Here is a 56,933-nt window from a genome sequence, read left to right on the forward strand (position 1 = left end):
TCCACCTCTGCCTCCGCGTAATCGGCGACGACATTGGCGCCAATCCCGCCTTTGACTACGCCGACATTGATCGTCGTGCCTTTTTCGTAATCGGTCAGAGCGTGGAGAAATTGGATTTGCCGCGACAGCTCTTCGATGGCCGATACGCCTTTTTGGTGATCGACCCCGGCGTGTGCGGAAATGCCGCGAACCGCCACCGTATAATGCGCGCTGCCTTTGCGCCATGTTTTCAGCGCGCCGCCAGGCTCCGTCGGCGGCTCCAGCACAAAGCTCGCGGCCGAGTGGGACGCTTCCTGCTCTACCAGCCATCTGGAGGTCGGGCTGCCGATTTCCTCGTCGCTGTTGAGCAAGAGCACGATTTTTTTGTCCGCCGGCAAACGGTCCAGCTTCACCAAAGCCCGCAGCGCGAACATCGCCTGCAAAATCCCGGCCTTCATATCATACACACCTGGTCCGTACGCTTTTTCGTCCCGGATGGAAAATGGCCTGCGGGCCGCTTCTCCTTCCAGCCACACGGTATCGTAGTGACCGATGATGAGGATTTGCTTGTCCCCTTCGCCCAATGTGCAGCGCACCTGATCGCCGTATGTCGCATTCGGGATCAGCTCCGCCCTGCCGCCTGTCAGCCGTTGAAACTGGAGCGCGAACCAGCCCGCCATCCGGTCGCCCAGCCGTTTGTCCCGCGAAGGCGAGTCCATGTTGACCGCCTCTTCGAGCAATTGCAAAAAGTGATTCATGTTGTCTTGCAAATAAGTCTGGATTGACATAGTGCCTCTTCCTTAATGAGATTGTGAATTGAGTCCGAACAGGCGCTCTAGTCCGTACACTTTTTCCAGCAGCACGATAAAGACCAGACTCAGCAGAATGACAACCGCGGAGATGGAAGCAACCAGCGGGTCAAGCGTTTCCTGCATATAGGTAAAGATCGCAAGCGGAAGCGTTGTCGTGTCCGGTGCCACCAGAAACAGGGAAACCGTCACATTGTCAAACGACGTCAGGAACGAGAAAATCATGCCTGACACAATCGCAGGCCTAAGCATAGGCAGCGTGATGTCCCAAAACACGCGAAACGGATGGGCACCCAGCATGTAGCCCGCCTTTTCCAGCGTGTAGTCAAATGTGCTAAGCCCGGTGAGCACCAGCCGCACGACATACGGAATGGAAATCAGGATGTGCGCCAAAAGCAGCCCGGTAAACGTACCCGCAATGCCGATGCGCGTAAAAAACAGCAACGCGGAAATCCCGATAATCAGCGACGGCACCGTGAGCGGCGAGAGCATCAGCGCATTGATGAAGCCGCTCCCGCGAAACTTGTACTTGGACAAGGCAAATGCCGCCAGCGTACCGAGCAACGTAGCCAGAACAGCCGTTACCGTCGCCAGCTTGAGACTCGTCCAGAGCGATTCGATAAACTCCGGCCGATCCAAAATCATCGTGTACCATTGGAACGAAAAGCCCTCCGGCGGAAACGCCAAGTATCCGGCAGCCGTAAAGGAGCTTGGAATGATGACCAAAAACGGCAGATTGACCAGCACCAGCACAAAGAACGTGATGAGCCCGAGCACATTCAGCTTTTTCATGACGCAAACACCTCTTTATACCGCTTCGTTTCGATCAACCTCGTGTACAAGGTCACCAGCAAAATCGTACTGCCCAACAGCAGGAAGGCCAACGCCGCACCGAGCGGCCAGTTCAAGGTCGCCATGATCTGCTCATACGCGATCACAGGCATCACCTTCACCGAAGTACCCCCCATCAGGGCAGGAGTGACAAACGCGCTCATCGACAGACTGAAAACGAGTGTCGTCCCGGCGATCATCCCCGGCAAGCAAAGCGGCAGCGTCACCGTAAAGAACGTGCGCATGCGCGATGCGCCCAAAATGGATGCTGCCTTGGACAGCGACGGATCAATCGCGTACAGGCTGGTCGCAATTGCCAGCACCATGTAGGCGATAAACGAGTCGGTCAGGCCGATGACCACCCCAAGCTCGTTGTACAAAAGCCGCAGCGGCTGCTCGATCAGCCCGAGCTTCATGAGCGTTTCGTTGATCCAGCCCTTTTCCCCGAGCACGACCACCCAGCCGAAGTTGCGGATGACCACGCTGATAAGGTGCGGAGCCAAAATCAGCATCGTGACAATCCCGCGCATTTTGCCTGTCGCCTGCGCCATGTACATCGCCACCGGAAAGCCGAGCAAAAGCGTAGCCAGCACGGTCCACAGACTGACGCGGATCGTCCGCCAAAGAATTTCTACGTAAAACGAATCTTGCACAAACAAGGCGTAGTTTTGCAGCGTAAAAGCCTGGTTTTCATCCTGGAAGCTGAGCAGAAGCATGAGCAGCATCGGCAGGATAAATACGCCGAGCAAAACAATCATGGCTGGTGCCGTCAAAAGTGTGATGGAAAGACGCTTGTTCATCCGTCATCCCCTCTCCACGGGCATGACCAGCACGTCTTCTGCGTTCCACTGGCAGTAGACCGTTTTGCCTGCTTCTTGTTCTGCCGACTTGTCGCTCATCTGGACTTTGACAGACAGCGTATGCGCTCCGGTCGCCACCTCGCACTCCGTATAGGAGCCGAGGAACGAGGCAAGCTGCAGATGGCCTTTTACCCGATTCGGCTGCGCCGTGTCCGCCGCCTCCGTCAGCTTGATTTTTTCCGGACGGACGAAAATCACCGCTTTTTGCTGCAAGGCAAACTGGTGCTTCTGCCCTGCAGCCTGCACGAGCAAACCGCCCGTCGTGCGAAGCGTCACGGTGTCGCCTTCGGTCGCGATCACTTCTCCCTCCATCCGGTTTGTCTTGCCGATGAACGTATGAACGAACTCGGAAGCCGGCTGGTTGTAGATCTCGTGCGGAGTGCCGATCTGCTCCACGAAGCCGTGATTCAGCACAACGATCCGGTCGGAGAGCGCCAGCGCTTCCTCCTGGTCGTGTGTCACGAAAATGGTGGTGACGCCAATTTCCTGATGCAGACGCTTCAGCTCGTCGCGCAGTTCCTCGCGCAGCTTCGCGTCCAGATTGCTGAGCGGCTCATCCAAAAGCAAGAGCGACGGCTCAATCACCAATGCGCGCGCGATGGCAATCCGTTGGCGCTGTCCGCCGGAGAGCTGCTTCGGATACCGATCCGCGACGTTTGGCAGCTTGACCAGCTCCAGCACACGATTGACGCGCTCCTGCATCTCCTGCTTTCCGATCTTGCGCAGCTTCAAGCCGTAGGCGATATTTTCCGCCACAGTCATGTGCGGAAACAACGAATACGTCTGAAACACCATTCCCAGTTCCCGCTTGTACGGCGGGACGCCATTCATCCGTTGACCCTTGATGAGCAAATCTCCGCCATCCGGGTCCAAAAATCCGGCAATCATGTTCAAGGTTGTGGTTTTGCCGCAACCGGATGGACCCAAAAACGAGATGAATTCGCCTTGCTCCACCTGCAGGTTGAAGTCCTGAACCACGACATTGTTTTGAAACTTTTTCATGATGCCGCGCAGTTCGACGTCAATCACCTTTGTCACTTCTATACCTACTTTCCTGTTTTGGGTGCGATTTCTTTGTTAAAGCGGTCCAGCCAAGCCGATGTTTCCTTGCTGATGACGTCGTAGTCAAAGTTGACAACCTTCGCGCGGTCAAATGCCAACGTCTTCGCTACATCGTCCGGCAGCTTTACTTCGGTAGCAGGATTGTAGTACAGCTTGGTCGCGTACATCGTCTGCACTTCGTCCGTCAGCAAAAAGTCGATGAACGCTTTGGCTGCTTGCGGATGCTTCGCGCCTTTGACGATTGTGGCGATGTTTGGCACGATATTGCCGCCCTCTTCCGGGAAGACAAATTCCAGCGGCACTCCCGCTTCTTTTTGCGTGAGGCTGCGCGCCATCGTCCAGGTGGTGTAGGCTGCGCTCTTGTTTTGCAGGTTTTGCTGCAGTTGCGCCGCGCTTTTCGCGAATGTCGGCATGTAGCCTGCAAGCGTTGCCATTTTTTCAAAACCAGGCTCGATATTTTTCTCCGATCCACCGTTGGCGTAGGCCAGCATAATCATGGTCGAACGTCCGAAGTTGCTCGCTACATCTGTCATCGTGATGTTGCCCTTCACTTCCGGCTTGGTCAGGTCGTTCCACGACGCCGGAACCGGCAGTCCTTTTTCTTTGACCAGCTCGCTGTTGTACGAGATGCCCATTGGCGTGAAGTTGACGACGACACCGCTGTCATCCGTGACTTTCAAATCTTGCGGCACGTTTTTCACGTTTGGAATGTCCGTGGCAGAGATCGTTTCCCACAAGCCTTCCTGGCGCCCTTTTTCCTGCTCGCCGCCCTCGACGATCGTCAAGTCGATTTGCGGGGAGTTTTTCTGCGCTTTTACTTTCGCGACGATCTCGGTCGATACCCCGGATACGTAGGTCAGCTTGACGTTCGGGTATTTTTCGTTGAATTTCTTGAAGATTTCGTCTTTCATCAACTTCTCTACAGTAGCTCCGTTCCCCGCGACAACCAGCGTGTCTTCCAGTTGCACCTGTGCTTGCCCGCCGTCTGTATTGCCAGCAGCCGGCGTCGGAGCGGCAGTTTGCGGTGTGGAAGAGCCACAGCCCGCAAGCAAAGAACCAGTCAAAGCAAAAATCGACAGTACAGATAACGCCTTTTTCTTCACGTAAGTTCGACCCCCGTTTTATCTTGTTTGTTCACGAATAGAGAACAACGTTTGCTATTCAAGAACGATAGTGTTATCCTATCATAAAGAGACTGACTATTCAAGGTAGTCATATAAAAAGCACCATTGCCTCCATTCAGGATTGCCTGCCCCCTATCTGTGGTAGAATAGGACTAATGCACATAAAGGAGACGTTTTTTATGGACCAAGTATTGTCTTCTGTACGAAACGGTTGCCGACTGTTAAAAATGTTTCTCGATTCTCCCAAAGAGCTTGGGGTGACCGAGCTTAGCAAAAAGCTTCAGCTATCAAAAGGAGCGGTGCACAAGCTGCTTTCCACGCTGGAATCAGAAGGCTTTATTCGCCAAAACGAAAAAACCAAGCAATATACGCTTGGCTATACACTGCTGGAGCTGGGCACGAAGGTGCTCACCAACCACGATATTGTCGATTTTTCCAAACCGTTTTTGACCGGGCTTGTCTCCCGGGTGAACGAGCTGGCCGTCCTGTGCGTGCAAGACTCGAAGGACGCCATCTACGTCGCGAAGGAAGATTCGAAGCATCCTATTCGCTTTACGGTCGAGTCTTTTCGCCGCTTCCCGCTCTACTCGACGACGGCGGCACGGGTGCTGCTCGCCTACCAGCCGGAGTCGTTCCAGGACGAGATATTGGCGGAGCAACCTTTGAAAATGTACACGCCTCACTCCTACACTTCCATCGAAGAGGTCAAAGCCGACCTGCAGGCGATCCGGGAGCGCGGCTACGAGATCAGCTCGAACCGCCGCAACACGGGCGTCACGGGAATTGCCGCGCCGATTTTCGATTCCACCGGACAGGTGACCGCCTCGATCAGCGTGATCGGCCCGACGGATCGCGTGATGCCCAAAAAAGAAGAGATCATCCAGGAAACGCTGGCTACGGTGCGCGACATGTCCACCCAGCTTGGATACCGTTTGCCGTAACCGCGCAGCCAACGAAAGAAGACCTTCCGTACAACGACCGGTTCGCTGTGTGAAAGGTCTTTTTTGTTTAGGCAGCCGTCATTCACCCCATTTTTGGGCGTACGCTTCCCGCAGTTGTTCCCAGCGGCTCCACGACCAGGCTGGCTGCTCTCCCGCAAGCACTTTTGCCAAAAGCTCGAGATGGGCATGCCAGCCTGCAAGCATCCGGGGCAGCAGCTCCCAGCGAACAGCCGACTCGTTCGCGTCCTTGCTGTTCCATGTATAGGCAAGCAGCGCCCAGACGATTTGCTTTTTCCAAAACCCTACGGCAAGCGCTACAGCCCCCGCCACCACGTATTCCGGGCTCCACGCTCCTTTTGGCGCGTGAAACAAAATCGGCGGAATCGTCATGGAGCTGAATACCCCGATCGGAACCATTGCCAGCCCGCGCCTGAGCCAAGCCGGAATCCCCCACCTGGAGCTAATCAGCAGCATCGGAACCCTTACAACAGATGACGGGCGTTTAACAGCAAGTTCGAAACGAGAATCGGCCAGCCGACGATGCCCTGCGAGCCCACCGCCGCAAACTGCGAGGAGCCGGCATTGACCAGCAGCGAAAACAGCATCGCCTCCGTCACTCCCAGCCCAGCCTGCCTGGCTAGTATGCCAAACACCATCCCGTCCACGATTCCGGCGGCGGCCACGGGAAAAATTTGTTTCATTCCTTTTCATTAGCGTTGCATAAAAAATGAATCCATCTATTGTCAAATTATTCTGAATGACATTTTCAACTTCACAACCAAAAACGAGAACAGCCAAGCAAAAGGTAGCCACTATCCATTTGGTAGTTTTATACATTTATTACAACATCGACAACAACAAACAACACTTACTTCCTTTTCTGTCGCCCTCTGGATGTTCGTTTGGATTGGTAATCCATTCTGCCTATCCATTGTTCAAAGGTCTGCCAGAGAAACACTTTGAGCCATCTACTGATTTGCAGCAGACTGTGCTGACTGTTTCTTTCCAGCTTTACAAGAAGCAACAAGCAGTAAGCAATGAGAGCGAGAAAAACTTGATTCCAGACCGCATTTTCACTTGTTCCATAGAACGTCTTGATCTTTGCGTGTTGTTTCATCCATTTGAAAAACAGTTCTATTTGCCAGCGCCAACGGTAGATGTCGCTCAATTCTTCTGCTTCTAAGTCGAACCGATTGGTGATGATTCGAATACGATTTCCTTTCGAATCATGCGTTTCAATCAGTCGTAACACATTATCCACCCGTTTTTGTGGCGTTCCAAGAAGGATCATGGAGTCGGATAAAACGGAGCTTTCTGGTGGTACTTTGAAAGTATACAAATGACGAGTTTCCGCGTTATCCTTGAGACGTGAAGCAAAAAAGATGCCCTGATCGGTATACTCATCGAACTTTTCATAATCCACGTACCCTCGATCAAAGACGTACATGGCTCCGATCTCATCAATCAGCGACTCCATTTGGGTGCGGTCATTGGATTTGGCACAAGTTAGGGAAATCTTTTCAGGATAGACATCCTCCTGGCTTGCGAAAACGAGACGAAGATGAATTTTGATTCCTGCCTTTGTTTCGCGAAAGGTTGCCCACTTATACTTTTGCAAACATAATCCAATTGTAGTGGAATCAATGATCTTTATGTGTTTTCGAAGAGAGCAGGCTTTTCCGGAAACGCGTTGAATTTGCTGGACAAGGTCGACAAAAACTTCTTCAAGCAAAGCAGGTTCTACCCGATTGTTTTTTCGACTAAGCTGTGCGGGGCTGATCGATGACAGTCCTAATTCTTGCTGAAATTTCTTTGATAGAACATCGTCAGCAATGGCTCGAAGCCCTTCGCGTTGCTGAAGTTGGGCATGTAAAAATAGGAGAAGATACGCTTTTGTCGTCAGCTTCTTCACGTACTTGTCTTGATCCGTTTCGTCAATTCGTTGTTGAAGTTTCATAATATTGATGGGTGCAACCCATTTACCAAATGAAGAAAATAGGGTATTCTTGTCCATGAGCTATCCTTTGCGTTGGATTTGGACAGGAACTACCTGACCTTTCCAGTGTAAAGGATTTTTTTGTTCCCTAGACAACCAAATACCAAAGATTATGTGTATTTTGAATGATGGGAAAAGATTAATGCAACGCTAGTGGTCTTGCATAAATGATCATCTCCTTAATGGGAAGTTTAACCATTTACACAAAACTTTTTACGCTCTCTGCTTAGGCCGTTTTTTTAGATGGCTTGGCTTTCTTTCCTGCCAGAGCAGACACCAATAATACGATAGCATTCAAATACACATACGTTTTCACTTTTTGAATGCCACCGACATGTAGATCATTCGCTGTCAGGTTTTCCTTTAAACGGGCATTGCATCGCTCTACACTCGTCCGTTTGTGATACATCTTCTTCCAATTCTTTGTGTCCCGATGTGGCAAAGAAAATCTGCGGAGATCATCGTGGACGTTCACTTTTACGACCATTCCGTAGTTGGAGGAAGAGCACCAAGCTGAGCCGTGTGGGCACTCTACTTTTCCCATCACATGCGGGCAACGAAATTTGAGATGGGTTCCGTCAGCACCTGCGTACACCATTTCAAATCCCATGCTGCATCGAGGCGTTCCGTTTGACGTATAACCAGCAGGTGGCTCTTTCTCGTTTCGGAGGTTTAGAGGAATGATAGCCTGTGCCTTGTATTGATGAGCGATTTCGTAGTTCTTGAGATGATCGTATCCACCATCCATCACGTAATTCTTACACACTTCCTTGGCTTGGTTGTTCACTTGTGCCAGGAGAGGAGGAGCCATGTCTCCATCGTTGACGTGAGCAGGAGTGACTTCTAAAGCAACAGGCAATTCGCTGTCCGCGTCTACTGCCAGATGAATTTTGTAACCGAACCACGTGATTTTATTGCCAAAGGAGTCGAACTTGGCTCCCCAGGTGGCGTTTCCTGTTCCTTGGCAGCGAGATTTCGGTTGCTTTTTTTCATACGCATCAATCGCCGTGCTGTCGATGGCAATGGTCGTTCCTGTAATGATTCCCTCTTCACGGCATTGCATGACGAGGTCGTAAAACAGCTTCTCGGCAACGCTTTTCTGGACAATTTGAGCAAATACGCGACTAAACGTTGCAATGGATGGAACGGGTCGATCAATGGGAAACCCACACTGGTAACGAAAGCGTAAATCACTTGTGAGTCTCAGATGAAGAGCAGTAAATTGCGAAATTCCTTCGAAAGGAGCCGCCAACAAAGACCGTAAAATCGCTTCGCGGCTGTGTCCCGTTGCCCCTTGGGGCGTAATGCTTCTCAATTCTTTGGCGTACGGGCGTAAGTCCAGAACCGAAAAAAATAAGGGCAGACGTTCTTTCGATTCAAGTTTTTGCAGTTCCTCAAAGGAAAAAAGTGATGGCTGGAGAATATACAAGTGACTTCACCTTCCTCGAAAAGTTTTCGTGTGTGGTTGCTTGAAAACTTCTCCTTCTTGGGGTGAAGTCCTTTTTTATGCTTTTCAAGTGCTTGATACGAAAGGGCTCAGAAATCTGCAAAAGGCTCAATAGCACAAACCTTAACTTCTCTTGCGAATTGACAGAAAACTCTTCAGGTATTGGTATTGCTCACTTTTTATGAGTTTGTCTAAAAATCGTCTGAATATCAATAAAATGGAAAAACCCTTAGGGAGAAACAAACCTAAGGGTTTTTTTTAGGCAACTTCATTTAAGGTATTTCGACATAAGCTCGGGCAGCCTTGGTTCTTAAGAAGACAAATCGTCTAATGAGCTAAGGCTGTTGAATCGTGGATAGCTCCAAGCCAATAATCGTGTACACAGCTAATTTGTCTTCGTTCAAGAGCTGGAATTCATAATTCTCAGGAGAAAAAAGCGCTTTTTCTTCATCGCTTGTCAGTTTCTCCTTCAGCTTGATTTGCTGAGAGAGGGTATACGTTCCGTCCGTACTGCTTGGGTCAAACGGAACAACGGGAGGAGACTCCACAAGCAACTGGGCGATTTTTTCACTCCCCATCACATCGCCGAAAGTAAAATAGACGGGACTTTCTGTATCCATCATTTTTTCTCGCAGTTCAGGGGACAACCATATTTTGATGCTCAGGCTTGCCAAATTGCCATCTCTCTTTATTTCCAAGACAGAGTTCTTCATGTGCTGTCCATTGATCTCGGTAGAGTAATCCGTAATCGATTTATAGTACTTGGTCGCCTTGGTTGTCGCTGGTACTGTTTCTTGGTTTAAGGTACCGCTGCTGTTCACTGGAGTAGGCTCCGATTGACATCCAGTCAGAGCAAAGAGGAGAAGGAAGCACGTTGTCCAAATGGTTAGCGCAGTTTTGATTTTTACGGGTTGATTACAACGGTTGTGGGTCTTTGTCGGCGTATTCTTTATACGAGTAGTCAGCATAGACACGTGTGGACTTTACCGCCTTCCCATCGATGTATTTGGTGATATACCCTTTTGTGTCAACGGCTTTTGATCCATATTCGATCGTGGTCACGCTTCTGGCAGGGATGTTCCAGGTGTAAGTAGTGGTTGTAGTGGTCTCTGTTCCAAAGGAAACCTCGGCGTTGAACCCTACCTTCGCTTCGATCAGCCCCATATTGAATTTGCCTTCGCCTGACGTACCTACCTTGCCTGTTAAGAAGGTTTTCCTGGAAACAGACCGTGTAACCGTATCGGTTAAATTGCTTCGATTGGTTACTTCCGCTTCGAAACTTTTGGATTTGTATTTTTGCGTTTTGGTTTCTTCGTAGTCTGTTCCGTTGTAATCCAATCGGTAAGGCTTCATGATTGATTTGCTATTTTCTTTCGCGATGACCTGAAAATCATAATTGACTGGTGTCTCCCACACTTTTTCAACAATCTCTAGTTGGCCGACTTTCTCCTTGGTAACGGCAGGTTCAATCGAATGCTTGGATTGGGCAAAAGCAGTTACTCCAGGTGATACTAAAGTGCTTACGAGTGCAGTAGCGAGCGTTAGCTTCTTGAATGACATTTTTGATTACCTCCATTTTCCGTTTTATACATAATAACATAAAATTTGGAAGAGATAGTATTTTGAATTTTCTAAAAAGGAAACGGTAGAAAAGATGAGCTCCGACTCAAAGCCCTTATCATCTCAAAGTTATTCATGCTCACAGAGCCTATAGTAAATGAGCACTTCTTAAGTAGTTGATCGCACGCCGTGCCCTATGAAAGTCGGTCGGCACGGTGTAGGTTAAAAAGAATTCCTTTTTGAAGATAAGGGTATAAGACGAGATTAGCGGTATTCCTCCCTCAGTTACAGCTTTTAAGCCCCGAAATTGGATTTGAGTCATACCCCCTTATCTTGTTAAGCTGATATCAGAAGAACAGAGGGGGATATTTTTATGCAACGGAGACGCTATTCAATCGAGTTCAAACAACAACTGATCCAGGAAGCCCACGAAGTAGGAAACGCTAGCCAAGTAGCCAGACGGCATGGGATAGACCCTAAAATGCTGTATCGATGGATACGTGACTCCAAACACGCAGATTGGCAGAATACGTCTTCCGAAGCTAAAGCTGTAACAAGCTATACACCAAGTCCAGGAGAGTTTCGGGAACTGGAAACGGAGAATGATAAACTGAAGAAATTACTGGGAGAAAAGGACTTGGAAATCGCGATCCTTCGTGATCTTGTAAAAAAGGTGAACCCAGCTTATCGGACAAAATGGAGATAGCCGACAAGTGGATACAGCTGGGGTACACAGCCAAACTAGTGCTACGTATTGTCGGCATCCTGGAAGCAACCTACTATTACCGAAAAAACAAAGCCTCCCAAAAACCTCGCGTTTATCACGGAGGAAGACCTATACCCGGTTATTCGTTGTCAAAAGACGGACAACCTGTCAGTGACGAACAAATCAAAGAATGGCTATCCGAGCTGATTGCCGATGAAGAATCTGCTTATGGATATCGAAAGCTTACTGTCTGCCTACGGCGAGACCACCAACTGGTCATCAACAAGAAAAAGGTTTACCGCTTGCTGATAGAAGAAGAACTCTGATGCTAGACTTTACATTGGACACGGAGAATCGAGAGTGCGACAATAAAAGCGTTCATAATCGAGGTGTCCAACATGACGAAAAAGTACGACAGGGAATTCAAACTTCAAACCGTACGACTCATCCAAGAAGAAGGGAAATCGGTGGCGCAGGTAGCCCGGGAAATGGGGCTTCATGAAAATACCATCTATCGGTGGGTCGCTGAATTCAAGCAAGACGGCAATCAAGCCTTTCCAGGCAGTGGACAACTGAAGCCGGAAGACAAAGCCCTATGCGACCTTCAAAAGCGAATCCGTGATCTGGAAGAGGAGAACGAAATCTTAAAAAAGGCGATGCACTACTTCGCAAAAGACCGGCGCTGATCTACCCTTTCATCCACGATCACCGCTCCAAGCTCCGAGTCGCGAAGATGTGCGAGGTGTTTCAAGTTTCTCGAAGCGGTTATTACGATTGGACCCGGCGTAAGAAGAACGATCGGGCGAAGCGTCGAGAAAAGCTGGAGCAACAAATCCGGCGGGTCTTCCTGGATTCGAGACGTTTGTACGGCAGTAAGAAGGTCTTGGAAGCACTGAAAAAGGAAGGGGTTCAGGTTTCCGAGAAAACCGTCGCTCGTACGATGAAAAGGCTCGGGCTGAAATCCCGTACGGTGAAGGAATACAAGGCGACAACGAATTCGAAGCACCATTTGCCTGTGGCCGAAAACGTGCTAAACCAAACGTTTACCGCAAACGCGCCGGGGAAGGTCTGGATGACGGATATCACTTATATCCCGACAGACGAAGGCTGGTTGTATTTAGCCAGTGTGATGGACTTGTATACGCGTAAGATCGTAGGCTTTCACATGGGGGAGCGGATGACAAAAGAACTCGTGATCGCCGCGCTAGATCAAGCCTACAACCGTCAGCGACCAGCTCCGGGGCTTTTACACCACTCTGATCGCGGCAGCCAGTATGCCTCGACTGAGTACCAGAAGCGTCTGGAGAAATACCAGATGATCGGAAGCATGAGCCGCAAAGGAAACTGTTACGATAACGCCTGCATCGAGTCTTTCCACAGCGTACTGAAGAAAGAACTCGTTTATCTGGAAAAATTCAAAACGAGAGAACAAGCGAAAAGAGCGATATTTGAGTATATCACTTGCTTTTATAATGGAAAACGCATCCATTGGGTACTTCACGCCCAATCAATACGAACATATGTACCGATGTGTGGTGTAATTCTCTCGATTTTATGTGTCCAATCTATTGACAGTGGTTCACAACAGATGACGGGCGTTTAACAGCAAGTTCGAAACGAGAATCGGCCAGCCGACGATGCCCTGCGAGCCCACCGCCGCAAACTGCGAGGAGCCGGCATTGACCAGCAGCGAAAACAGCATCGCCTCCGTCACTCCCAGCCCAGCCTGCCTGGCTAGTATGCCAAACACCATCCCGTCCACGATTCCGGCGGCGGCCACGGGAAAAATTTGTTTCATTCCTTTTACAAACAACGCCTGCGACACGCTCGATGCTCTCCCTTCTCTGTTGCCACCGCCTTGTGCAAGCTGTCTCAGCGCTTCCGCAAGTACGGCCCCCACACCTTTTGCAAAAGCCGGATGCCCGCCTCCATCTCTTCCGTCGTCATGCCGCCAAAGCCGAACTGGAAAGCAGGCAGCGCTTTTGGCTGCGGTTCCATCCATTTGTGTGAGGTAGGGTAGACGCGCACACCCGCAGCCTCCGCGATTTGCGCAAGCTGCAAAGCCGTGCAGTCGCTTGCCACCTCGACTGTCATCGACAATCCGGCATCCTGTCCTTTCAGCAAAATGTAAGGCCCGAGCTGCTCCTGCAAAATGTGCAGCATCGCATCGTGCTTTTTGCGGTAGAGCGTGCGCATCTTGCGAATATGGCGCTCCCAGTCGCCGTGTTTCATGAACAGAGCCAATGTCTCCTGATGAATCCGCGACGCAGACTGGTCGAAATCCGCCAGTTGCTCGTGGTAGATGGCAAGCAGCTCCTGTGGCAACACCATGTAGCTGATCCGTATCGACGGCAGCAGCGCCTTGGAAAACGTCCCGAGGTAAATGACCCGCCCGTGCGTGTCCAGCCCTTGAAGCGAAGGAATCGGTCGGCCGTGATAGCGAAACTCTCCGTCGTAGTCGTCCTCGATAATATAGCCGCCTGTCTGGTTCGCCCAGTGCAGCAGCTTCAGCCGCTTGGCGTACGGCATGACGATCCCCGAAGGGTCCTGATGGGACGGGGTAATGTACACATATCTCGCTCCGCTTTTCCCGAGCGCTTCCACGTCGATCCCGTCCTCCTCCAGCCGAATCGGACATACCGCAAAGCCAAGGTGGGCAAAAACGGAACGCACCCCGTTATAGCCGGGCTCCTCCATGGCGACAATCTGTCCGCGCGGGCCGAACAAAAAGCCGAGCAAGCTAATCATGATCTGCGTACCCGCGCCAATGACAATCTGCTCCGGCGTCGCCTGCACCCCGCGGGCACGGCTCAAGTAGCGGGCAAGCTCCTCTCGCAAAAGCGGCTCCCCTTGCCTGTCGCCGTAATACAGCACGCTCCGGTTCTCTTTTTGCATGCACTGGTTGGTGTATTTGCGCCAGCGCTCGTAAGGGAAGTGCTCCGCATCGACCCGGGCATGGTGAAAATCGTAGCGAATGGAAACTGGTTGCCCGTCCTCCGGCTGCTCCGCTGCATGCGGCACGCGCCCACCCGCAGCGGCAACGCCAACCGCGCCAGCGGTCGGTACGCTCTTTTTCCCCGCATGTTCGGGTAGCGGGCCATCCCACTCCATATCTACGACATAAAAACCGCTGCGCTCCCGGCTCTCAATGTACCCTTCTGCCAAAAGCTGATGGTAGGCGCACTCCACGGTCGTTTTGCTGACCTGCAAAAATCCGCTCAAGGCCCGCACAGATGGCAGCCTTGTTCCCGAAGGCAGCCGGCCTTCCTGGATTTCTGCGCGAAAATACCGATAGAGCTGCAAATACAACGCTTCTTTGTCCTCAACCAAGTGGGGACTGATGTCCAGCATGTTCTGTTTTCTCCTCTCCCTGCAACTGACCTGCCTCCTTTTTTTCAATCTGTCCATGTTCACGAAGGCCAAGTCAGTCTATGCTTAATCATATCAGAAAATTTGCACATTTCCTCCCGGTTGGAAAACTTGCCTGCATGCGGCTTTGCGGCATAGCGGAAACCGTCTGGTACCCGCCTCGTAGCCTGAAAGTTATTCTCCGGGAAAAGAAAAACCGACGGAGAAAAGTCTCCATCGGCCCCAGCTTACCCTATTGTCCGTAACAGGCTGACTTCTTTGATCGCATGTTTTACGCGAGATAAGCGTCCCGAACCTGTGGATTTGCCAGCAGAGTCTGCGCATCGTCCTTCAAAATGATTTCACCTGTCTGGATCACGTAGCCGCGGTGCGCCACTGAAAGCGCCTGGTTCGCGTTTTGCTCTACCAGCAGGATCGTCATGCCTTCCCTGTTCAGCTCTGTGACGATGTCAAAAATTTGTTCGACGAGAATCGGAGCCAAGCCCATTGACGGCTCATCGAGCATGAGAATTTTCGGCTTCATCATCAGTCCGCGCGCGATCGCCAGCATTTGCTGCTCACCGCCGGACATCGTCCCGCCTTTTTGGTCGATCCGTTCCTTGAGGCGCGGGAAGTAAGCAAAAGCTCGCTCGATGCCTTCCTCGATCACCTGTTTATCCGATACGCCGAACGCTCCCATTTCCAGGTTTTCGCGCACGGTCAGCTTTGGAAAAATCCGGCGGCCTTCCGGCACATGGGCGATTCCCGCACTGGCAATATCGTGGGTGCGCATCTGGGTAATATCCTTGCCGTTGAAGATCACTTTGCCTTCCTTGGCGCGGGTCTGGCCGCAGATCGTTTTCAGGGTGGTCGATTTTCCCGCCCCGTTGGAGCCGATCAAGGTGACGACCTCACCCTCGTTGACGGTAATGCTCAATCCCTTCAATGCGTGGATACCGCCGTAATAGGTATGAACGTTATTCAGCTCTAGCAATGCCATCGTTTTTCCTCCTTCTACGACACTTCCGACGCACTTTTGCCGAGGTAGGCTTCAATTACGTTCGGGTTGTTGCGGATTTGCTCCGGTGTTCCCTCCGCAATTTTCCGGCCGTAATCCAGTACGTGAATGTATTCGCTGAGTCCCATGACCAGCTTCATGTCATGCTCGATCAAGATAATCGTCAGGTCAAGCTCGCGTTTCAGCTTGCGGATAAAGTCGGTCATTTCGACTGTCTCGCGCGGGTTCATACCCGCCGCCGGCTCGTCGAGCAAAATAATCTGCGGATTCGTCGCCATCGCCCGAGCGATTTCCAGCCGACGCTGCAATCCGTATGGCAGGCTACCCGCCGCTTCGTTGGCGATATGGGCGATGCCTACATACTCCAGAAGCTGATAGGCTTCTACGCGGGCCTTTTCTTCCTCGACCCGTACGCGCTTGGTGTTGAACAAAATGCCGAGCAACCCGGCTGACAAGCGGCTGTGAACGCCGACCATCACGTTTTCCAGCGCCGTCATTTCTTTGAACAGCCGGATATTTTGGAACGTCCGGGTAATCCCGCGGCTTGCGATCTGATCGGGACGCAGCCCTTTGATGCTTTTGCCGTCCAGGAGAATTTCACCTTCATCCGGCACGTAAAATCCGGTAATCATGTTGAAAAAAGTCGTTTTCCCGGCCCCGTTCGGCCCGATGACTGCCGTAATGCTTCCCTTGTCTATGGAAATCGAAACGTCCTGGTTGGCTACCAGTCCGCCAAAGCGCTTCGTCAAGTTTTTTGCTTCCAACAATGCCATGCCCTTTTCCCTCCTCGTCCGCTATGACTGCTTGCCAGAAGCCAATTGGGACAGCTTGCCGAGAATCCCCAGCTTTTGTTTGCCATACTCGCTCTCTTTGATCGCGTCGAGATCGTTCTTTTTCCGCTTGGCCGGAATCAGTCCGTTTGGACGATACAAGGCGACGAGAATCAGCATGATCCCGAAGATGAGCCGCTGGAACTTGGACGGGTCCAACTGGTTTGGCAGGTTGATGATGCCGGATTGCTGCAGGCTGTGCAGGAAGTTGGAGAACTCTTTCAGGAGCTGCACCTGCAAAATGGTGACAAAAGCGGCTCCAAGCACGACGCCCGGGATGCTTCCGCTTCCGCCGAGAATGACCATGACCAGAATCCCGATTGATTCCATCAGCGTAAACGAAGTCGGATCGATAAAAGTCTGTTTGGCTGCGAAAATAACCCCGACCACCCCTGCGAAGGAAGCGCCTGTCGCAAACGCGGCCAGCTTTGTATTCAACAGCGAGATCCCCATAGACTGCGCCGCAAGCTCATCCTCGCGCACGGCGATCCACGCGCGGCCCAAACGGGAATGCTCAAAGCGGATATTCGCCAGGACGATAAAGGCGATTACGAACAGGACGATAAAGTAGAAGTAAAACGGCGTCCCCATCTTGATGCCGAACAGCTCCGGCGATGGAATCGGGGTAATCCCTTGCGGACCGTTTGTAATGTTGATCGGTTTGTCCAGGTTATTAAAAATAATCCGAATAATCTCACCAAAACCGAGCGTAACGATGGCGAGGTAGTCCCCTTTTACCCGTAACACCGGCAGACCGAGCAATATCCCGAAAATCGCGGCCACGATCAAGCCGACGATGAGGAACGGCCAAAACCAGTCACCAGAGAGCGGGAACAGGTTGCCCGCGATAAATTCATTCGCCTGCGAGGTCGAGAAAATCGCGTAGGCATACGCACCAGCAGCGAAGAAGGCGACGTAGCCCAAATCGAGCAGCCCCGCGAATCCGACTACGATGTTCAGTCCGAGCGCCATTGCCACGTAGATGCCGACTTGCGAAGCGACCTCCATGTAGTAGCGGTTTTCACCCGCGACCAGCGGAATGATAATCAGCAGGACAGCGGCCCCGACAATCATCTTGATCGTCTTGGACGTATTCGTGTAATAGACGAGCACGATTGAGGAGAGAATGCCGAGAAACGCGATGACTGATTTGTCCATAAAATGCAGAGCAGCCGCGAAGCCGGCGATCCAAACCAACGTAAGCGCGAGCGGGATTCCTTTGAACGTTTTCCAGGCCAGATTTGCCATTGGTCTCACCTACACTTTCTCTTTCACAGCTTCGCCAAACAGCCCTTCCGGCTTGAAGAGAAGCACGAGGATTAGAATGCTGAACGCGAACACATCTTTGTACTCAGCACCGAATGCGCCGTTGGTCAGCGGCCCCATGAAAGCGCCAGACAGCGATTCCAGTAGCCCGAGCAGCACCCCGCCCACCATGGCTCCGCGCAGGTTGCCGATCCCGCCGAGAACGGCTGCGGTAAATGCCTTCAATCCGAGAATGAAGCCGATATAAGGGTCGATCGTCCCGTAGTTTTGCGCAAACAGCACGCCTGTCGCTCCGCCGAGACTGGACCCGATCAAAAACGTAAGCATGATTACTTTGTCTACATTTATGGTCATCAGCGAAGCCGTGCTCTGATCCTGCGCTACGGCCCGCATGGCGATTCCCCATTTTGTCTTGTTAATGAACAGCGTCAGCGCAATCATCATCACAATGGCGAGCACAATTACAATCAAGCCCTTGGCTGGAATCGCAGCGAAACTGCCTAAAGAAATCGAACCAGTAAAAAGAGTTGGACTGTTCAGATAAAATTCATTGCGAGCCAGCGCTTCCGTAAAACGAACGAGGTCTTGCAGCAAAAACGATACACCGATGGCAGAAATCAGTGGCACGAGGCGCGGCGCTCCGCGTAGCGGCCGATAGGCGACCCGCTCGATTCCTACTCCGAGCGCACCCGTAATCACCATGGCGATTATCAGTGTCAAGAATAGTGCGACAAAAGGGTTCATGCCTTCCAAAGCCCCCAGGGCGTCAGAGATCAACAATACCTCTGTACCGACAAAGGCCCCGACCATGAAAATTTCTCCATGAGCAAAGTTGATAAATTCCAAAATCCCGTAAACCATTGTGTAGCCCAAGGCCACGACTGCGTACATGAATCCAAGTGTTAATCCGTCAACCAACACCTGAGGCAAAATGTTGAGCATCATGCTTTCCCATCCCTCACTTCTCAATAAACTTGTAGAAATTTTCTGCATCCATTCGCATGACTGGACGTGAGTTTCAGTAGAAAAGGGCGAACACAAGCGTGCCGCCCCGGACTGTATGAGGCATGAAAGAGTGTACGGTGATGTTGGCTGCGATTACTCGGCCTTGCCTACAAAAGTGGACTTGTCCTTGTCATACTTGTAAATGAATACATCTGCGTTTACGTTGTCACCTTTTTCATCAAAGGTAACTTTTGTGAATTGCCCCTGAAAATCTTTCGTTTTGTGAACTGCTTCGAGGACTTGCTCGCGTGTTGGTTTTTTGCCACCATTCGCTTTGATTGCTTCCATGACGCCGTTGAGGATGACGTTCATGGAGTCGAAACCGTAGACGGAGTAGGTTTCAAGAGGTTTGTTCGTCGTTTTCTTGTACTCTTCGGCCCACTTCTTGCCCTCTTCGGTCTGCGTCACGTCACCTGCCACTGACGTAAACACGACACCTTCGACGGCATCGCCGGCTATTTTAATCATATCAGAAGAGTCCAAACCGTCGCCACCCATAAAATATCCCTTGTATCCTTTTTCACGGGCTTGCTTGACCAAAATTCCGCCCTCCGGATAAAGTCCCCCGAAAAAGATGATGTCAGGGTTTTTTGCCGTTACCTGGTTCAGTACGGCACTGTAATCTTTTTCGCCTTGCGTGATGCCTTCGTAGCCGAGGAGCTGCACGCCGTCTTTTTCAAACTGCAGCTTCACCTGGTCGCTCAAGCCCTGGCCGTATGCGGTCTTATCATGAATGATGAAAGCTGTTTTCACGCCGAGCGTGTTTTTCGCATACATGGCCGCTTTCGGTCCCTGGGCGTCGTCGCGAGCGCAAATCCGGTGTACGGTTTTCTTGCCTTCCTCGGTCAGCTTCACCGCCGTATTGGCCGGAGACACCATGACCAGCTTGCCTTCCTCGTACTTCACGGACGAAGGAATCGCTACGCCGGAGTTCAGATGGCCCACTACCCCGTACACGTCAGGGTTGGAGATGAGCATTTCCGCGTTCGATACGCCGATCTTCGGGTCCGCCTGGTCATCCTGCGGGAAGAGCTGGATGTCGAAGCCGAGCTTTTTGAATTCTTCCTTGCGCAGATTCAGCGCGTATTCGGCACCCGTCTTGATCGCGTCTCCGAGAGAGGACTGGTTCCCGGAGAGGGGGGTTTGGGTTGCGATTTTGATGACACCACCGTCTGTTGCTCCGCCGCCGCTACCGGAAGTGCTCGTCTGGTTTTGCGCCGACTGCTGACCACCTCCGCTTGTGTTGGTTCCCCCTGATGAATTGCTGGTTCCTGCGCAACCTGTGAGTGCCACACTCGTCGCCAATACCGCAGATAAAATACTGATGTGAGAGAGTTTTTTCATGCGGAATTGAATCCCCCTTTAATTATTCTTTATTTTTGTCCTCGCCAGACGATCTACCCTACTTACCAGGTTGCGACTCTGTGAGCACTCTTTCTGTTAGGACGGAAGATAGATGTGGCTTGGCTATTATTTATTGTAAAATAAATCTGATAATTTACAAGAGGTAAATATTTTTTCCAATCATATACCGAATGCTTACATACTCGTGATTTCATTCCCTGCTATTGAAATCAAATAATTATATCTTTGCTTTATCACAATAAAGCGTTAATGTTATCCATTATATTTACGGCTCCCAAAACAAAAACTCCCTCTATTGCAGAGGGAGTGCCGGGACGAGAATTTGCCCTGTTTTTACGTCTGCGATGCCTTCCGCAGTAAGTCTCGCATAAGGCAGGTGAGTGGCGGTGAAAAACAGGAGAGAATAGAGCGGATCGAGATGCGCGTGGCCTTTTGCCCGCAGCTTGGCCGTCAAATTCTCCGCCATGGCAATCACTTCTTCCATCGGAGCCGGGGAAAATTTTCCGGCAAGCGGCAGCGGACATTCGCAGGCAATCTGCCCCTCGTCGATCAGCACGACTCCGCCGCCGATGTCTCTGATTCGCGCAAGCGCTGCCGCCATCGCCTGCGGGTCGCGCCCGATGACAAGCCAGTCGCCGGACGCTGTATAGGAGCTGGCCAAGCCCTCGATATGCTCGCCGTAGCCGCGCAGTACTGCAACCGTGCGGCTTTTCCCTGCCGGATCGACGCTGACAATCAGGGCGAGTTGCGGGTCGTGCGCCAGCGAGACGAAGCCGTGCTCGTCTACCGGAAGCTGCTCCAGCGTCATGCGGGTAATAACGGCATTCAGCATGTTCAGCACCGGCACCTTGCCGTCTTCGTCAGGGCGCAGCGTGAACCATTCTGCCTGCGTTTTGTCCTGCAGCGAATCGACGGTTGGGAACGAGTAGTCCGCCCAGCGCGGCTCGATTGTGGGAATGAGCAATCTGCCTTCCTCCGCCGCCTTTTGTCCGTTGGCAAAGACGACAAGCGGCTCAGGGTCGTCCTTGGCTCGCAGAAGCAGCATATCTGCCACTCTTCCCGGCGCGATTCCGCCGAGTTCGGCGTCTAGCCCGTAGTAGACGGCCGGATTCAGCGTCGCCATTACATACGCCTCTTCCGGCGGCATGCCCGCTTCTATCGCGACGCGAATCGTCCCGTCGAGGAAGCCGTTGCGGTGCATCGGCGGGGTGCTGCCATCTGATGTCAGCATCACCCGGGGCGACCACGGCAACCCGAGCGCGAGCCATCCTTTGACTAGCTCCGGCAAATCCGGGCGAATCGAGGAATGGCGCAAGGTGGCGTACATGCCAAGCCGGAGCCGCTGAAGCAAATCCTCCGCCGTAATTCCTTCGTGACAGGCGGTAATTCCGGCCGCCGCTGCAATGTTCAGCGTTTCGTAGGAAGCGCCGGGATGATGCCCCTCCATTCTTTTGCCCAGATCGCGCGTGTGCTTCAAGCCGAACAGCAGCGTCTCGTCCTCCTGCAGCACGCCGGACCAGTTCGTCAGCTCTCCGCCCTGGACGACGAGAGGATGCTCGAGCATGCGAGCAAGCCCTTCCTTCGTGAATTGCGGGTGCTCTTTACCTGTTTGCGGATCGAGTCTCGCCCAGAAAAACTGTTTGACCGGATGGCCGGACAAAGACTCCATCAGCGCTGCCACCTGCTCGGGCGGCAAATTCATCAGCATCAACGTGTCGGACACGAGCGTGGTCGTCCCCCGCTCCAATGCAAAGTCCGCCAGCGTGTACGGGTTGTACCATTGGAAAGGATGGGCGTGCGGCTCGATGTAGCCGGGCACGACGTACTTTCCGTCCGCTTCGACGATCACCGTATGCTCGTCTGTCAGCGGCTCTTTTTCCCCCACGTAGGCAATCCGCTCCCCGGCTACGACTACATGATGCTCCTGCCATTCTTTTGTAAATACGTTCAGGACGCTGGCTCCCTTGATCCACAAGCTGGCCGGCGCCTGTCTTTTGCTCACGCGGAGCAGATTCCGGTACGCTTCCTCTGATAAAGCTCGAACTCGCATGCTTTTCTCTCCCCTCGCTGTCCATCGTCGTCTGCATCGACTGAATGATCGTTCATATTGACATTGCTTTACTGCTTCGCCGCCCGCGAAGACTTCCCCTGCTTGCCGGAACACTTCGACCTGCAATTTCCACGGGTTGTCCTTTTGCCTTTATCACAGACTAATGCGTAGAAGACGCGACTGGAGGCGAGCACAGATGCAAAGAAACGTTGGAACTACAGATGCAATCATCCGCATGACGGGCGGCCTCTTGGGCCTGGCTTACGGCATAGGCAAAATGAGCCGTCGCCCGTACAATGCCCCCTGGCTGTTAATGGCTTTTTCCGCCATGAAGGTAGCGGAAGGCGCCACCCGTTTTTGCCCGATGTACAAAGCGCTGGGCATTAACACGATCAAGGCAAACGGCATGTCGGGCATGATGGATCAAATGAAGCAAAAAGGGATTCAAACCGTCATGAATCAGGTGACGGGTGCGTTTAGCGGCAGCGGCACTTCCGCAAAAGGCAAGGAGCACAATAAGCAGGAGTCAAGCACTACTGCTACAGCCGCCGCAGACGCGCAAAACACAAAACCGCAGGCTGCTGCTGCAAACACGCATACCGCGACGCAGCAAAACGAATCCAAAAAAGGCAAGCTGTCTGCCGAAGACCAGTTGCTCGAACAAGCTGCCCGCGAGTTTATTTCCTACCGCTCGCAGGAAAAGGACGACAGCAGCACACGCTACCCCACTTACTCGTAGAAAAGAGGCGACGCGCTCATGATCGTCGGAACTCCCCTCTATGAATGGCTGTCCCACAATCTGTTCGTCGCAGCCATGATCGTCGGTGTCATTGGCGTAGTCGGCTATTACGCCTTTTACGCCTCCAAGCGAAAAGGGCGCTATCGGCAATAAGCTGACAGCTCCCAAGGATACAAACCGCCTCGTTTCGTCGCAGGCGGTTTTTCCATTTACAAAATTAATTGCTATGCATATAATTGTCAAAACAATTAATTTCGCGAGCAAAGGAAGGTTCTTCTCATGATCGACCATTGGCAACATGAACCGATCGGCTTTCTGATCGGCAATACGTACAGGCGCATGATTCATTATGTGTCCTTGTTTTTGCGCGAATTCGACCTGACGACGGAGCAGTTTGCCGTCTTGTACCGCCTCCGGGAAGAGGACGGAATCAACCAGAAAGAGCTGGCTCTGCGCTCCGCCAAAGACCAGCCGACCATGACGCGCATTCTCGACAACCTGGCGAAAAAAGGCTGGATTGAAAAAAAGCTGAGCGAACACGATCGCCGCGCCTATCTCATCACGCTCACGCCGAATGGCAGGGAGTGGATTGAAAAGGCCATTCCCGCCGAGGCCAAGGCGATAGCGGACATCTTCGCCGGGATTTCGCCGGAGAAGCTCGCTTTTTTGCGGGAAATACTGCTGGAGATCAATGAGAATGTAAACCGCCATACACAAGAATAGGAGTGAACACGTTGGGAGAGAGTAGAGAGAAACTGTGGACGAAGGATTTCGTCCTGCTTACTGTATGCAACATGCTGTTGTTCCTCACCATCCAGATGCAGACGCCGACGTTTCCGGCCTACGTGAAGCAGGCGTATCAGGCAAACGATTTCGTCGTCAGCCTGGTCATCAGCCTGTTTTCGTTGGCAGCCGTAGTGGCACGCGCATTGACCGGGGAAGCGTTGCGAACGAAAAACAGCAAAGTCATCGCGATGCTGGCGCTGTGCACTGTCGGGATATTCAGCGCAGGCTACTACTGGGCCGGGCATATCGCCCTGTTTTTGTTTTTGCGCGTTCTCGTCGGCATCGGCTTTGGCATGGGCAGCACAGCGTTTCCGACGGTCGTGTCCAACGTCATTCCCGTCCGGCGCATCGGGGAAGGGATGGGCTACTTCGGCCTGTCCACCAGTCTGGCGATGGCGCTCGGCCCGCTGATTGGCCTTGGTATCCTGCAATCGTTCGGAATCGGCCCGATGCTTTTGACGCTCGTGCTGCTTGTGGCTGCGATTTTCCCGTTGGCGCACATGATCCGCTCCTACAGCCTGCGCATGGCGCCAGCGCCCAAAGCAGCGCCCGTCAAAGGGTTTGCCCGCTTTTTTGACAAAAAGTTGCTGCTGCCCGTCAGCCTGAATTTTTGCCTGTCCATTACGTACGGCGGAATCTTGAGCTTTCTGGCCTTGTACGGAAAAGAAACCCACATCGCCAACGTGGGCTGGTTTTTCCTCGCCAACGCACTCGCCATGATTTTGATTCGGCCTTTTTCCGGCAAGCTGTACGATCGCAAGGGCCATATCGCCGTCCTGCCGCCAGGCGCGATCTTCGTGGGCGTCAGCCTGCTGCTCCTGTCGGTGACGACCAGCGAATCGCTGCTGCTGATTTCGGCCTTTTTCTACGGACTCGGCTACGGCATGATCCAGCCGTCGATTCAAGCCTGGATGGTCAAAGTCGTCGCGCCAGAGCAGCGCGGCATGGCAAACGGCCTGTTCTTCAATTCCATCGACCTCGGCATCGCCGCAGGCTCCATGCTGCTCGGCGTGCTTGCGACTCATTCCAGCTACTCGGTCATGTACCGCTGGTCAGCCGCCTGCATGCTGTTGTTCCTCGGCGTTTACGTCTTGTCGCAGCTTGTGGCAGCCAAAGGGAAAAAGGCACGGCTGGCAGGCGAACATATCGGTCTATAAGGAAAAGGCAGTCCTCGTTCGAGCCTCATCGGCGAACGGGACTGCCTCTTTGCTTTTTTTCGGTGGTTGTTACTTTTGCTGCTGGTGCTTCATCGCTTTTGCCGCAATGTCCGTGCGGTATTGCGCTCCTTCGAACGAAATCGCCTGCACAGACGCGTACGCCGCTTCACGCGCTTGTTCGAGGTCGGCTCCGGTTCCGACTACGCCGAGCACGCGGCCGCCGCTGGTCACAATGCCTTCGTCTGTTTGCTTGGTGCCAGCATGGAATACGGTAACGCCTTCTGTCGTTTGCGCCAGGCCGTCGATCCGCTTGCCCTTCGGATAATCGCCCGGATAGCCGGGAGCTGCCATGACGACGCAGACGGCGCTTCCTTCTTTCCAGGTCACGTCCAGGCTGTCCAGCTCTCCGTTAACGGTCGCCACGAAAATGTCGAGCAAATCCGTCTCCAGCAGCGGCAAAATCACTTGCGTCTCCGGATCGCCAAAACGGGCGTTGAACTCGACCACTTTTGGTCCTTGCTCGGTAATCATCAGTCCAGTGTAGAGAATGCCTTTGAACGGAATACCGTCCTTCGCCATCCCGGACGCCATCGGCTGAACGATGGTTTTCACAATCGTATCGACCAGTTCGGCCGACATGTGCGGAACCGGGGCGTACGTCCCCATGCCGCCTGTATTCGGGCCGCGGTCGTCGTTGAAAATGCGCTTGTGATCCTGGGAGGTAATCATCGGCTTCACGGTTTCGCCGTCGACAAAGGAGAGCAGGGACAGCTCTTCGCCAAACATGCACTCCTCGATGACCACGCGCGTACCCGCTGCGCCAAAAACGCTCTCCTGCATGATCTGGCGGAGCGCTTCTTCCGCTTCCTCTACGGTCTCGGCCACGACAACGCCTTTGCCTGCGGCGAGGCCGTCAGCCTTGACGACGATGGGCGCCCCTTGCTGGCGCACATACGCGCTCGCCGATTCGTAGTCGATGAACGACTCGTAGGCAGAAGTAGGGATGTTGTAGCGTTTCATCAAGCTTTTCGCGAACGACTTGCTGCCTTCGATCATCGCCGCTTTGCCATTCGGCCCAAAGATCGGCAGGTTGCGCTCCTGGAAAAAGTCCACGATGCCGCCGAGCAGTGGATCTTCTGGTCCTACGACAGTCAAATCAATGCCTTCGTCTTTGACGAACTGGGCTAGCGCCGCAAAGTCATTGACGCCAATCGGTACGTTCTGGGCAATCTCGGCTGTGCCGCCGTTTCCCGGAGCGCAGTACACCTTTTCTACCTTCGGGCTTTGCAAAAGCTTCCAGGCAATGGCGTGTTCGCGGCCGCCGCCGCCAATTACCAATACTTTCATGGGGATATCCTCCTGTTATTGAAGGGATCTGTATGAATCAGTGCTTGAAGTGGCGCGTGCCAGTAAACACCATGGCGATGCCCGCACGGTTGCAGGCGTCGATGGATTCCTGATCGCGAATCGAGCCGCCCGGCTGAATGATCGCGGTAATTCCGGCCGCAGCCGCCGCCTCTACGGTATCTCCCATCGGGAAGAAGGCATCGGAAGCGAGCACAGCGCCTTTTGCCAGCTCTCCCGCCTGCTCGATGGCGATTTTCGCTGCGCCGACACGGTTCATTTGACCAGCGCCTACCCCGATCGTCATGTTGTCTTTTGCCAGCAAAATCGCGTTAGACTTCACGTGCTTGACAACTTTCCAGGCGAATTGCAGTTGGGCCATTTCTTCGGCTGTAGGCTTGCGGTCTGTCACGACCTGGATTTCGCTTTCTGCCAATTGCTTGTAATCGTAATCCTGAATCAGCGCGCCGCCCGCGACCGGAGCGATGCGGAACAGATTGTCCGCTTTTTTCGCTGGCTCATTCAGGGCAGGGATGCGCAAGAGACGCAGGTTCTTTTTCTCGGTCAGCACAGCCAATGCGTCTTCGGTAAAATCAGGAGCAATGATGATCTCCAGGAAAATTTCTTTCATCGCGAGCGCCGTGTCTTTGTCAATCGGGCGATTCGCCGCGACGATGCCGCCGAAAATGGATACGGGGTCCGCTTCGTACGCTTTTTGGTACGCCTGGCGAATGTCTGCGCCGATCCCCACGCCACAAGGGTTGGAGTGTTTGATCGCGACAACAGCCGGCTCGGTAAATTCACGCACAATCGCCAGAGCCGCGTCTGCGTCGTTGATGTTGTTGTAGGAAAGCTCTTTGCCGTGCAGTTGCTCCGCATAGCCGATGCTCAACTGGCTGGACAGCGGTTCGCGGTAAAAAGCGGCGCGCTGGTGCGGATTTTCGCCGTAGCGCAGGTCTTGCGCTTTTTCGTAGGTCACCGTGTAGCTCTCTGGCAACAGCTCGCCTACCTGCTCGCTCAAATAGCGCGAGATCAGGGCATCGTAGGCCGCTGTGTGACGGAATACTTTCGCTGCCAGACGACGGCGCGTTTCCAGCGTAGTATCGCCGTTTGCCTCGATTTCTTCGGCTACCTTGTCATAGTCGGCAGCGTCCACGACAACGCTCACGAACGCATGGTTTTTCGCCGCGGAGCGCAGCATCGTCGGCCCACCAATATCAATATTCTCAATCGCATCTTCGTATGTCACGTCCGGCTTGGCAATCGTTTCCTTGAATGGATACAGATTGACCACGACCAGATCGATTGTTTCGATGTTCAGGTCCTTCAACTGCTTTTGATGCGCTTCGTTGTCACGCACAGCCAAGAGGCCGCTGTGGATATTCGGATGCAGCGTTTTGACACGTCCGTCCAAAATTTCGGGAAATCCGGTCACCTCGGAAATGCCAATGACGGGAACCCCCTCTGCTTTCAAGAGAGCAGCCGTACCTCCGGTGGAAATGATCTCTACTCCGGCATCTGCCAAACGACGGGCAAACGGAATCAATCCTGTCTTGTCAGAAACGCTAATCAACGCCTTTTTCACACTCACGGATAGAACCTCCTGACTTTTAATAAGAAAACATGACGGAAAGCTTTTCGCGCCACACTAAAACACGAACATTCCTTTCATATTAAAACATAATTGTACGTTTTTATCAAGAGTTTCCTCAGCGAAAACAAACGCAGCCGCCCATGCCTGTTCGGCACTCGCGACTGCCCTGTTTCGCTCCCGACGCGGGAAGCTTACCGCTTTTTTTTGCTTCCTCCAGACAGCTTTTTCACACGCTCCGCCAGAGAAAGGTGCTTGCTTTTTCCAGCAGCCTTGGATGGCTTTTTCGGCTTGCTGCTTTTTGCCTTGACCTCTTTCGGAACCTTCGACACCAATTCTTCCATGGAGAGCGACTTTCCACTTTTCATCCGTTCCTTGACACGCTCTTTTGTCTCCTCCGGCACGTCAAGGCCCATCTCGGACAGCTCATTCATCAACTCGTCGACGTTGCCCCCGCCTTTGGGGAATTTTTGCGCGAGCTTCATAATATCGTTCAGCGTCCATTCCCGCCCTGTTCTCTTGCTTAGCTTGCCCAGCAAATCCGCAACGAAATCTCCGCTCAAATCGGCCCCTCCTCTTTTCCTGCTTCCTTTTACAGTATGTCGGGAGGGCAGATTTGGTTTGCTTTCATTCCTGTCAATCGTTGGCAGGGAAAAGCAGTCCATTTATTGACAATGATTCTCACTTTCATTAACATAAATGGTACGATTACATGCATCTGCCCGGAGGCTTACATGAAGTCAACTCGCCATCAGCTTTTTTCTCCACCAGTTGACGCTTTCTTAGGCTCCTCATCCTCCGCCTTGCACGAAGCCTTGCTGCAGCCCATTCTGGAGCATATGGAGGCAGGCGTGACTGTCTACGGGTTGGATGGACGCATCCCTTTTTTCAAAGAGGCAGCCAAACGCTTTGGCATGTCCGAGCCCATAGACTTGCATGAACGAACGTACGGCTCCTATTCGTTTTACCATCCCGACGGCAGCACTCCCGTATCGTTTGCGGAGTTGCCGTCTGTTCGCGTGTTGCACCAAGAAAATGTCTACAATCAGGAGATTTGGGTACAGCCGCCCGGAAAAGCTGTCTCCATCCTCGTCGCCAACGGCAAGCTGCTGTACGCTTCCAGCGGGGAGCCTGTCGGGGCCTTGATCGTCACGCACGACATTACGGAGCGCAAGTGGGCCCAGCAGCGGCTGGAGGTGAGCGAGCAGCGCTACAAGTCGCTGTTTGAGCACAACCCGGACATCGTCTGCTGGCTGGATCTGTCCGGCCGGTTTTTGAACGTCAATCCGGCTTTCGAGAGCGTGACGGGCTACACGATGAGCGATCTGCGCAACCAGTCCTTCCAGCGGCTTTTGAACCGGGAAGGCGTCCGACGCGTCCTCTCCATGTCCCGCACGATTCAGCAGGGCGCATCGGATAACTACGATATTTCCGCCTTTCATCAAAACGGCACGCAAATCGAGCTGAACGTCACCGTCGTTCCCATCGTGGTCAGCCAAAACGTGGTCGGATATTTTGTCATTGCCAAGGACATTACGAAGCGCAAGCAGACAGAAGAGACAGGGCAGATCGTCCCGATCGGTCGCTGGGTGCTGGAAATGGCCTGCCAGCAATGCGTGAAGTGGCAGCAGCAAGGCTTGCCGCCCGTTCGCCTCGCCGTCAACTTGTCCATGCGCCAGCTTCAGGACAAGCAGTTGGTGCCGATGGTCCAGCAAATTTTGCAAAAAACCGGGCTGCATCCGCGCTATCTGGAGTTGGAGATTACGGAGAGCATCGCCATGCACAGGCTCGATGCCGTCATCCCGCGTCTGCAAACGCTACAGGCAATGGGCATCCAGATTTCCATTGATGACTTTGGCACGGGCTACAGCTCGCTCAGTTGCTTGCAGCTTTTGCCGATCAACTCCTTGAAGATCGACCAGTCGTTTATGCGCAACATGACGGACTCGTCGTCTCACATGCCGATCGTGACCGCCATCGCGGCCATGGCGCACAGCCTGCAGCTCTCGCTCGTGGCCGAAGGCGTCGAGACGGCGAAGCAGCTCGCTTTTTTGCGTTCGCTTGGCTGCCTGACGGTGCAGGGCTATTTTTTCAGCAAGCCCGTTCCGGCGGATGAACGAGAAGCTGCTGGCGGGCAATTAGCGCTACCAGTTTTGATAGCTGGCTTTGTTCTTTGATTTCTCATACACCCACTCGTCTATGGCCCGCTTCGAGAAGCGGTAAATCCCATTGATTTGAATCGCTGGAAGCTGCTTGTCTTCCAGCAATTTGGACAGCACCTGATCGGTTATTCCCAAATAGACAGCGACTTCATCCGCGTTCATGATTTGCTTTTCTACTGAATGCACAGACTGGTTCAGATCATTCAGTCGATTGTCGAAGGACGTGAGGGCAGTCGCAATCTCTGCCGTATTGTGGGTGGCTGAATCAGCATAGGCAGAAATACTTCTGGTAGCGTCGGCAATCATCCACGCGCCGACCAGCATGACGAGACTTACGATCAGGACTGCTCTTGTCATCGGTTCTTTCATCATTCTCCCTCCCTTTCTCAATTGTAACAGAAAAAGGAAAAAGACCAGCACATCTATCCTGTGCCGGTCTTTCTTTTGACGCTATGCTATCACCTGAACTTGCCGCCCTGTAACCTGCACCCGGCCTTCCGCCAGCATGCCGATGACTTCCACCAGCAGCCCGTGCTCCACCTCGTGGATGCGCGCTGCCAGCGTCTCGGCCGTGTCGTTGTCATGCACTGCTACGGGAACCTGGGCGATGATCGGACCCGTATCGAGACCGGCATCGACCAGATGGACCGTTACCCCCGTTATCTTTACCCCGTAAGCGAGTGCCTGGCCGATCGCGTCCTTGCCTGGAAAAGCAGGCAAGAGCGACGGATGCAGGTTGATGATTTTTCCTTCGTAAGCGGACAGCAGCGTCTCTCCTACCAACCGCATGTAGCCTGCCAGCACGACCAGAGAAATCTCGCGCTTTTGCAGCTCTGCGACAATCTCCGCTTCAAACGCTGCCTTGCTGGCATACTCCTTCGGTTGGAACACAAAAGCTTCGATTCCCAAACGTTCGGCGCGCTCCAGCACCTTCGCCTGCGGCTTGTCGCAGACGAGCAGGGCGACTTCCACGCCCGGCAGCCGTCCTGCCTGAACAGCCTGCGCGATCGCTTCGAAGTTGGAGCCGCTGCCTGAGGCGAAAATGGCCAGCTTTCTCACCATTCCACCCCGTTGTACACGACTTTGCGCTCACCCGCCTGAATGTTTCCGATCAGGTACGGCTGCTCGCCGAGCTCTTGCAGCTTTTCCATGACGCTCACCGCATCCGCTTCCTTCACGACCAAGATCATGCCGATGCCCATGTTGAACGTTTTGTACATGTCCGGGAAGGAAATGTTTCCGGCTTCCTGTACGAGCGAAAAGATCGGCAGAACAGGCCAGGAGCCGACGTTGATGACCGCTTGCGTGTTTTCCGGGAGCACGCGCGGGATGTTTTCCGTAAAGCCGCCGCCTGTGATGTGAGCCAAAGCCTTGACTTCATGCGATTCCAGCACAGCCAGTACTTGCTTCACGTAGATGCGGGTCGGCGTCAGCAGTTCCTCGCCGAGCTTTTTGCCGAGGACGTCTACATGGTCGTGCAAAGACATGCCCTTGTCGGCCAAAAGCACCTTGCGCACGAGCGAGAAGCCGTTGCTGTGCACGCCGCTCGACGCCAGCCCGATCAGCACGTCGCCTGCTGCTACGTTCGCACCCGTAATCATTTTGCTCTCGTCGACAACCCCTACGGTAAATCCGGCGATGTCGTATTCGCCCTCAGCGTACATGCCTGGCATTTCCGCCGTCTCCCCGCCGATCAGCGAGCAACCGGACTGGGCGCAGCCTTCTGCGATCCCGCTTACGATCGCTTCGATTTTTTCCGGGATCACCTTGTCTACTGCCAGGTAGTCGAGGAAAAAGAGCGGCTCCGCGCCCTGCACCACGACGTCGTTGACGCACATCGCGACGGCGTCGATCCCGATCGTGTCGTGTTTGTCCATGGCAAAAGCCAGCTTCAGCTTGGTGCCTACCCCATCGGTACCCGATACCAGAATCGGCTTTTCGTATTTTTTCGTGTCCAGACGGAACAACGCTCCGAAGCCGCCCAAATCGGTCAGCACTTCGGGGCGGAATGTCCGCTTCACGTGTTTTTTCATGCGTTCGACGGCTTCGTTCCCCGCGTCGATGTCGACACCCGCTTGTTTATATGCTTCACTCATCGTTTCTCCCCCTTACAAGAGGTTGCTTGTATTAGCACTTGGACGCTGGTAGCGCCTCTTCAAATTCAATCTCGGTCGGATACTCTCCGGTAAAGCAGGCGAGGCAATGCCCTTTGTTCGGAGCGGAATCCTGGCGGCCAATCGCTTCGATCATGCCTTCTACAGACAGGAAGGCCAAGGAATCGGCTTCAATGATCTGGCGAATTTCCTCTACCGATTTGGTCGCGGCAATCAGTTCGTCACGCGTGGAGGTGTCGATGCCGTAAAAGCACGAGTTCATGACAGGCGGAGAGCTGATGCGCACGTGTACTTCCTTGGCGCCAGCCTCGCGCAGCATGCGGACAATGCGGTTGCTCGTCGTGCCGCGCACGATGGAATCGTCAATCATGACGACGCGCTTGCCTTCGACTACTTTGCGAACCGCCGACAGCTTGAGGTACACCGCGCGCTCGCGCAGCTCCTGGCTCGGCTGGATGAACGTCCGGCCTACATAACGGTTTTTGATTAAGCCGATCTCGTACGGAATGCCTGTCGCTTCCGCAAAGCCGATCGCGGCGGAAATGCTGGAGTCCGGCACGCCTGTGACTACATCGGCGTCAATTGCCGATTCCAGAGCGAGCTGCTTGCCCAGCCGTTTGCGGGCCATGTGGACGTTGATGCCGTCGATGTCGCTGTCCGGGCGGGCGAAGTAAATGTATTCGAACGTACAGATCGAGCGTTGTGTCGTCTCGGTGTGCTTCGTCTCGGTGATGCCATCCTGGTCGATGACGATCATTTCCCCTGGCTGCACGTCGCGCCAATACTCGGCACCGATGATGTCAAACGCACAGGTTTCGGAGGCGACTGTCACCGCGTCGCCCAGTCGGCCGAGCGACAGCGGACGCAGGCCGTTCGGATCGAGTGCGATCACGAGCTGCTTCTCGTTCATGACGAGCAGCGCATACGCGCCCTTGATGTGCTGCAACGCGTCTTTTACCGCACCTGGCAGGTCGCGGCGCTCGGAGCGTGCGATCAGATGCGCGATCACCTCGGTGTCGCTGGTCGTCTGGAAAATCGACCCTTTTGCTTCCAGCTCTTTGCGCAGGACGGCCGCATTGACGAGGTTACCGTTATGGGCAACAGCCATGCTGCCTTGCGCGTAGCGGAAAAACAGCGGCTGGGCATTTTCAATCTTGCTGGAGCCGGCAGTCGTATAGCGGGTGTGGCCGATGGCGATGTGACCGCGGAATTTTTCCAGGTCGCCTTTGCCAAACGCTTCCGATACAAGCCCCATTCCGCGGTGCTTATACCACTTCTCGCCGTCGGAGGCGCAGATACCTGCGCTCTCCTGACCGCGATGCTGAAGGGCGTGCAGACCGAGATAAGTCAGTTGGGATGCTTCCTTATGGTTGTAGATGCCAAAGACGCCGCATTCTTCGTTAAGTTTGTCCCAGATTACCCGATCAAACATGGAATCGCATCCTTCCAGGCTGCTTTCACCTCTTGAATCGAAGCGTTGATCGCTTCTGCACCGTTCACGTTCACTACCAGACGATCGCCGCCGATCGTACCGATTTTTTCAGCCGGTACGCCATGCTCACCTGCCAATGCGAGGATCGCTTCCGCCTGCTCAGGGCTTGCGCTGAGCAAAATGCGGGATTGGGATTCGCTGAACAACAGTACATCGCTTCGCAGTTCGGAGCTAAGCTCGACTTGAGCGCCGATGCCTTTGCCGAAGCAAGACTCTGCCAGAGCCACGCCGAGACCGCCTTCGGACAGGTCGTGAGCGGAGTTGACCAAGCCTTTGCGGATCGCTGTGAGCACGAGCTTTTGTACAGCGGCTTCCTTGTTCAGATCAATTTGCGGAGGACGGCCGGAGATGGAGCCTGTTGCGAGCTTTTGATACTCGCTGCCGCCCAGCTCTGCGAACGTTTCGCCGAGCAGGATGATCGCGTCGCCTTCGTTTTTGAAGTCTTGGGTCGTAATATGGTCAACATCGGTAATCAGACCGACCATGCCGACGGTTGGAGTCGGATAGATCGCGTCACCGCTGCGTTCGTTGTAAAAAGATACGTTGCCGCCGATCACAGGCGCGTCGAGTGCCACGCACGCCTCGCTCATGCCTTCGCACGCTTTCTCGAACTGCCAGAACACTTCCGGCTTTTCCGGGCTGCCGAAGTTGAGGCAGTCGGTGATCGCCAGCGGCTCGGCACCGGAGCAGACCACGTTGCGAGCGGATTCCGCTACAGCGATGGCGCCGCCCACTTTTGGATCGAGGTAGACGTAGCGTCCGTTGCAATCTGTAGTCATGGCAAGCGCCTTGCGCGTACCGCGCACCATGACAACCGCCGCGTCAGAGCCAGGCTTGACCGCTGTGTTTGCCCGCACGATGTGGTCGTATTGCTCGTACACCCACGCCTTGTTGGCAACAGTCGGCTGTGCCAGAATGCTTTTCAGCGTCTCGTTCAAATCTTTCGGCTCCTGGATGGCAGCGAGCACGTCTACATTCGCGTTTGCCTCGTAGTAAGCAGGTACTGCGGATGGACGGTGGTAGACAGGCGCGTCATCAGCCAGGCTGTTTACTGGCACTTCTGCCACGACTTCGCCTTTGTGCAGCAGGCGCAGCTTGCTGTCTTCCGTTACTTTGCCCACGACAGCGGACGCCAAGCCCCACTTGTCAAAAATAGCAATGGCTTCTGCTTCCTTGCCTTTTTCCACGACGACGAGCATGCGCTCCTGGGACTCGGACAGCATCATCTCGTAAGCGGACATTCCCGCTTCACGCTGTGGCACGAGGTCGAGGTTCATCTCGATTCCGTTTCCTGCCTTGGACGCCATCTCGGAGCTGGAGCTGGTCAAGCCAGCCGCGCCCATGTCCTGAATCCCGACGACGATTCCTGTGTCGATCAACTCCAGGCACGCTTCAAGCAAAAGTTTTTCCATGAACGGGTCGCCCACTTGTACCGCCGGACGCTTTTTCTCCGATTCCTCTGTCAGCTCCTCGGACGCAAACGTTGCGCCGTGAATCCCGTCGCGGCCTGTGCTTGCGCCGACGTAGATGACAGGGTTGCCGATACCGGAGGCTACCCCTTTTTGAATTTTTTCGTGGTCGATGAGGCCCACGCACATCGCATTGACGAGCGGGTTGCCTTCATACGTAGGGTCGAAGTTCACTTCTCCGCCCACGGTAGGAATCCCGATGCAGTTTCCGTAACCGGCGATACCAGCCACCACGTGTTCAAACAAATATTTGACGCGCGGCGTTTTCAGCTCCCCGAAGCGAAGCGAGTTGAGCAGGGCGATTGGACGCGCGCCCATGGAAAACACGTCGCGGATAATGCCGCCCACGCCAGTCGCTGCGCCCTGGTACGGCTCGATAGCAGACGGGTGGTTGTGGCTTTCGATTTTGAAAACAACTGCCTGATTGTCGCCGATGTCCACGATCCCTGCGCCTTCGCCTGGACCTTGCAGCACGCGAGGACCTTTTGTCGGGAACTTGCGCAGGACAGGCTTGGAGTTTTTGTAGGAGCAGTGCTCAGACCACATCACGCTGTACAGACCTGTCTCTGTCCAGTTCGGCTGGCGTCCCAAAATATTGACAACACGTTGGTATTCTTCGTCAGTCAGCCCGATTTCGCGATAGAGCTTCTGATCGGCAATTTGTTCTGCGGTCGGTTCTTTATGCGTGAGTTGTGACACTGTTTTGTTCCCTCCACGTCTTCAGGATCGAGGTAAACATGCGGCGTCCGTCATCGGAAGTCATCCATTTGTGGACAGCGCGCTCAGGGTGAGGCATCATGCCGAGCACATTGCCGCGCTCGTTGCAAATGCCTGCAATATCGTCAATCGAACCATTCGGGTTCTCGCCGCTGTAGCGGAATACGATCTGCTTGCCTGCTTTCAGCTTCGCAAGCGTCTCTTCATCACAGTAGTAGTTTCCTTCGCCGTGCGCGATCGGAATCTGAATTTCTTCCCCGGCCGCGTAGTCGCGGGTAAACGGGGTATCGTTGTTGTCTACGCGCAGGCCGGACAGCTTGCAGGCGAATTTGAGGGAACGGTTGCGCAAAAGCGCTCCTGGCAACAGCCCTACCTCCGTGAGAATTTGGAAGCCGTTACAGATTCCCATCACCAGCTTGCCTTCCTCCGCTGCCTTGACCACCTGCTCCATGACAGGCGAAAAGCGAGCGACCGCGCCACAGCGCAAATAGTCTCCATAGGAGAAACCGCCCGGCAAAAGAATCACGTCATACCCGGACAAATCTGTCTCGGAATGCCATACGTAATCGACCGGCACTCCCATTACGTCTTCAACTGCGTTATACAAATCTACGTCGGCATTGGAGCCTGGAAAGACGATAACCGCTACTCGCATGTCCTTAGCCCTCCACGATTTCAAAGCGATAGTCTTCAACCACCGTATTGGCCAACAGCTTTTCGCACATCTCACGTACACGCTCTTCTGCCTGCGCACGGTCCGCTGAGTTCAGCGTAAGCTCCATGTACTTCCCGATCCGCGCATTGTTTACTTCGTCAAAACCAAGGGTGTGCAGAGCCCCTTTTACAGCGTGGCCTTGCGGGTCCAAAACGCTCTCGCGCAGCGTTACATAAACAACAGCTTTAAACATGTACGTCTCCTCCCAGTCTCTTCAGCATTTCTTGGTACGCTTCTTCTACATTGCCCAAATCACGACGGAAGCGGTCTTTGTCCAGCTTCTCTTTTGTTACCGAGTCCCAGAAACGGCATGTATCCGGGGATATTTCATCGGCGAGGAGGATCTCCCCGTCCGGCGTTCTTCCAAATTCCAGTTTAAAATCGACCAGGGTGATGTTGCGCTCGGCGAGGTAAGGCACGAGAACCTCGTTTACAGCCAGCCCCATGCGCTCAAGCGTCGCCAGGTCACTTTCGCTCGCAATTCCCAACACTTTGATATGGGACGGGTTCACCAACGGGTCGCCCAATGCGTCGTCCTTGTAGTAAAACTCGACAACCGGCTGCGGGAGAACGGTGCCCTCTTCCATGCCAAGGCGTTTGGCGAGCGAGCCTGCCGCGATATTGCGGACAACGACCTCCAAAGGAATGATCTCCACTTTGCGGACAACCTGCTCGGTTGCGGACAGCAGGCGGACAAAATGGTTGTCGATGCCTTTCTCCTTTAGCATGGTGAAAAAGATAGCGGTAATGCGGTTGTTCAGCTCACCTTTTCCGGTGATTTGCGCCCGCTTCTCTCCGTTGAATGCTGTTGCGTCGTCTTTATACTCTACCCAGTATTGCTCAGGCTCAGATGTCCGATAAATACGTTTCGCCTTACCTTCGTAGAGTTGTTCCTGTTTTTCCACTGTAGGAGTCACCTTCCCAGATAAAAAGGTTGAGTTGCGATTAATTCACGAACGATTCAACTACATTAAAACACAAACATACGCATTTATCAACGAAAAAAGCGTGAACAGACTTCGACAAACGTTCGGAAATTGTTGCATAATCGGATGTTAAACTTTCGTTAACATTCGTTTACGCGTTATTCATATCAGTTTTACATCCCGTTCTATGCGGCCGTTCCCCGTCGCTGGAAGAGCCGCTCATGCTTTTTTTCCGCAGCCTGTCCCCCGTTTTCCCGCTGCCGGAAGACCCTTTTGCCGTCTTTGTGTTACACTGTTTTTGGTACAACCTACACGTGAAAGAAGGAATATCAGATGTTTCCCTTTGAAGTATCTTTTCCTACCCATATCTACTTCGGCATGGGCGAACTTGCGCGTTTGGGCCAGGCAGCGAAAACTCTCGGCAACAAGGCGCTTCTCGTCACGGGTGGCAGCGCAGCCAAGCGCACGGGGCTTCTCGACCGCGCGATTACGCTTTTGCAAGAAGCGCAAGTAGCCTTTGCTCTCTTTGACAAAATCGAACCGAATCCGCGCACGGCTACCGTCGATGCCGGGGCAGCGCTCGCCCGGAAAGAACAGTGCGACTTCGTGCTGGCGCTCGGCGGCGGCTCGGTCATGGATGCTGCCAAAGCGATTGCAGCCGCAGCGCTTTCCGGCCGTCCGATCTACGACTACATGCGCGGCAATCCGAGCGGCACAGGCAAATGGCTGGTACCTGTGCAGGAGGCGCTCCCTCTCCTGACGGTTCCGACAGTAGCCGCTACCGGATCGGAAGCGAACAACATCAGCGTCCTGACCCATTGGGAGACGCACGAAAAATCTTCCATCAACGGCCCGGCTCTCTTCCCGAAAATCGCCATTCTCGACCCGTCCATCACCTTTACGGTTCCTGCGCGCGTCACAGCGGAAGCTTGCGCAGATATTTTTTCCCATCTGTTTGAAACCTATCTCATCAGCGCGGACAAAACAAACGTGCAGGACGGGATTACCGAAACGCTCATCCGGCTTGTCGCCGAGCATTCCCTCACAGCCATTCGCCATCCGGATCACGAGGAAGCCCGCTCCACTCTGCTATGGGCGAGCACGCTGGGCATCAGTCCGTTCGCAAACGCCGGACGCGGCGCAGGCATGCCTCTGCACGGCATCGAGCACCCGCTGAGCGGAATATACGACATGGCCCACGGTCGCGGCCTGGCGATTTTGTCCATCCCTTACTTCGAGCAGGTTATTTTGCCGCTTCGCCCGGAACGGCTGGCGCGCATGGGCCGTCACTGCTTCGGCGTCACCGCGGAAGACGAAGGCGCTGCAGCGCGCGCGACTATCGCCGCTGTTTCACGCTGGTACGAAAGCATGGGCATCACCGAACGACTCTCCGACTTCGGCGTGACCGAGGACGCCTTGCCGAAAATGGCCGAAGAAGCCGTCACCATCGGCGGACGCGGCGCAGGCTACCTGGCCAGCGCCAAAAAGCTGAACGCAGATGACGTCATCGCCATCTATCGAGCGTGCTTGTAAACGTCGAACATACTGGCAAGCCCGCTCTTTCCTGTGCGATAATACGATTAATAAAAATTTTTTTACTATATGGAGGTCGTACATATGGCAGATCCACGTATCAACGAACTGGCCAGCCGTCTCGTCCGCTACTCTCTCAACCTGCAAAAAGGGGAAAAGGTCCTGATCGAAAACACTGGCCTGCAACCCGAGCTTGTACGCGCACTCGTCCGCGAATCGTTTGCGGTCGGCGCTCTGCCGCTCGTGACTCTAAAAGACCAGGAAGTTTTGCGCGCGCTCTACCAGGGCACCAGTGAAGAACACATGGCCTTAATGGCGAAGTACGAATACGAGCGGATGAAAGACATGGACGCGTACATCGCGATCCGCGCTTACGAGAACATCAACGAGTTCGCCGACGTTCCGGAAGACAAGATGGGCATTTATTCCCGCATCCTGTACCAGCCTGTGCATACAAACGAACGCGTGCCAAACAAGCGCTGGGTCGTTCTGCGCTACCCGAACAAATCGATGGCGCAACTGTCCAACATGAGCCTGGAAGGCTTCGAGGACTTCTATTTCTCCGTGTGCAACCTGGACTACGCGAAAATGTCCCAGGCCATGACTCCGCTGAAAGAGCTGATGGAGCGCACCGACCGCGTCCGCATCGTCGGACCGAAAACAGACCTGCGCTTTTCCATCAAAGGCATCAACGCGGTCAAATGCGACGGCAAACGCAACATTCCGGACGGTGAAGTGTACACAGCGCCTGTCCGCGACTCTGTAGAGGGCACCATCTACTACAACGCGGCTACCAACTACCGCGGCATGTCCTTTACCGATGTGCAGTTCACCTTCAAGCAAGGAAAAATCGTGGAAGCGACCAGCTCCAACACAAAAGCGCTGAATGACATTCTCGACACGGATGAAGGCGCTCGCTACATTGGGGAGTTTGCAATTGGCTTCAATCCGCACATTCTCCACCCAATGCTCGACATCCTGTTCGACGAGAAGATCGCAGGCAGCTTCCACTTCACGCCTGGCAACGCCTACACAGTAGCAGACAACGGAAACCGTTCCTCTGTCCACTGGGATCTGGTACAAATCCAGCGCCCTGAATACGGCGGCGGCGAAATCTGGTTCGACGACGTGCTGATTCGAAAAGACGGCCGCTTTGTCCTGCCGGAGTTGGAAGGCTTGAACCCGGAAAATCTGGTGTAGGGCCATACCGTATAGCACGTCTGGCACGAAGAATGGATAGGCTTCAGAGAGCATCTGAAACCCTATCCATTTTTTCATGCTCATATCTATTGAAAAATCATTATTTTAAAATTTACAAAAAATCCCTAAAAATTTAGGCAAAATTTTTTATAACATGCTACATTCAATACGGCAACCAAATCTACGAAGAAAGGAAGCGACTTTTTATGAAATGCAAACTCGAAACGTTCCCCCCTTATCGCATTGCGTATATGCGGCGAGTCGGTCCATACGGTCCTGCCAATGTGGAAGTAATGGAGGAGCTAAAAAAATGGGCGAGGAAGAACCAGCTTCTGGATTCGGCTATCCTGTTTGCCATTCCACAAGACAACCCACAGACAACCGCACCTGAGCGCTGCCGCTTTGATGCTTGCATCGTGCTCTCCGAAAATGCCCAGTTGGACGCTGCCGATTCAGCTATCCGCGAAGGCGAGCTTGCCGGCGGGAATTACCTCGTTTTCGAAGTGAAGCATACAGCAGAGGACATCCAGCGGGCGTATACAGAAATTTTTCCTGCTCTCCACAGCAACGGCTACACGATGGACGATAAACCCATTCTGGAAAAATATACGGGCGATCTCACGACCAATCCTTATTGCGAAATATGTGTGCCTGTTAAGGTGTGATAGACCAGTCTGGCGGCATGGCAATACTTGCGGGATAACGTTGCCGGCATGACACGACATGGCGCGGCGTGACGACCGGCCGGCAGAAAGTTCATCTCCAGCTTTTTCTCGCTTGACGCAAAAAATACAATAAGGATAAGACACGTTTTGGGGAAATGGGGGCTATCCATGAACAAATCAGACCGCCTGCTGGCCATTGTGCTGGAGCTTCAGCGCAAGCGCACCTTGCGAGCGGAAGATTTGGCCGCGACATTCGAAACGAGTGTGCGGACCATTTACCGCGATATGCAGGCGCTGAGCGAAGCTGGGGTCCCCGTCGTCGGCTCGCCCGGGCAAGGCTACTCGCTGATGGAAGGCTTTTTTCTGCCGCCCGTTCGCTTTACGGTCGAAGAAGCCGTCGCGCTGCTGATTGGCGCAGACCTGGTCGAGCAGGCGTTTGGCAAAAATTACGGTCACAGCGCCCGCGGCGTCGAGCGCAAAGTCGAAGCGATTCTGTCACCGGAATTTATCCGGGAAGTAGAGCGAATTCGCTCGACCTTTCGCCTGCTCGACATCGGAGAAGCCAACCAGCGCGAACAGGAAAAACAATACGCCTAACTGCTCCACGAAGCCATCCTGCATCGCCGCAAGGTCCGCTTTCGCTATCGCAAAACCATCCCGGAAGCGGACGGAAACCGCGAGAGCGTGCGCGACGTGGCTCCCTACGGGCTTGTGTTGGTGCGGGGCGTGTGGACTTTGCTTGCCTTTTGCGATCTGCGTCAGGACATTCGCAGGTTCCGCCTGTCCCGGATGGGCGGGCTGACCATGCTCGCAGACAGCTTTGACCTGCCGGAGCACTTTTCGTTTGACGATTACAAGCCTCCCGATGACCGCACACTCGAAGTCCGCTTGCTCATCCCGCCAGCGATAGCCGATCAGGTGCTGGAAGCAAAGTCCTTTTATATAGAAGAAATGGCCGATCATCCGGACGGCGTGCTGGTCACGCTGCGCGTCCGGCAGCTTGAGGAAATATCGTCCTGGGTACTGGGACTCGGGGCCAATGCCTTTGTTCTGGAACCGGAATCGCTGCGCCAAAAAATTCGCGAGGAAGCGGAAAAAATGCTCAAACGCTACTGACATACTGCTGTCAGTAGCGTTTTTGTATGCTAGGGCTAAGCAAATGAAGAGGAGCTGATTTTTTCATGAATCCAGTCGAAATCGTACGCAATCTGGAAAAGGTAACTGCTCATTACTTGCAAGAGCTGGAAGCATTCAGCATGGAGCAACTGCACAAAAAGCCGAGCGAGGACGAGTGGTCGTTGGGGCAAATGTACGTGCACCTGATCCAGACGGCCTTGCACATGCAAATCCCCAACATCGAAAAATGCCAGGCAGGCGGTCCGGAAGTTAACATGCCGGGTTCCGAGATGGGGGAGATCGGGAAAGGAATTTTTGCCCAAGGCTCTCTGCCGCCGATTCGCATCAAAATTCCTGCCTCGCGCGAATACACACCTGCCCAGCCCGCAAGCAAGGAAGAGCTGGTCAACGGCATGCAGGCTGTGCTTGAGCGCATGCGCGAGCTGGCCCCGACGCTGGACGATATCCCGGCCCACCACAAAGTCGAGCACCCTGGCTTCGGCCCGCTCGCTGCCAAAGAATGGTTTGCGCTAGTCGAGATGCACTATCGCCACCATCTGCACCAATTGAACAGGCTGAAAGGCTAGCTTTTTTCCCTGAACATGCCAGCGAGCTTCAGGTAAGTCGGCGGAAACTCTGCCTGATAGCGCAGGAAGGACGGGATCGGATAGCGTATCCCGCCTTTTTGCGTGGCGGCCAATCCCTCCACCAGCTCGGCTGCGTCGCGAAAATGAAAGCTGAACGCCATCTCGTGGTCCTGCGTCTGGGCAAACAGCCGATCCCCGTAACAGGGGACGATCACTTGCGGCTGTCCGGTCTGGATCGGCTTGATCGCGATATCCGCACAGTCCGCCCGGCTGGAAAAAGTGGAAGGAATCGAGCCGCCGCGCTTGTAGAGCATCCCCGCCACCAGCCGCATCACCTGTGCCGCGTTTCCGTAAATGACGACCACATCCGGCTCGACCTGCGCCCGCTCCAACGGGTACGACACGTAGTAGCCGCTTTCCTCCGCCGAAAATTTCGGGACATCCGCCTCGCTTTTCGCTCCCGTCTCCAGCGAATCCGTGTACATCCCGCAGGCGAGATGGCCCTCGGTGTAGTACGCAGGCTGTTCCTCGTAGCCGAACGCCACCTGCGCGATCGGACAGGACAGGTCTGCCCCGTTCATGGCAATACTCCAGCCATAACGCCGCGAAAAGCCGACCGCCTGGCAAATCGTGATCGGATACCCCAAGTCCCGCTGCGGCCGCTTTGCCTTTGACGGCAATGCCGCTTCCTCGCGCATGATCGAAACGCCCACGGGAAACGTTTCCGTCCGCACATACGTCTGAATAGCCTCGTTCAGCTCCAGGGCGGTAATCGTACTCGTACTCATAGCGCTCTCCTCCTCGAATAAACAAACTCGCCTCGCGCAAAAATATCCGTACACAGAATTTTTCGTCTTTTCTATACCTATGTCCTGTCTGTCCGCCCTATTTCTTTGCAAGCTTACAACTTCGTAAGGTAGTGGAAAGGAAAATCAATATCTCTCCATCCCGATTCCTGTTAGGATAAAAAAAGATTACGCAACAGGCACGGAGGCTTGACCGATGAAAAAACTGGCAACATTTTTACTCGCGACGACGATCCTGGCGTTGTTTATCATAGGCTGTTCCAAGCCCAGCACGCCCGAACAGGTGCAGGGGCTGGGAAAAGAAGAAGCGGCGCAAATCGCTGCGGCCGCTGTCCGTCAATATTACCACGTTTCCGTAGATACCGCCGACCGGGAGATTACGCTCGAAGACCCTGCCAAGCTGATTGATGCCGCCACTGGCGAGCCGATCTACAAAGGAGTGCCCGTTCACGCCCTGCTTCGCGGCGAGCCGAAAAGCGGCGATATTTCCGGCTACCACGCGATTATCGAGCCAAAGACGAAGCAGCTTCTCTCGCTCTCGATTGACGTGATCGGCAAGGACGGCGAAAAAGCGACGAAAACAATCGCCGAAGCGGAGCTGGAAAAAGCCGCAGCCGACTTCGTTCGCTCGCAAAACTTGCTGGCAACGGCAAACTTTCAGCTCATTCGGACGTCAGAGCCGACGGACAATGACCTCAAGCGCTACTTTTACTATTCAGACGGCCACAACTCCATCGCGATTGGCGTAGACACTGCGTTGAAGCAGGTCGTCACTTTCACCTATGACTGATAGACTCGACCGACCGCCTCTCATGTAGTGCCAGACACAGCGTCTCTGGCCAAGACCCTATTTAACGGACATAGTAAACCCTGGGCAACAAGCTGGTGACGGTACCCACCTGGAGCCAGCTTGTTTCATTAACGTTACAATAGTCTTACATTGAACAATGTATAAACGAAAAAAGCAAAAGTTTTTGGATTTCCGGGAGAAATATATACCCAACCGGATTTTTATGGTAAAGTGAAATAAAATACATTTTTTGGAAGAAGGGAGACTCAGTGAGGTGTCGCTTTCACTAGGTGCACTAATTAGCAGTCATCGTAGTCGACGCAATCTAACACTAGCAGACCTTTCGGAAATGTCGGGAGTCAGTAAAAGTACCATATCGCTAATTGAAACAGGAGAAACCAAGCGTCCCAGCTATGCCACTTGGAGAAAGATAGCGGAGGCAATCGATATAGCACCTAGCGTCATCATTAACGCATTTGTAGACACTACTCATCATCCTAGAACATTAGAGCTCATTCTCGCAGAGGTTATCACCGAAGGATGGGAAGCTCTTGTCTCCAAAGTTGCTACGCATTATTTAGAGTCACCCAAGGTCGATACATTTAGAGCGTTAGATCATATCGACCGTACTGCCAGGGATACGGAGAACAAACGAATAAAACGCATTTTGTGGGATACGATTATTAATTTCACAAGAAGCAGGGGAATACCCTCATATCTGGCAAACGCCTTGTATGAAAGGTATTTGATTGAGCGTGACGACTTCGCTCGTTTCGAGGAAACATATCGACGTGGGAAGGAACTGCTTCTCTATGTCGAGCATCTCTATGTTGAAGATCGAATCGACTACTATTATAAAATGGGTGTTCACGCCAACATACTCGACTTACACGACGAAAGTATCGATTTATGCAGGCTCGGTTTACGAGAGGATCGGTCAGATAGCAGACCTAAAGCATCTGCATATATCTCCTTGTTTAACTCGTGTATTTATTTTGGAGACTTCCATATTGCTGACATCTACCTAAAAGAGTACGAAAACAGCAAATATGCTGATTTCCGAAAGAATCATTTTCGCGCTACTTTGCTTGCGAAAAAAGGGCAGCATGAGGACGCAATCAGTTTGTTCAACGTCTGTTTAAACGAGACTGACAGAGAAGGGCGTATCTCCATCGTCGTTGACCTCATGGAATCGTATTTGCAGGCCGGAAAGACAGACGATCTCATGCTCTTGCTCGAAACGGAGGATCAGTTTCTGCCAGAGAAGATGCCGCAGCATCCGTACCGAATTAAGACACTGGCCCAATACTACAGACGCAAGGCGCTGTGCCTAATCTCCATGGAGAAATATGATCAGGGTTTTCATAGCCTGATCGAAAGTATCAAGTATTACAAGCACATAGGCATAACGACAGAGGTCATCGAAGGCATCCGACTTTTCCTGCGCCATCATCGAACCAACAATAAAAATTTAACCTTTGAACACATGGAGTTAATCGAAAACATATGTGATAATATTTTGTAACATATAGAAGGAGGAGAGTTTAATGCAGAAGCTACTAGTGGTTTTTGCTCTTGTGGTGTTCTTTTCCTCGCCTGTAGTATCGGAAGCGTGTGATCCGAAGTCGGAGCCTTATCGAGTTGAACCTGATTGGTAAAATGTCGTGAAAGGAGAGGGAAGAAAATTCCTTCTCCTTTTTATTTCTCAATATTACAAGCGAAAAAATGTCCATTCCAAAGAGGACACTTTACTCAGGCAACGGGACTTTTCCACTAGCTCCCACTGTATTTTTCCTCGATTTCTTCTTTCATTTCCTGATACGTCTTGTTGGTGAGGTTCACCAAGTAATCGGTAAGCTCCTCTTTCGATTGCGCGGCTAACGCTTCCCTGGCCTGTCTTTGCTTCGTAAAATACTCCTTGGCCTGATGGCCGATCTTGCCGCTTGCCGCCAAATACTCGATTGCAGTCCCGAGGTTCAGGCTCTCCCGCCAGCTTTTGTCGTACCAGTCCCGGTTGTAGGCGTCGATCCACTTGCGGCGGTCGATCAGCACCGCGCCTACTTCCGTCAGGGCGTCCCGCTTCCACTGCTCCCACTTCTGGGCGATTTCTTTTGCCCGCTCCAGCTCTCTTTTGAATTGCTCGCGGTTCGTCACGTTGGCATACAAGCCTTCCGATGCCTGGGCAATCGCCTTCAGTTGCTTCTGCCCTTCGGCGTTCACGTCAAAGCCGATCACGTTTAAGAGCGGCATGATTTGCGACTGGGACAGATCTTTGGCTACGGCCACCGGATCGCCGCCGCAAGTCTCAATGCCATCGCTGACCAGGTAGATGACGTTCGTGTTTTTATCTGCCGAAAACGCGGCCAAATCTTGCTGGGCAAGCTTGAGAGAATGGGCGATCGACGTCCAGCCAGTCGGCTCAAACAGCGCAAGCGCCTGATCCAGCCGCTTCGGCTCGTACGATTGCAGCGGATAGACCAGATCGCTGCTGGAGCAGGAGAGCTGTCTGTCCCCATCGGCATTGCTCCCTTTATGTCCATAGACGCGCAGCGAAATGTTTGCTTCCTCCGGGAGTGATTCGGCAAATTCCTTGATCGCTTCCTTGGCCAGTTGCATTTTGGTTTTGTCTCCCATTTTGCCAGCCATGCTGCCGCTCGCGTCCAAAATGATTTCGACGTTAAAATGCTCCCGAAACTGAAACCGCGCATCCCCGATGTCCGGGCTTCCGAACGAAGCCATTTTCCAGCGATCCACAACCATCTGCGGACTGAGGTAGTCCTCGGAGAACAAACCGAGCAACTGATTCCAGTACAGTTGCAAATACGCCTCGTCCATCCCGTCCACCACGGTAGGCATTTTGTCGAGAATAGCCGAGATGGCAGGCCGATGCGGGTGTTGGGCGAGGTAAAAATGCGTACCCGCCAACTGCCCGGGCTGCTCCGCGATCAACTCCTGCGTGCTTTGCGGCCATTTCACCTCGCCTACTCGCGGCCCTGCTCCAGATGCGCCAAGGGTGCAGCCGCACAGCAGCAGGGCTATCATCAAGCTGTTTACCAGGCCAAGCATTCGCCTGTACGTACCGTGCATTCGGTCATAGCCTCCTTGTCGTGTGTATGTTCTGCATCATCGGATATGACGAGATGAACCGTTTTTGCTTTTACAGCGTGATGGAACTGAGAAAAAGGCCCCCTGCCGCATGGAGAAAGCCAATCTGTCTGCTCGATCCCGTCTGGTACACTTCCTCCTCGTGCTTTGGGTCAGGCATGAAGGAAAAGTCAAATGTAGTGGAGCGGAAGCGGACAGAGGTCTGCACCTGGATGCGCTCATCCGCGGTGACGACAATTTGCGAGCCGGGCACTGTGGCGTGATTGGCGTCGAGTATCGTGACGACGACATCCCGCAGCTTCGGAGCCGCTTGTGCCAAACCTGTCTGCACGTAGAACAGCAGCTCCACGTTTGCCGGCAGCCAGCTTGAGAGCACCTGGTCAATCGCTTCGTACCGCACCTCGCTCCTGGCCCAGTCCGGATGGCTCGCGCGGATGGAAGCCTCCGCCTGATCCACGAACGGCTTGATGTAAGCCTCGTCCTTCAAGCGCATAGGAGATTGATCGTAGCGAGCAAGCGCCTTTTCCATCTCGTCGTAGATCGGCTTGACCGCCGCCAACGCCGCTTGCTGCGCACTGTCTGACGCCTGCTCCTTGACGACGAAAACAGTCGAGAGGTTAAACAGCGCCATGAACAGGACGAGCATGATGAGCATGAAGATCGTAAGCGTAAAAATCGTGACATTCCCTCGTTCATTCCGCAAAAACGCAAGCCAGTCTCTCATCTAGTGAACCACCCTGCTCGTAATCTCGCGCTGAAACGAAATCGTCTTGTCTGCTTCATCCATGTTCCGCGTCAAAATATCCGGCAAAAAGGCGATTTCCAGGTTCGCGCCGATCATGACCTTGAAATACCCGTCACTTGTCGACTCGATGTACGACTCCCCTTTATTGAAGCCGATACCGCCGCCCGCTCCGGCGAGCACTTTTTCCGCCGCAGCGAGCGCACTGGACTCGCTCCCCGTAATGGCGAATACTTTTGCCGCCTCATTGGCAGCCGATTGTGCAGCGATTACCCCGTACACGCCGATCAAAAATTGCCAGCATACGAGCATGATGAGAAAAAGCAGCGGCAAAATCCCGAGAAACTCAATCGTGACCGAGCCTTTTTCATCAGACAGCGCACGCGCCAGCTTCCCTGCGTCCCTCGCGTCGGCGCGCCCCTGTCTTGCGCCCGGCATCACCCACTGCCTGGGCGTACGGTTAAACAGACGCATGTTTCTTCCGGAGAAAAGCCAGATGATTTTTTTTCATGAACGGCAGCCCGATCGCCAAAATGACTAGCTGGATCGGAAAATCTCCCCGGTAAATGGCGCCGATGATCGTCGCAGGCACAATCAAGGCGTAAAAGTAAAGCAGCATGAAATTCCAAAAACGCTGCCAGTTTTTCTCCTGCTTGGACATGTCATTTCCCCCTCCATGCTTTTTCGCTTGGCGCCAAGCTTTACCGCTTCACTTCTTTGCGGCGTGCGTACTCCATGCCAGACTGTTCAATATAGGGCAGCGCAAACCAGAAAAGCAGCAACGGATAAGGAATCGTCTCCCCCACTATCATGAGCAGGCAGCAGAGCGGCAGGAGCACGCCGTACAAAACAATCGCGATCCCGTTCCAAAACCGCTGCCTCTTCGCTTCTTTTGTCGTCAAGCCGTGTCCCTCCTCCCAGTATCCACGCTCTCCGCGTTCGCTGACTCGCTCATCCATTTGTGCGTGTACATCGTCAGCATCACCGCCATGAGCGGAAAGAAAATGACATTCAAGAGCAACTGCGTAAAGAAAACTGCGCCAAAGCTGGTCGTAATGTACGTGACCGTAAACAGCCCGATCACGCTGATGGCCCACTCGATGGCGCTAATCAGCAGAATCACGCCAAGGATGGAGAAAAAGTGCTTTTTCCCCAGCGCAAACGCCTTTTTCCAGCACTGCTGCACCGGCTGTTTTTTGATGACAGTCAAGTACGGGGTCAAGTAAAACAGCACGAGGATGACCACCCCTGGCACCACAAACAGCAGCATGCCAAACGACACTGCAAGCACGTAGACGATCCCGAAGACAAACACGGCAAAGCTTTGATCCAAAAACGTGCGCAGTGCCTGGCGAATCGGCCGCTCCTCTCCCGCAAGCTCGCTTTGCACATACTGGGCAAACGGAAGCTGAACGACCGACAAAAACACGAGCAGCAAAAACAGGTTGAAAAAGGCTGACACCACCTGCCCGCCTGTCAAGGCAGCGATAAAGTGGATATAGTTGACGGTAAAATTGTGAATGAGCAAAAAAGGCAGAACGACGACTGCTGACAAGAGCAGCATGGACTCGATGTTGCGCGTGTAAAACAGGAAGCTTTCTTTGATCGGATGCTTCACTCTGACTCATTCCCATCTAACGTTTTGGCGACCAGTCACAGCCAGCGTCAGGCGCTAGGCAAACAGTTTGAACAGCTTGCGGCCCCATTTCGCCAGCTTGCTGCCTACCCACAGAACGCCGCCGACCGAGACAAGCACGACAGCGACCGTCTGTCCTCCGGGAATCATCGCGGCGATGACGCCGGCATCCATGAGCGTGCTGCCGAAACTGCCTGTTCCGTCGATAGCATAGTCGATGCGTTCATCCTGGCTGTTGCTTGAATCAAACGCATCCTGGAAGTTCGTGAAGGTGTCGATGCTGTCAAACACGAGACTGATCCCCGCCGTTGCGACGTTCAAGCCTTTGACCAGCCCTGTCACTTGCAGGCCGCTTGCCGTGTCTTTGATGAACTTGAAATTCATCCAGGCGGAAGCAGCGTCGAAGCCGTCGACAGGCAAGCCGCTCACCCAGTCGAAGGAAGTGTCCTTGAGATGGATGTCGATTGCCTTGACGCCCAACTCGACGAGGAACAGGCTGCGCATGTTGGCAAAAGTAGCCGGGTCTACATTTCCTTCCGCGAGATCAGCCGCCATGCCGAGGCTGCCGCCGAACACGCTGTTGATCGACCAGTTGACATAGTCGTATGCTTTGGAATCGCCTTTGCCGGAAAAGCTGCCCGGTGTGACGCTGCCTGGCTGCGTATTTCCAGGAGTTAAGCTGCCCGGACGGGTATCTCCCGGATTGACGTTCCCCGGTTGGGTATCACCGGGATTGACGCTTCCCGGCTGGAAAGCTCCCGGGTTCACATTGCCCGGCGTGACGTTGCCAGGCTGCACATTGCCAGGTCGTGTGTTTCCTGTATCCAGACTCCCCGGCTGGATCTCGCCGGGCGAAATCTCTCCTATTTCCCACTGAAAACTACCGGGCTGTATGTCATTTGGCGAAATATTTCCCGGCCCGATCTCTCCCGGCTGGACTGCGCCTGGACGCACGTCCCCAGGCGCCAAAGATTCTGCATGCACAAAAGCTGCAAAGGGGAAGAGATTCATCACCAGAATGAACAGGGCCACGATCGCTGCCCAGTTCGTGCGTCTTACATGACGATTCACAGCATTCACCCCGATTTCATTAGTCCCTGGCAAACCGCCGATCGGCGGCGCTAGTTACCGCCTGCCTTGGTGCCGTACTGCTCAGAAATGGCTTCAATGGTTTCCTTGTAAGATTTTTTGGCCAGGGAATCGAGCAAATCTTCCAGTTCGTCCGCCCGCTTATCCACGTTTCGTTTATGCTCATCCTGCAGGCGGCCCAACTCTTCGGCAAGCTGCTGCGGGAAACGTTTATCCCTTTTGATCTGACGAATCATCCAGTCGATGTTTCGCTTTTCATCGTCGGCCAAAAAATTCCACTTCAGCTTGTATTGCGTATTGTTTAGGAGCTGCTTGACTTTCCGGGAGTGCGCTTTACTGGACTCTTTGCTCTTCCAATTGTGCCATTCGAGAGCAATTTCTTTTGCTTTGAAAAATTCATCTTGCAGCCCTTTTTTGTCGCGAATAGACACATAGCGGCCGCGCGCTGCTTCTGCGACTGCCTTAAGCTGCTTTTGCCCCTCTCCATCCACGTCAAAACCGATGACATTCAAGATAGGTGTAATGTTGGAGTCAGCCAACTGTTTGGCTGCTGCCACCGGATCGCCACCGCACGTCTCGATTCCGTCGCTGACGAGAAAAATCAGGTTTGTGTTCTTGTCCCCAGCAAGCTGGCTCAAGTCTTTTTCTGCCTCCTGCAAGGAATAGGCTATCGGAGTCCAGCCTGTCGGCTGAAATTGGTTCAGACTTGCGGCAAGCTTTCCGGCGTCGTATTTTTGCAACTCGTACACCAGCTCGCTGCTGCTGCAGGAAAGCGCCTTGTCGGACTCTTTACCGCTCCCTTTGTTCCCGTAAACGCGGAGGGCGACATTCGCCTCTTTGGGCAACGCCTCTGCAAACGCTTTGATCGCTTCCTTGGCCGCATCCATTTTCGTTTTGCCGTCCATTTGCCCAGCCATGCTGCCGCTCGCGTCGAGAATGATCTCCACGTTGTACTGCTCCTTGAACTGAAAGCGCGGATCGTCGATGTCGGGACTTCCAAACGAAGCCATCTTGATGTCTTCTATCAGCCGTTCCGGGTCAGGATAATCCTCGGCGAACAGCCCGAGCAGCGCCAAGTAGTACAGGTCGATTACTTCCTGATCGGGGTTTTCAATCGCAGGCAAATCGTTCAGAAACGTCCGAAGCTCTTGTTCATGCTCGGAAAAGTTCGTTCCGGCATAGCGCCCGATGGGAAAGCTGGCAATCTCGGCGGCCGTCTCCGGAATTTTCGTGGCCCCGTCAGGAAGCAGCGCCTTCAGGGCAGCGATCTGCTCCTCCCGCGACGGCTTCTGCTCCTGATTGGCCGGCTGTTCGACCTGCTCGTTGGGCGCTTCCGCTGGCGCAGTCGGCTCCTGCGTGCTCGGCGGCTCGTCGCTGGAGCAACCATGCAAGACGACCATCAGCCCAAGGGCTGCAATCAGTACCTTGATAGCTTTCATCTGTATGTACCTCCGTCATGTCAGAGCTGCTTGTTGTTCGCCAGGCAACAGAATAGGGAAGTTAGTGGTGAAAACCAGCTTTCACCACTAACCGTCGGCACTGGCATCAACATGTTGGCATTAGTCACCTGTGATCTTGTCACCAATGTGCCCAATGACTTCCGACAGCGTGTTGGAAACGGCGTTACCCACATTCTCGTCTTTGCTGAAAAAGGTTGCGACAGCGCCAAGCACCGCCAAAACGACCGCAGCCAGTGCGATCCATTCGATTGATTGCGCGCCTTTTTGGTTGCGCAGGGAAAAGCTTGCTCTTACAAACAGTTTTTGCATCATGGTTGTCATCATCGTTTTTCCTCCAAACCGGAATATTTTTAATAGGTACAAAAATAACTCCCGGACGTCTCTACCTGCATCACCTCCCTTTCAGGCGTCCGCTTCTTCATTCATTGAAAAATGCCGGTAAACGTTTTGGCATTTTCCAGGATGTTCAGCACCATCAGCCCGCCGATCATCAGCATGGCAGTTGGCGCGACGACGAGCGTGGTAATCAGCGTCACTTTTGGCGAGGCTTTCGCCGCCTTTTCCTTGACCAGCTCTTTGCGCATTCTCCGCATGTTGTCCGCCTGCACCTTGAACGTCACCGAGATTGGCACTCCCAGGCGCATCCCCTGGATCAGCGCCTTAATCAACATCTGAAATTCCGGGTTGTCGTTTCGCTTGAGCAGCTGCTCATACGCTTTTTCCCGCGGCACGCCAAGGTCGATCTCCTGGTTGAAGCGCGAGAACTCTTCCTGAATGGGTCCGCTGAAAAAGCGAATGACTTCGCGCAGGGCATGATCGAGGCTGACCCCGGCCTGTAGCGTCACGCTGACGGTGTCGAGAAATTCGGGCAGATCGTAGCGAATTTGCTGCTGGCGCTCGCTCGCCTTTTTCTTCAGCCAGAGGATCGGCAAAAAATAGCCGGCCAGCGGCCACAGAATCAGCCCGAACTGGGCGAAGGGAAAGCCCAGGACGAACAGCAGCGCCCCGACGATGATGCCGAGCAGCGTCAGCACGATTTTTACCCCTTGAAAGCGGGCTACCGTCAGATCGAGCGGGCGGCCCGCCTTGAGCAGCCAGTCCTCCACTTCGTGCGATTCGCTGAAAAAATTGAAGCGCTGGCCCAGGACCGCATAGTCATCCCCGTAGCGCAGCAGCCGCTTGACCAGTCGTTCCGAGGCGGTTTCCGGCTTGCGCACATCGTACGTCCGATGACCCGTCACTTCGTACATATGCTCGATCAGCGTGCGTTTTTGCACAGAAAACAAATACCATTCCTTTAAAAATATGGCAAAGAACAATAAAAACAGAAACAGGCAGGTGATGATTAGTGCATCCATCGTTTCACACCTTTATGTTGGTCACTTTTTTTACCAGGATGTAGGACAAAAGCGTTCCGATCAAAAACAGTCCGAGCAGCACCAGCCCCATCGGCGTAAACAGCGGATCGATAAAGCCTTTGTTAATCATGTTCATCATCAGCACCAGGGCGACGGGCATGATCGGGACAAGATACGAGACGTAGCGCTGCTCGGCAGTCATCGTCTTGATTTCCTGCGAGACGAGGCGGCGCTCCTCCATCGTCTCGGCCATCTCCTGCAGCACTTCGCTCAGGTTGCCCCCTGCCCTGCGCTGGATGAGCAGCGTCGCCGCGAAAATGCGGAAATCGCGCGTCGGAATCCGTTTTTCCATCTCCAGCAGCGCCCGGTCAAAACTGACGCCAAGCGCCAGCTCCCGCGACATCCGCTTGAACTCTTCTCCGGCTGGAGCATTCAGCTCTTTGGCCACAATCGCGATCCCCTGGGTCAGCGTCAGCCCTGCGCGCAACGAGTTGGCAAGCAGGCGGCACACCTCCGAGAGCTGATCGTTCAATCTCTCCAAATATTTGTGGCGCCGGGCAAAAAAGACGGCTTTCTGGATGACATACATCGAAGCTCCGCCCGCCATGAAGTTGTAGGGAGCCGGAATCGCCACTACACTGTGCAGGAAAAACCCAAGCCCCATCGTGCCGACGAACATGCCCGCGAAAAATTCGGAAGGGGTCAGCGGAATGTTGGCTTTTTTCAGCTTTTTGCCGATCTCCTGAGCGTACGGCTTCTGGTCGAAGCGGTCGCCCCAGACGACGATGAAGCTTTTGCGCTGAGTCTTTACCTCGTACCAGTCTTCCGCTTTCTTTTTCCACTCGTTTTTCTTCGAGCGGTATCCGAGGTATTCGTACATGCCCCAAATTCCGAACAGCACCGCCAGACTAAACAGAATAGCTAGGCTCACGTCTGCTCCCTCCCTTCGCCGTAAACATTGATTCGTCCAGATCAATTCCGAATACTTTGAGCCGCTCCAGGCTGCGCGGGATGATTCCGGTCGGCGTAAAATATCCGAGTACTTCGCCATTGCTGCCGATTCCGGTCCGGTGAAAGCGGAAAATTTCCTGCACCTCTACCCGTTTGTCCTCCGACTTCGCCACCTCGGAGATCGAGACGATTTTGCGCGTCCCGTCCGACAGCCGCATGACCTGCACGATGATGTCGAGCGCACTGACGATGTACTCGCGGACGATGGCAGAGGGCAAATCCATCCCCGCCATGACGACCATCCCTTCCAGCCGGTTGAAAGCGTCCAGTGGCGAGTTGGCGTGAACGGTGGTGAGCGAGCCTTCGTGGCCCGTGTTCATCGCTTGCAGCATGTCGAATGCCTCCGCGCCACGCACCTCCCCGACGATGATCCGGTCAGGCCGCATCCGCAGCGAGTTGCGCACAAGCTGGCGAATCGTAATTTCGCCTTTTCCCTCCATGTTCGGCGGGCGCGCCTCAAGCCCGACGCAGTTCGGATGGGTCAGCTTCAACTCCGCCGAGTCCTCAATCGTGATGATCCGTTCGTAGTGGGGAATCGCTCGCGCGGCCGCGTTGAGCAGCGTCGTTTTCCCGCTCCCGGTCCCGCCGGAGATCAGGACGTTCATTTTCGCTTCCACGACTGCCTGGATGTAGCGCGACATCGCCTCGTCAAACGAGCCGAATTGTTGCAAATCCTCCATTAAATACGGCTCTTTGCGGAATTTGCGGATCGACACCAATGTTCCGTTCAAACTGATCGGCGGGATGACCGCATTCACCCGGCTCCCGTCCTTCAGGCGGGCGTCGACCATCGGCGAGCTCTCATCAATCCGCCTGCCGAGCGGCGCCACGATCCGGTCGACGATGTGCCGCAAATGCTCCTCGTCGCGAAATTTCAGATCGGTCAGCTCCAGCCGCCCGCGCTTTTCGATGTAGACGAGGTTGTGCCCGTTGATCGAAATTTCCGTAATCTCCGGGTCCGCAAGCAGCGGCTCCAGCGGCCCCAGCCCCACCGATTCGTTAATCAGGCGAGTCAGCAGCAATTCTTTTTCGCTGCGCGGGATCACTACTTTTTCTTCCGACATGTACTGCGACACGAGCCGCTCAATCGCCACCCGCATTTCCTGCGAGCCAAGGCTGGTCAGCCTCTCCAGATTGGTTTCCCGCAAAAGCCGCGTCTTGTAATGCTCTGCCAGCTCGTCAATGTACGGGTTGAAGGCGGGAGCCGCAAGTGTCGCTGCCAGCGTCGCTCGTGGCGACTCGTCTTCTGCTGTCTTCTGCTCTTGCTTGCGCTTGAATAAAGCCATCTAGCTCCCCCCTCAAGACAGTTTGCTTTGGACCCATTTTCGGATGTCTTTTGCCGCAGGAGTCAGTTTTTTCTCGTTCGCTTCTTTTTGCAACGGCCTGCCCTGATTGACGGCCGCCTGCACTCCCGCGTGATCTCTCCTGATTTCCGCAGTAATCGGAGCGTTGAACAGCCCTTTCAGATCGGATACGGCCAACTCGTTATCCCGGCCCACCTGGTTGACGACGACTTCCAGCCTGCCCTCGGTATCAATGCGCAGCCGTCTGAACAAGTCTTCCACGAGCCGATAAATTTGCACAGACGGCGTATCCAGGTTCATCACGTAGTAAATCATGTCGGCCTCCGACAAGGCGGCATACACCAGCTCGTTCATATGGCTGGGCAAGTCGATGATGACAAAGTCATAGCTGCGGCGGCTCGCCCGGATCAGGCGCGTGACGAACGCCTCGGACATGTTTTCCGCGATCTCGGCGTCACGCGGGCTGACCAGCACTTCCAGCTTGGAGTGAGCCTCGCGCTGCGCTACGTTGCGGATGTGAAACTCGTTCATCTCGTTCATGACCGGAATCAGGTCCCCCAGCGTGCGGTTGCTGTCAAACGACAGGAACGTCTCGACGCCCCCGTACTGCAGGTTGAGGTCGATCAACAGCACGCTGGCCGTCGATTCCAGCTTCAGCGACTGGGCAAATCCGGTGGCAAGCTGTGTGCAGCCGCTTCCTCCTTTGCCGCTGTAAAACGAATACACCTTGCCCCGCCCGCGCACAAACGCTTTGCCGGAAGCATCCGCGCCTTTTTTGCGCTGCTGGATTTGGGACAGCTCGGATATTTTTTCGAGGCGGTCGGTCAGCAGGTTCAACTCGTCGGGCATGACGATGTACTCGACTGCTCCGGCGCGGACGACATCCCGCAGCAGGACAAAATCTTGCTTTTCCGTCAGAAAAATGACAATTCCCTCTGGCAGCTCGCTCTGTATGTACTGCACCAGCTCGACTCCGGCCCCCTCCTCGGGCTGGACGAGCAACACGACATCGGGTCCGATCCGGTCGATTTCTTTTTTCACTTCGCTGGACGTCGTATAGCGTACCGGCTCATACCCGGCCAGAAACTCCGTGAGCATCTCCTTGACCGAATCCTGATCTGC

59 protein-coding genes and 1 pseudogene (2 of these 60 cut by a window edge) are annotated in these 56,933 nt (G+C 53.8%); 16 read left to right on the forward strand and 44 right to left on the reverse strand.

The genetic code is table 11. The features are described from left to right. The 5 genes in view from M655_RS24575 to M655_RS24595 are tightly spaced (at most 12 nt apart) and all read right to left on the reverse strand, a layout consistent with a single transcriptional unit that may run on beyond the window. Window positions 1-767, reverse strand: partial view of a M20 family metallopeptidase gene (locus tag M655_RS24575; RefSeq protein WP_005836120.1) — the 5' portion only. It extends 370 nt beyond the left edge of the window; the window shows 767 of its 1,137 coding nt (coding positions 1-767); it begins with the start codon at window positions 765-767; the stop codon falls past the left edge of the window. A 12-nt stretch (window positions 768-779) separates the two neighbouring features. Next, window positions 780-1,580, reverse strand: a complete 801-nt coding sequence (locus tag M655_RS24580; RefSeq protein WP_025844400.1) for an ABC transporter permease — start codon at window positions 1,578-1,580, stop codon at window positions 780-782. Beyond that, window positions 1,577-2,419, reverse strand: coding sequence for an ABC transporter permease (locus M655_RS24585; protein ID WP_025844399.1), 843 nt, complete (start codon window positions 2,417-2,419; stop codon window positions 1,577-1,579). Before M655_RS24585 ends, M655_RS24580 begins: the two co-directional genes overlap by 4 nt. 3 nt (window positions 2,420-2,422) lie before the next feature. After that, the gene (locus M655_RS24590) at window positions 2,423-3,517 is read right to left on the reverse strand and encodes an ABC transporter ATP-binding protein (protein ID WP_005836114.1); all 1,095 of its coding nucleotides are present in this window, start codon (window positions 3,515-3,517) and stop codon (window positions 2,423-2,425) included. 8 nt (window positions 3,518-3,525) lie between these two features. Continuing rightward, the gene (locus tag M655_RS24595; protein ID WP_005836112.1) at window positions 3,526-4,644 is read right to left on the reverse strand and encodes an ABC transporter substrate-binding protein; all 1,119 of its coding nucleotides are present in this window, start codon (window positions 4,642-4,644) and stop codon (window positions 3,526-3,528) included. A gap of 200 nt (window positions 4,645-4,844) precedes the next feature. Between M655_RS24595 and M655_RS24600 the strand changes: the two genes are divergently transcribed. Then, window positions 4,845-5,606, forward strand: coding sequence for an IclR family transcriptional regulator (locus M655_RS24600; RefSeq protein WP_007787167.1), 762 nt, complete (start codon window positions 4,845-4,847; stop codon window positions 5,604-5,606). Window positions 5,607-5,684: 78 nt separating this feature from the next. Here M655_RS24600 and M655_RS24605 read toward each other — a convergent pair whose 3' ends face one another. From M655_RS24605 to M655_RS24630, 6 genes are all read right to left on the reverse strand, one after another. Then, window positions 5,685-6,080, reverse strand: a complete 396-nt coding sequence (locus M655_RS24605; protein WP_081414804.1) for an AzlD domain-containing protein — start codon at window positions 6,078-6,080, stop codon at window positions 5,685-5,687. An 8-nt stretch (window positions 6,081-6,088) separates the two neighbouring features. Continuing rightward, window positions 6,089-6,307 carry an AzlC family ABC transporter permease gene (locus M655_RS24610; protein WP_026558492.1) on the reverse strand — a complete coding sequence of 73 codons (219 nt, stop codon included), beginning with the start codon at window positions 6,305-6,307 and terminating at the stop codon, window positions 6,089-6,091. A 167-nt stretch (window positions 6,308-6,474) separates the two neighbouring features. Beyond that, the gene (locus M655_RS24615) at window positions 6,475-7,620 is read right to left on the reverse strand and encodes an IS4 family transposase (protein ID WP_025845287.1); all 1,146 of its coding nucleotides are present in this window, start codon (window positions 7,618-7,620) and stop codon (window positions 6,475-6,477) included. A 208-nt stretch (window positions 7,621-7,828) separates the two neighbouring features. Continuing rightward, complete coding sequence (locus M655_RS24620) at window positions 7,829-9,031, reverse strand: transposase (protein WP_129552163.1); 1,203 nt, start codon at window positions 9,029-9,031, stop codon at window positions 7,829-7,831. A gap of 353 nt (window positions 9,032-9,384) precedes the next feature. Next, entirely contained in the window at window positions 9,385-9,870 is a 486-nt protein-coding gene (locus M655_RS24625) for a hypothetical protein (RefSeq protein WP_026558316.1), read from the reverse strand. A 94-nt stretch (window positions 9,871-9,964) separates the two neighbouring features. Further along, window positions 9,965-10,609: a hypothetical protein gene (locus M655_RS24630; protein WP_005830358.1), complete on the reverse strand. Its 645-nt coding sequence runs from the start codon at window positions 10,607-10,609 to the stop codon at window positions 9,965-9,967. Window positions 10,610-10,982: 373 nt separating this feature from the next. Here M655_RS24630 and M655_RS24635 point away from each other — a divergent pair, with 373 nt between their 5' ends. From M655_RS24635 to M655_RS24645, 3 genes are all read left to right on the forward strand, one after another. Continuing rightward, window positions 10,983-11,315, forward strand: coding sequence for a transposase (locus M655_RS24635; protein WP_005837502.1), 333 nt, complete (start codon window positions 10,983-10,985; stop codon window positions 11,313-11,315). Beyond that, entirely contained in the window at window positions 11,306-11,641 is a 336-nt protein-coding gene (locus M655_RS24640) for an IS3 family transposase (RefSeq protein WP_026558317.1), read from the forward strand. Before M655_RS24635 ends, M655_RS24640 begins: the two co-directional genes overlap by 10 nt. A gap of 72 nt (window positions 11,642-11,713) precedes the next feature. Next, a protein-coding gene (locus M655_RS24645) for an IS3 family transposase (RefSeq protein WP_420796659.1) occupies window positions 11,714-12,918 on the forward strand; the annotation gives its coding sequence in 2 pieces (ribosomal slippage) (window positions 11,714-11,969 and window positions 11,969-12,918; 1,206 coding nt in all). On the opposite strand, the gene M655_RS24650 is transcribed toward M655_RS24645, so the two are convergent. The 8 genes from M655_RS24650 to M655_RS24685 form a co-directional block, all read right to left on the reverse strand. After that, entirely contained in the window at window positions 12,895-13,140 is a 246-nt protein-coding gene (locus tag M655_RS24650; RefSeq protein WP_026558318.1) for an AzlC family ABC transporter permease, read from the reverse strand. The genes M655_RS24645 and M655_RS24650 overlap by 24 nt on opposite strands. Before the next feature lie 47 nt (window positions 13,141-13,187). Further along, a complete protein-coding gene (gene pdxR / locus M655_RS24655) occupies window positions 13,188-14,666 on the reverse strand; it encodes a MocR-like pyridoxine biosynthesis transcription factor PdxR (RefSeq protein ID WP_005826797.1) in 1,479 nt (492 codons plus the stop codon). 289 nt (window positions 14,667-14,955) lie between these two features. Continuing rightward, entirely contained in the window at window positions 14,956-15,663 is a 708-nt protein-coding gene (locus tag M655_RS24660; protein ID WP_007787160.1) for an ABC transporter ATP-binding protein, read from the reverse strand. A 14-nt stretch (window positions 15,664-15,677) separates the two neighbouring features. Further along, window positions 15,678-16,454 carry an ABC transporter ATP-binding protein gene (locus M655_RS24665; RefSeq protein WP_005826793.1) on the reverse strand — a complete coding sequence of 259 codons (777 nt, stop codon included), beginning with the start codon at window positions 16,452-16,454 and terminating at the stop codon, window positions 15,678-15,680. Window positions 16,455-16,475: 21 nt separating this feature from the next. Beyond that, entirely contained in the window at window positions 16,476-17,759 is a 1,284-nt protein-coding gene (locus tag M655_RS24670) for a branched-chain amino acid ABC transporter permease (RefSeq protein ID WP_007787158.1), read from the reverse strand. Between the two features lie 9 nt (window positions 17,760-17,768). Next, a complete protein-coding gene (locus M655_RS24675) occupies window positions 17,769-18,719 on the reverse strand; it encodes a branched-chain amino acid ABC transporter permease (protein WP_025844394.1) in 951 nt (316 codons plus the stop codon). A 156-nt stretch (window positions 18,720-18,875) separates the two neighbouring features. Beyond that, complete coding sequence (locus tag M655_RS24680; RefSeq protein ID WP_005826785.1) at window positions 18,876-20,126, reverse strand: branched-chain amino acid ABC transporter substrate-binding protein; 1,251 nt, start codon at window positions 20,124-20,126, stop codon at window positions 18,876-18,878. A 313-nt stretch (window positions 20,127-20,439) separates the two neighbouring features. Next, on the reverse strand, window positions 20,440-22,197 hold the full coding sequence (locus M655_RS24685; RefSeq protein WP_026558319.1) for an adenine deaminase C-terminal domain-containing protein: 1,758 nt from the start codon (window positions 22,195-22,197) through the stop codon (window positions 20,440-20,442). A gap of 196 nt (window positions 22,198-22,393) precedes the next feature. On the opposite strand from M655_RS24685, the gene M655_RS24690 reads away from it, so the two are divergent. The 4 genes from M655_RS24690 (at window position 22,394) to M655_RS24705 (ending at window position 24,879) form a co-directional block, all read left to right on the forward strand. Next, window positions 22,394-22,936 (forward strand): YgaP family membrane protein, encoded by a 543-nt coding sequence (locus M655_RS24690; RefSeq protein WP_026558320.1) that lies wholly within the window; start codon window positions 22,394-22,396, stop codon window positions 22,934-22,936. Between the two features lie 18 nt (window positions 22,937-22,954). Continuing rightward, window positions 22,955-23,089, forward strand: a complete 135-nt coding sequence (locus M655_RS24695; RefSeq protein WP_005826778.1) for an EYxxD motif small membrane protein — start codon at window positions 22,955-22,957, stop codon at window positions 23,087-23,089. A 126-nt stretch (window positions 23,090-23,215) separates the two neighbouring features. Further along, on the forward strand, window positions 23,216-23,659 hold the full coding sequence (locus tag M655_RS24700; protein WP_005826776.1) for a MarR family winged helix-turn-helix transcriptional regulator: 444 nt from the start codon (window positions 23,216-23,218) through the stop codon (window positions 23,657-23,659). Window positions 23,660-23,670: 11 nt separating this feature from the next. Then, a complete protein-coding gene (locus M655_RS24705; RefSeq protein WP_007787151.1) occupies window positions 23,671-24,879 on the forward strand; it encodes an MFS transporter in 1,209 nt (402 codons plus the stop codon). A 69-nt stretch (window positions 24,880-24,948) separates the two neighbouring features. Here M655_RS24705 and purD read toward each other — a convergent pair whose 3' ends face one another. The 3 genes from purD to M655_RS24720 form a co-directional block, all read right to left on the reverse strand. Then, window positions 24,949-26,226, reverse strand: a complete 1,278-nt coding sequence (gene purD / locus M655_RS24710) for a phosphoribosylamine--glycine ligase (RefSeq protein ID WP_005826773.1) — start codon at window positions 26,224-26,226, stop codon at window positions 24,949-24,951. A 37-nt stretch (window positions 26,227-26,263) separates the two neighbouring features. Further along, the gene (purH, locus tag M655_RS24715; RefSeq protein ID WP_005826771.1) at window positions 26,264-27,814 is read right to left on the reverse strand and encodes a bifunctional phosphoribosylaminoimidazolecarboxamide formyltransferase/IMP cyclohydrolase; all 1,551 of its coding nucleotides are present in this window, start codon (window positions 27,812-27,814) and stop codon (window positions 26,264-26,266) included. A gap of 194 nt (window positions 27,815-28,008) precedes the next feature. Continuing rightward, complete coding sequence (locus M655_RS24720) at window positions 28,009-28,377, reverse strand: hypothetical protein (RefSeq protein ID WP_005826769.1); 369 nt, start codon at window positions 28,375-28,377, stop codon at window positions 28,009-28,011. A gap of 171 nt (window positions 28,378-28,548) precedes the next feature. Here M655_RS24720 and M655_RS24725 point away from each other — a divergent pair, with 171 nt between their 5' ends. After that, window positions 28,549-29,991, forward strand: a complete 1,443-nt coding sequence (locus tag M655_RS24725) for a sensor domain-containing protein (RefSeq protein WP_174435206.1) — start codon at window positions 28,549-28,551, stop codon at window positions 29,989-29,991. Here M655_RS24725 and M655_RS24730 read toward each other — a convergent pair. The 8 genes from M655_RS24730 to purC all read right to left on the reverse strand — a co-directional run bounded on the left by M655_RS24730 (window position 29,959) and on the right by purC (window position 37,388). After that, the gene (locus tag M655_RS24730; RefSeq protein WP_005826765.1) at window positions 29,959-30,345 is read right to left on the reverse strand and encodes a helix-turn-helix domain-containing protein; all 387 of its coding nucleotides are present in this window, start codon (window positions 30,343-30,345) and stop codon (window positions 29,959-29,961) included. The genes M655_RS24725 and M655_RS24730 overlap by 33 nt on opposite strands. A gap of 81 nt (window positions 30,346-30,426) precedes the next feature. Further along, complete coding sequence (purN, locus tag M655_RS24735) at window positions 30,427-31,038, reverse strand: phosphoribosylglycinamide formyltransferase (RefSeq protein WP_005826763.1); 612 nt, start codon at window positions 31,036-31,038, stop codon at window positions 30,427-30,429. Further along, window positions 31,032-32,072, reverse strand: coding sequence for a phosphoribosylformylglycinamidine cyclo-ligase (purM, locus tag M655_RS24740; protein WP_005826762.1), 1,041 nt, complete (start codon window positions 32,070-32,072; stop codon window positions 31,032-31,034). Before purM ends, purN begins: the two co-directional genes overlap by 7 nt. Before the next feature lie 31 nt (window positions 32,073-32,103). Beyond that, a complete protein-coding gene (gene purF, locus M655_RS24745; protein ID WP_005826760.1) occupies window positions 32,104-33,522 on the reverse strand; it encodes an amidophosphoribosyltransferase in 1,419 nt (472 codons plus the stop codon). Then, window positions 33,507-35,750 (reverse strand): phosphoribosylformylglycinamidine synthase subunit PurL, encoded by a 2,244-nt coding sequence (purL, locus tag M655_RS24750; RefSeq protein ID WP_026558322.1) that lies wholly within the window; start codon window positions 35,748-35,750, stop codon window positions 33,507-33,509. Before purL ends, purF begins: the two co-directional genes overlap by 16 nt. After that, on the reverse strand, window positions 35,731-36,423 hold the full coding sequence (gene purQ, locus M655_RS24755) for a phosphoribosylformylglycinamidine synthase subunit PurQ (protein ID WP_005826757.1): 693 nt from the start codon (window positions 36,421-36,423) through the stop codon (window positions 35,731-35,733). The genes purL and purQ overlap by 20 nt, the downstream gene beginning before the upstream one ends. Window positions 36,424-36,427: 4 nt before the next feature. Continuing rightward, on the reverse strand, window positions 36,428-36,676 hold the full coding sequence (gene purS / locus M655_RS24760; RefSeq protein ID WP_026558323.1) for a phosphoribosylformylglycinamidine synthase subunit PurS: 249 nt from the start codon (window positions 36,674-36,676) through the stop codon (window positions 36,428-36,430). Continuing rightward, a complete protein-coding gene (gene purC, locus M655_RS24765) occupies window positions 36,669-37,388 on the reverse strand; it encodes a phosphoribosylaminoimidazolesuccinocarboxamide synthase (RefSeq protein ID WP_005826753.1) in 720 nt (239 codons plus the stop codon). Before purC ends, purS begins: the two co-directional genes overlap by 8 nt. A gap of 354 nt (window positions 37,389-37,742) precedes the next feature. On the opposite strand from purC, the gene M655_RS24770 reads away from it, so the two are divergent. The 5 genes and pseudogenes from M655_RS24770 (at window position 37,743) to M655_RS24790 (ending at window position 42,510) form a co-directional block, all read left to right on the forward strand. Then, window positions 37,743-38,942, forward strand: a complete 1,200-nt coding sequence (locus M655_RS24770; protein ID WP_005826751.1) for an iron-containing alcohol dehydrogenase — start codon at window positions 37,743-37,745, stop codon at window positions 38,940-38,942. Between the two features lie 84 nt (window positions 38,943-39,026). Continuing rightward, entirely contained in the window at window positions 39,027-40,142 is a 1,116-nt protein-coding gene (locus M655_RS24775) for an aminopeptidase (RefSeq protein ID WP_026558324.1), read from the forward strand. Window positions 40,143-40,348: 206 nt separating this feature from the next. Further along, window positions 40,349-40,807, forward strand: coding sequence for an AraC family transcriptional regulator (locus M655_RS24780; RefSeq protein ID WP_026558325.1), 459 nt, complete (start codon window positions 40,349-40,351; stop codon window positions 40,805-40,807). Between the two features lie 168 nt (window positions 40,808-40,975). Then, a pseudogene (locus M655_RS24785) lies at window positions 40,976-41,923 on the forward strand (helix-turn-helix transcriptional regulator). 65 nt (window positions 41,924-41,988) lie between these two features. Beyond that, entirely contained in the window at window positions 41,989-42,510 is a 522-nt protein-coding gene (locus M655_RS24790; protein ID WP_026558326.1) for a DinB family protein, read from the forward strand. Here M655_RS24790 and M655_RS24795 read toward each other — a convergent pair. After that, complete coding sequence (locus M655_RS24795; RefSeq protein ID WP_035423302.1) at window positions 42,507-43,298, reverse strand: DUF169 domain-containing protein; 792 nt, start codon at window positions 43,296-43,298, stop codon at window positions 42,507-42,509. The genes M655_RS24790 and M655_RS24795 overlap by 4 nt on opposite strands. A gap of 214 nt (window positions 43,299-43,512) precedes the next feature. On the opposite strand from M655_RS24795, the gene M655_RS24800 reads away from it, so the two are divergent. Continuing rightward, window positions 43,513-44,106 carry a hypothetical protein gene (locus M655_RS24800; RefSeq protein ID WP_005826742.1) on the forward strand — a complete coding sequence of 198 codons (594 nt, stop codon included), beginning with the start codon at window positions 43,513-43,515 and terminating at the stop codon, window positions 44,104-44,106. Window positions 44,107-44,380: 274 nt separating this feature from the next. Beyond that, entirely contained in the window at window positions 44,381-45,631 is a 1,251-nt protein-coding gene (locus M655_RS24805) for a helix-turn-helix domain-containing protein (protein ID WP_007787131.1), read from the forward strand. A gap of 248 nt (window positions 45,632-45,879) precedes the next feature. On the opposite strand, the gene M655_RS24810 is transcribed toward M655_RS24805, so the two are convergent. From M655_RS24810 to M655_RS24870, 13 genes are all read right to left on the reverse strand, one after another. Further along, on the reverse strand, window positions 45,880-47,193 hold the full coding sequence (locus tag M655_RS24810) for a VWA domain-containing protein (RefSeq protein WP_026558328.1): 1,314 nt from the start codon (window positions 47,191-47,193) through the stop codon (window positions 45,880-45,882). Between the two features lie 70 nt (window positions 47,194-47,263). Continuing rightward, window positions 47,264-47,935, reverse strand: coding sequence for a TadE/TadG family type IV pilus assembly protein (locus tag M655_RS24815; protein ID WP_026558329.1), 672 nt, complete (start codon window positions 47,933-47,935; stop codon window positions 47,264-47,266). Beyond that, window positions 47,936-48,427 (reverse strand): TadE/TadG family type IV pilus assembly protein, encoded by a 492-nt coding sequence (locus M655_RS24820; protein WP_007787123.1) that lies wholly within the window; start codon window positions 48,425-48,427, stop codon window positions 47,936-47,938. Next, a complete protein-coding gene (locus tag M655_RS24825) occupies window positions 48,414-48,614 on the reverse strand; it encodes a hypothetical protein (protein WP_005826733.1) in 201 nt (66 codons plus the stop codon). Before M655_RS24825 ends, M655_RS24820 begins: the two co-directional genes overlap by 14 nt. A gap of 40 nt (window positions 48,615-48,654) precedes the next feature. After that, entirely contained in the window at window positions 48,655-48,855 is a 201-nt protein-coding gene (locus tag M655_RS24830; RefSeq protein ID WP_005826732.1) for a hypothetical protein, read from the reverse strand. Continuing rightward, window positions 48,852-49,571, reverse strand: a complete 720-nt coding sequence (locus M655_RS24835) for a hypothetical protein (RefSeq protein ID WP_026558331.1) — start codon at window positions 49,569-49,571, stop codon at window positions 48,852-48,854. The genes M655_RS24830 and M655_RS24835 overlap by 4 nt, the downstream gene beginning before the upstream one ends. 54 nt (window positions 49,572-49,625) lie before the next feature. Further along, entirely contained in the window at window positions 49,626-50,660 is a 1,035-nt protein-coding gene (locus M655_RS24840) for a hypothetical protein (RefSeq protein WP_005826728.1), read from the reverse strand. 50 nt (window positions 50,661-50,710) lie between these two features. Further along, window positions 50,711-52,117: a VWA domain-containing protein gene (locus M655_RS24845; protein ID WP_026558332.1), complete on the reverse strand. Its 1,407-nt coding sequence runs from the start codon at window positions 52,115-52,117 to the stop codon at window positions 50,711-50,713. Between the two features lie 120 nt (window positions 52,118-52,237). After that, the gene (locus M655_RS24850; RefSeq protein WP_026558333.1) at window positions 52,238-52,462 is read right to left on the reverse strand and encodes a hypothetical protein; all 225 of its coding nucleotides are present in this window, start codon (window positions 52,460-52,462) and stop codon (window positions 52,238-52,240) included. A gap of 98 nt (window positions 52,463-52,560) precedes the next feature. Beyond that, window positions 52,561-53,496, reverse strand: coding sequence for a type II secretion system F family protein (locus tag M655_RS24855; RefSeq protein WP_026558334.1), 936 nt, complete (start codon window positions 53,494-53,496; stop codon window positions 52,561-52,563). A gap of 4 nt (window positions 53,497-53,500) precedes the next feature. Then, complete coding sequence (locus tag M655_RS24860) at window positions 53,501-54,427, reverse strand: type II secretion system F family protein (protein ID WP_005826722.1); 927 nt, start codon at window positions 54,425-54,427, stop codon at window positions 53,501-53,503. Beyond that, window positions 54,405-55,793 carry a TadA family conjugal transfer-associated ATPase gene (locus M655_RS24865; RefSeq protein ID WP_005826720.1) on the reverse strand — a complete coding sequence of 463 codons (1,389 nt, stop codon included), beginning with the start codon at window positions 55,791-55,793 and terminating at the stop codon, window positions 54,405-54,407. The genes M655_RS24860 and M655_RS24865 overlap by 23 nt, the downstream gene beginning before the upstream one ends. Window positions 55,794-55,805: 12 nt before the next feature. Continuing rightward, window positions 55,806-56,933: the 3' portion of a CpaE/TadZ family protein gene (locus tag M655_RS24870; protein WP_026558335.1), read on the reverse strand. 30 nt of this gene lie beyond the right edge of the window; the window shows 1,128 of its 1,158 coding nt (coding positions 31-1,158); the start codon falls outside the window, past its right edge; its stop codon occupies window positions 55,806-55,808.

The sequence above is a fragment of the Brevibacillus sp. NSP2.1 genome (assembly GCF_000470975.2).
GTDB classification, from domain to species: Bacteria; Bacillota; Bacilli; order Brevibacillales; family Brevibacillaceae; genus Brevibacillus; species Brevibacillus agri.

Excerpts from the sequence above, each read along its gene's own strand:
- M655_RS24600 (WP_007787167.1), top strand. The coding sequence starts at position 4,845 with ATGGACCAAGTATTGTCTTCTGTACGAAACGGTTGCCGACTGTTAAAA.
- M655_RS24775 (WP_026558324.1), top strand. The coding sequence starts at position 39,027 with ATGGCAGATCCACGTATCAACGAACTGGCCAGCCGTCTCGTCCGCTAC.
- M655_RS24795 (WP_035423302.1), bottom strand. The coding sequence starts at position 43,298 with ATGAGTACGAGTACGATTACCGCCCTGGAGCTGAACGAGGCTATTCAG.
- M655_RS24615 (WP_025845287.1), bottom strand. The coding sequence starts at position 7,620 with ATGGACAAGAATACCCTATTTTCTTCATTTGGTAAATGGGTTGCACCC.
- M655_RS24825 (WP_005826733.1), bottom strand. The coding sequence starts at position 48,614 with ATGTCCAAGCAGGAGAAAAACTGGCAGCGTTTTTGGAATTTCATGCTG.
- M655_RS24820 (WP_007787123.1), bottom strand. The coding sequence starts at position 48,427 with ATGCGTCTGTTTAACCGTACGCCCAGGCAGTGGGTGATGCCGGGCGCA.
- purF (WP_005826760.1), bottom strand. The coding sequence starts at position 33,522 with ATGTTTGATCGGGTAATCTGGGACAAACTTAACGAAGAATGCGGCGTC.
- purD (WP_005826773.1), bottom strand. The coding sequence starts at position 26,226 with ATGAAAGTATTGGTAATTGGCGGCGGCGGCCGCGAACACGCCATTGCC.
- purM (WP_005826762.1), bottom strand. The coding sequence starts at position 32,072 with ATGAGTGAAGCATATAAACAAGCGGGTGTCGACATCGACGCGGGGAAC.
- M655_RS24605 (WP_081414804.1), bottom strand. The coding sequence starts at position 6,080 with ATGCTGCTGATTAGCTCCAGGTGGGGGATTCCGGCTTGGCTCAGGCGC.
- M655_RS24585 (WP_025844399.1), bottom strand. The coding sequence starts at position 2,419 with ATGAACAAGCGTCTTTCCATCACACTTTTGACGGCACCAGCCATGATT.
- purQ (WP_005826757.1), bottom strand. The coding sequence starts at position 36,423 with ATGCGAGTAGCGGTTATCGTCTTTCCAGGCTCCAATGCCGACGTAGAT.
- M655_RS24690 (WP_026558320.1), top strand. The coding sequence starts at position 22,394 with ATGCAAAGAAACGTTGGAACTACAGATGCAATCATCCGCATGACGGGC.
- M655_RS24790 (WP_026558326.1), top strand. The coding sequence starts at position 41,989 with ATGAATCCAGTCGAAATCGTACGCAATCTGGAAAAGGTAACTGCTCAT.
- M655_RS24675 (WP_025844394.1), bottom strand. The coding sequence starts at position 18,719 with ATGCTCAACATTTTGCCTCAGGTGTTGGTTGACGGATTAACACTTGGA.
- M655_RS24850 (WP_026558333.1), bottom strand. The coding sequence starts at position 52,462 with ATGATGACAACCATGATGCAAAAACTGTTTGTAAGAGCAAGCTTTTCC.
- M655_RS24865 (WP_005826720.1), bottom strand. The coding sequence starts at position 55,793 with ATGGCTTTATTCAAGCGCAAGCAAGAGCAGAAGACAGCAGAAGACGAG.
- M655_RS24700 (WP_005826776.1), top strand. The coding sequence starts at position 23,216 with ATGATCGACCATTGGCAACATGAACCGATCGGCTTTCTGATCGGCAAT.
- M655_RS24665 (WP_005826793.1), bottom strand. The coding sequence starts at position 16,454 with ATGGCATTGTTGGAAGCAAAAAACTTGACGAAGCGCTTTGGCGGACTG.
- M655_RS24815 (WP_026558329.1), bottom strand. The coding sequence starts at position 47,935 with ATGAGAGACTGGCTTGCGTTTTTGCGGAATGAACGAGGGAATGTCACG.
- M655_RS24770 (WP_005826751.1), top strand. The coding sequence starts at position 37,743 with ATGTTTCCCTTTGAAGTATCTTTTCCTACCCATATCTACTTCGGCATG.
- M655_RS24670 (WP_007787158.1), bottom strand. The coding sequence starts at position 17,759 with ATGGCAAATCTGGCCTGGAAAACGTTCAAAGGAATCCCGCTCGCGCTT.
- M655_RS24810 (WP_026558328.1), bottom strand. The coding sequence starts at position 47,193 with ATGCACGGTACGTACAGGCGAATGCTTGGCCTGGTAAACAGCTTGATG.
- pdxR (WP_005826797.1), bottom strand. The coding sequence starts at position 14,666 with ATGCTGGACATCAGTCCCCACTTGGTTGAGGACAAAGAAGCGTTGTAT.
- M655_RS24610 (WP_026558492.1), bottom strand. The coding sequence starts at position 6,307 with ATGAAACAAATTTTTCCCGTGGCCGCCGCCGGAATCGTGGACGGGATG.
- M655_RS24685 (WP_026558319.1), bottom strand. The coding sequence starts at position 22,197 with ATGCGAGTTCGAGCTTTATCAGAGGAAGCGTACCGGAATCTGCTCCGC.
- M655_RS24855 (WP_026558334.1), bottom strand. The coding sequence starts at position 53,496 with ATGGATGCACTAATCATCACCTGCCTGTTTCTGTTTTTATTGTTCTTT.
- purN (WP_005826763.1), bottom strand. The coding sequence starts at position 31,038 with ATGGTGAGAAAGCTGGCCATTTTCGCCTCAGGCAGCGGCTCCAACTTC.
- M655_RS24635 (WP_005837502.1), top strand. The coding sequence starts at position 10,983 with ATGCAACGGAGACGCTATTCAATCGAGTTCAAACAACAACTGATCCAG.
- M655_RS24725 (WP_174435206.1), top strand. The coding sequence starts at position 28,549 with ATGAAGTCAACTCGCCATCAGCTTTTTTCTCCACCAGTTGACGCTTTC.
- M655_RS24630 (WP_005830358.1), bottom strand. The coding sequence starts at position 10,609 with ATGTCATTCAAGAAGCTAACGCTCGCTACTGCACTCGTAAGCACTTTA.
- M655_RS24800 (WP_005826742.1), top strand. The coding sequence starts at position 43,513 with ATGAAAAAACTGGCAACATTTTTACTCGCGACGACGATCCTGGCGTTG.
- purS (WP_026558323.1), bottom strand. The coding sequence starts at position 36,676 with ATGTTTAAAGCTGTTGTTTATGTAACGCTGCGCGAGAGCGTTTTGGAC.
- M655_RS24640 (WP_026558317.1), top strand. The coding sequence starts at position 11,306 with ATGGAGATAGCCGACAAGTGGATACAGCTGGGGTACACAGCCAAACTA.
- M655_RS24780 (WP_026558325.1), top strand. The coding sequence starts at position 40,349 with ATGAAATGCAAACTCGAAACGTTCCCCCCTTATCGCATTGCGTATATG.
- M655_RS24845 (WP_026558332.1), bottom strand. The coding sequence starts at position 52,117 with ATGAAAGCTATCAAGGTACTGATTGCAGCCCTTGGGCTGATGGTCGTC.
- M655_RS24580 (WP_025844400.1), bottom strand. The coding sequence starts at position 1,580 with ATGAAAAAGCTGAATGTGCTCGGGCTCATCACGTTCTTTGTGCTGGTG.
- M655_RS24680 (WP_005826785.1), bottom strand. The coding sequence starts at position 20,126 with ATGAAAAAACTCTCTCACATCAGTATTTTATCTGCGGTATTGGCGACG.
- M655_RS24695 (WP_005826778.1), top strand. The coding sequence starts at position 22,955 with ATGATCGTCGGAACTCCCCTCTATGAATGGCTGTCCCACAATCTGTTC.
- M655_RS24660 (WP_007787160.1), bottom strand. The coding sequence starts at position 15,663 with ATGGCATTGCTAGAGCTGAATAACGTTCATACCTATTACGGCGGTATC.
- M655_RS24730 (WP_005826765.1), bottom strand. The coding sequence starts at position 30,345 with ATGAAAGAACCGATGACAAGAGCAGTCCTGATCGTAAGTCTCGTCATG.